We start from the raw sequence: 41,402 nt of genomic DNA on the forward strand, positions 1-41,402 counted from the left end.
GGCGCGAGGTCCGGGCCGACGTCACCCGGTACGGCGGGTGGCGCCACTGGGTCTTCCAGGACTGGATCACGCCGGACGAGGTCCTGCTCAGGACCGAGCCGGGTGCGGTGCGGGAGTACGGGGTGCTGACCTTCTCCACGGGCGAGATCCGATATCTGCCGTGAGCCATGGGACGGCCCGCCCGCCCGGCCCTGCGTCCGGTGCGGCCCGGCGTTCCGCATGGGGCCTGTCGAGGGTCGGTAGATAGGCGTTCATCACCGGTTTCTCCCACACCATCAGGACAAAACTGCACATAACGCCCAAATCGCCACACAGGGAGAGGATTCATGGATCTCAAGCGATTCACCGGTGTTCTCGCGGGCACGGCCGTCGCCGGGAGCGGCGCGCTCGTCTTCGGCCTCGCCACGGCGGCACCCGCCGCCGCGGACGACTGCGTCTACAAGGTCAGGACCCAGCAGAGCAGCCTCAACGTCCGCAGCGGCCCGTCGAGCAGCAGCGCCGTCATCGACAGCCTCGGCCACCACGACTACACCGTCGGCGGCTGCGGGACCCACGGCACCGGGGTGAACGCCGGCAAGTGGCGGAACGTGCAGGGGACCACCCACGGCAGGAACGGGTTCGCGCACGGCGACTTCCTGACCAAGCTGGGGAAGGTCACCGTGGAGCCCTGACCCGGCGGGGAGGGACCACCCGGTCCCGGAGACGACAAAGGGCCGCCCGTCCGGGCGGCCCTTTCCCCGTGCACGGCGCCCCGCGCGCCCCGGCGCACCGCCGTACGGCGTGCGCGGCGCCTCCGTACGGCGTGCGCGGCGCTCAGCGCGCCGGGGAGGCGGTCAGGCCGTCCCCCCGGCGGGAAGGAAGCGTCAGGCCATCTTCCGCTTCAGGTTCTCGTCCAGGGCCGCCAGGAAGTCCTGGGTGGTCAGCCACTCGGCGTCGCCGCCGACGAGCAGGGCGAGGTCCTTGGTCATCTGGCCGCCCTCGACGGTCTCGATGCAGACCTGCTCCAGCTTCTCGGCGAACTCGATCACCGCGGGGGTGTTGTCGAGCTTGCCGCGGTGGGCGAGGCCGCGGGTCCACGCGAAGATCGAGGCGATCGGGTTGGTGGAGGTCGGCTTGCCCTGCTGGTGCTGGCGGTAGTGGCGGGTCACGGTGCCGTGCGCGGCCTCGGCCTCGACGGTCCGGCCGTCGGGGGTCATCAGGACCGAGGTCATAAGGCCGAGCGAGCCGAAGCCCTGCGCGACGGTGTCGGACTGCACGTCGCCGTCGTAGTTCTTGCAGGCCCAGACGTAGCCGCCCTCCCACTTCAGGGCCGAGGCGACCATGTCGTCGATGAGGCGGTGCTCGTAGGTGAGGCCGGCCTCCTCGAACTCCTTCTTGAACTCGGTCTCGTAGACCTCGGCGAAGATGTCCTTGAAGCGCCCGTCGTAGGCCTTCATGATCGTGTTCTTCGTCGACAGGTAGACCGGGTAGTTGCGGGCCAGGCCGTACCGCATGGAGGCGCGGGCGAAGTCGCGGATGGACTCGTCCAGGTTGTACATCGCCATCGCGACGCCGGAGCCCGGGAAGTCGAAGACGTTGAGCTCGATCGGCTCGGAGCCGTCCTTCGGCGTGAAGGTGAGGGTCAGGGTGCCCTCGCCCGGGATCTTCAGGTCGGTGGCGCGGTACTGGTCGCCGAAGGCGTGACGGCCGACGACGATCGGCTTGGTCCAGCCGGGCACGAGCCGCGGCACGTTGGACATGATGATCGGCTCGCGGAAGATGACGCCGCCGAGGATGTTGCGGATGGTCCCGTTCGGGGACTTCCACATCTTCTTGAGGCCGAACTCCTCGACGCGGGCCTCGTCCGGGGTGATCGTGGCGCACTTGACGCCGACGCCGTACTGCTTGATCGCGTTGGCGGCGTCGATGGTCACCTGGTCGTCGGTGGCGTCGCGGTGCTCGATGCCGAGGTCGTAGTACTTCAGGTCGACGTCGAGGTAGGGAAGGATCAGCTGGTCCTTGATGAACTGCCAGATGATCCGGGTCATCTCGTCGCCGTCAAGCTCGACGACCGGGCCCTCTACCTTGATCTTGGGCATGCGTGTGGTTCCCCTTCTGAACTAACACTGGCCAGACAGTCCTTTTGAGGCTCACTGGCCGTTGAGGCTATCGGACGGCCCTGTGCGGCACGCGGGCCACCCGGTCATCCGACGACTGCCCGCGGACACGCCGCGGTCGATCCGTTCACCGCGGCATCAGCCACGGGTATTCCAGCAGCAACGATCCGGCCATCAGCGCGGCCCCGAGCAGGGCGAGCGTGACGACGTCGGTCGTCTTCTTCCGTACGGCCAGCCGCCCGCCTCCGGCGAGCCGTACCACGGCGCCCAGCATGATGACGGCGCCGAGTGAGAAGCCTCCCCACTCGACGTCGACCATGACCGCTGAGGCGACGGCGAGGACCGCGCCCGCCAGCACCAGCGGGTACGGCCCCCAGCGTTCTTCGGTCGTGTGCGCGTTCACCGCTCGCCGATCGGCTTCCACTTCTGGTCCCGCTCGCCGATGTACTCGCTGTCCGGGCGGATCAGCCGGTTGTCGGCGTGCTGCTCGATGACGTGTGCGGTCCATCCTGACATGCGGCTGACCGAGAAAACCGGCGTGAACAGGTCGGTCGGGATGCCGAGGTAGTGGTAGACCGTCGCGGCGTAGAAGTCGACGTTCGGGTAGAGGCCCTTCGTCTCGAAGACGACCTCCTCCATCTCCTTCGACATCCGGTAGTAGGTGTCGTCACCGGACGCCTCGGCGAGTTCCTGCGACATCTTGCGCAGGTGCGTGGCGCGCGGGTCCTCGGTCTTGTAGACCCGGTGGCCGAAGCCCATGATCTTCTCGCCGGCCGCCAGCTTGTCGCGTACGGCCTGCGCCACGCCGCTCGGGTCGAGCGACTCCAGGGTCCGCATGACCTGCTCGTTCGCTCCGCCGTGCAGCGGGCCCTTCAGCGTGCCGATCGCGGCGACGATCGCCGAGTGCATGTCCGACAGGGTCGCGGCGCAGACCCGGGCGGCGAACGTCGAGGCGTTCATGGTGTGGTCGGCGTGCAGGACGAGGCAGGTGTCGAAGATCTCCACCGCGCGGGCGTCCGCGGGACGACCGGTGATCTGCAGCAGGAAGTTCGCCGCGACGCTGAGCTCCGGGTCCGGCTCCGGGGCCGGCGTGCCGGTCCGGGCCGCGTGGTAGCGGGCCACGAGCAGGGGCTGCTGCGCGGTGAGGCGGGCCGCCTTGCGCCGGTTCGCGTCGGGCGCGTTGGAGTCCTTGTCCGGGTCGTCGGCGCCGGCGAGCGAGACCAGCGTGCGCAGCGCCTCCATCGGCGCCTGCTTGGCCGCGACCTCGGCGATGTTCGCCTCCACCAGGGCGCCGAGCGTGCGCCCTGCGGCCAGCTCCGCCCCGTAGGCGGCCAGCTGCTCCCGGGTGGGGAGCGTGCCGCACTGCAGCAGGTGGGCGATCTCTTCGAACGTGGTGCGGCCGGCCAGCTCGTGGATGTCGTATCCGCGGTAGAAGAGGCGACCGGCCTTGCCGTCGATGTCGCTGAGCGCTGTGGACGCGGCTACGACATCGGCGAGGCCTTTGGTGGGCTTGTCCGCCATGAGTGTTTCCTCCGCATATCGTCGCCCGAAGTCTACCCGTGAGCAGGGGAAACCTTTTCAGGAGGTCCAGACCAATTTCAGGAAGGATTCTGCTTCTGGCAAAGGAGATTCCCCATCCCCTCGTTTGGGTAAGCCGGAGCTGTAGTAACAGTTACGGCGGGCTACCTGGGGAGGAACTGCCGTGGAGGGGCCGTTCATACGCATCGAGGACACCGGCGAGGTGGTCCCGTTGCGCCCCGAGATCACGACGGTCGGGCGAGGCAGAGGGGTCGACATCCGGCTCACCGATCCGAGCGTGTCCCGGCTGCACGCGGAATTCGTCCGGCGCGGACCCTATCTGTACGTCGTCGACCTGGGCCTGTCCCGCAACGGCACGCGGGTGAACGGCAGGCCGATCGCCCGGAGGGTCCTCGACGACGGCGACGTCGTCTCCTTCGGCGCCGCCCGGGCCAGGATCGGCGGGGTCCCGCGCGAGGACTTCGTCCCCGAGGTCGAGCTCCGCCGCGCCGCGGCGCCGGAGCTGACCCGGCGGGAGGTGGACGTGCTGACGTCCCTGTGCCGGCCCGCGCTCTCGGACGAGGCGTTCGTCGCCCCGGCCACCGCGCGGGAGATCGCGGACGATCTGGTGGTGACGGAGGCGGCGGTCAAGCAGCACCTCCTCCGCCTTTACCAGAAATTCCGCATCCCGGAGGGGACCAACCGGCGCACCCGGCTGGCCAACGAGGTCGTCGCCCTGGGGCTGGTCAGGCCCACCCCGGTGGTGCCGACGCAGCGCACGACCGGCGCCCCGGAGCCGTCTCCGGCGACGGGAGCGGTGGGCCGCCGGGCGTCCTAGCCTCCGGCCCGCCGGCTCGGGGCGGCGGTCCGGGGTCAGCCCCGGGCGGCCTGCCGCTCGGCGGCCTCGACCACGTTGGCCAGCAGCAGGGCCCGGGTCATCGGGCCCACGCCTCCGGGGTTGGGGGTGAGGAAGCCGGCGACCTCCGCGACGTCGGGGGCGACGTCACCGGCGATCCTGCCGTCGACCCGCGAGACGCCCACATCGAGCACGGCGGCGCCGGGCTTGACCATGTCCGCGGTGATCAGGTTCGGCACGCCCGCGGCGGCGACGACGATGTCGGCGCGCCGGGTGTGGGCGGCCAGGTCCTGGGTGCCGGTGTGGCAGAGCGTCACGGTGGCGTTCTCCGAGCGGCGGGTCAGCAGCAGGCCGAGCGAGCGGCCCACCGTGATCCCGCGGCCCACCACGACGACCTCGGCGCCCTTGGTCGGCACGCCGTACTCCTGCAGGAGCAGGACGATCCCGTGCGGCGTGCAGGGCAGCGGCGCGTCGACCATGTGCACCAGGCGGCCCAGGTTGACCGGGTGCAGGCCGTCGGCGTCCTTGGCCGGGTCCATCCGCTCCAGGAGCGCCTGGGTGTCCAGGTGCCGGGGCAGCGGGAGCTGGACGATGTAGCCGGTGCACTCCGGCGAGGCGTTGAGCTCGTCGATGACCTCCTCGACCTCCGCCTGCGTGGCGTTGTCCGGCATGTCCTTGCGGATGGAGGCGATGCCGACCTCCGCGCAGTCGCGGTGCTTGCCCGCGACGTAGATCTGGCTGCCGGGGTCGTCGCCGACGAGAACGGTGCCGAGTCCGGGGGTGATCCCCCGCTCCTTGAGCACGGCCACCCGCTCCGCCAGGTCTGCCTTGATCCTCGCCGCGGTGGCCTTGCCGTCCAGAATCTGCGCGCTCATGTGTCCAACCTTCTCATGAGATCATCCGCGCGCGGCCACCGCCGGGGGTCACCCCTGCTCGGCCTCCCGCCGCTCGATGATCCGGCGCGTGAAGGGGATGCGCTCCACGGCCTTCGCGCCCAGGTAGCCCGCGACGAGGGCGAGCAGCACCAGGAAGAACGGGCTCTGCCAGAAGCCGTTGGCCATCATCATCGTCGGCAGTAGAACGTCGAGCATGGTCATGGGGGTCTCCACGGGAGAGGGAAGGGACGACTCAGGTTAGAGGGAGTTCAAACCTCATCGAGCCCGAAAATTATGGTCAACCGGCCACCTTTTTGTGTCCTCGGTCCCGGTGATCCGGTCGCGCTCCGGTCCGGCCGGGATCCGGCACGGGCGGGCGCCGTCGTGACCTGGGCGGGGAGGGCCTTCGCAGGCGGCACACCCTGTATCGGCGGGCCGTGCCCCCGCCGTAGGGCTTTGCCGGAAGTTCCTCTTCGCCGGAATCCTCCGGAAGCCCTCTCGCGGAGAACGCGCGACGGGCGTCCCGCCGGGAGGACCCCGGCGGGACGCCCGTGAGAAGCCCTAGTGGAAGAAGTGGCGGGTGCCGGTGAAGTAGAGCGTGACGCCCGCGGCCTCGGCCGCGGCGATCACCTCGTCGTCCCGGATCGAGCCGCCGGGCTCCACGACCGCCTTCACGCCCGCGTCGATGAGCACCTTCAGGCCGTCGGCGAAGGGGAAGAAGGCGTCGGAGGCGGCCACGGACCCGGCGGCGCGGTCACCGGCCCGGGAGACCGCGAGCTGGGCCGAGTCGACCCGGTTGACCTGCCCCATGCCGACGCCGACGCTCGCGCCGCCGGAGGCCAGCAGGATCGCGTTGGACTTCACCGAGCGGCACGCCGTCCAGGCGAAGGCCAGGTCGGCGAGGACCTCCGGCGAGGCCGCGGGGCCCGCCTTGAGCTCCCAGGTGGCGGGGTCGTCGCCGGGGGCGTCCACCCGGTCGGCGGTCTGCACCAGCAGGCCGCCGTCGATCCGGCGGAACTCGGTCGGGTCGGCCGGCCCCTCCGGGCAGGCCAGCAGCCGCAGGTTCTTCTTCTCCTTCAGCACGGCCAGCGCCTCGTCGGCGAAGGAGGGCGCCACCACGACCTCGGTGAAGACCTCGGCGATCTGCCGGGCCAGCTCCCCGGTGACCTCGCCGTTGACCGCGATCACGCCGCCGTAGGCGGACACCGGGTCGCAGGCGTGCGCCTTGCGGTGCGCCTCCGCCACGTCGGCGCCGACCGCGATGCCGCACGGGTTCTGGTGCTTGATGATCGCGACGGCGGGCTCGGCGAAGTCCCACGCGGCCCGCCAGGCGGCGTCCGCGTCGAGGTAGTTGTTGTACGACATCTCCTTGCCGTGCAGCTGCTCGGCGCCCGCCAGCCCGCCGGTGCCGGCGCTGTAGAGCGCGGCGCGCTGGTGCGGGTTCTCGCCGTAGCGCAGGGAGGCCGCCAGCTCCCACGAGGCGCCCCTGTAGGCCGGCCAGGCGCCGTCCTCCGCCGCGTAGACGTCGGCGAACCACGAGGCGACCGCGGTGTCGTAGGCGGCGGTGTGGGCGTAGGCGGCGGCGGCCAGGCGGCGGCGCTCGGTGAGGGTGAACCCGCCCGCGGCGACCGCGGCGAGCACGTCGCCGTAGGCGGCGGGGTCCACCACGACCGCGGCGGTGCCGTGGTTCTTGGCGGCGGCGCGGATCATCGCCGGGCCGCCGATGTCGATCTGCTCCACGCACTCGGCGTCGGAGGCGCCGGAGGCGACGGTCTGCCGGAACGGGTAGAGGTTGACCACGACCAGCTGGAACGGCTCGATCTCCAGCTCCTCCAGCTGCGCGACGTGCGCGGGGTTGCCCCCGTCGGCCAGCAGGCCGGCGTGCACGCGCGGGTGCAGGGTCTTGACGCGGCCGTCGAGGCACTCGGGGAAGCCGGTCAGCGCCTCGACGGGGGTGACCGGGACACCGAAGGAGGCGATCTTCGCGGCGGTGCCGCCGGTGGAGACGATCTCCACCCCGGCGGCGTCGAGCCCGCGTGCCAGCTCCTCCAGCCCGCTCTTGTCGTACACCGCGATCAACGCGCGCCGGATGGCGATGCGGGTCACTTTCGATCCTCCTGTTTGTTCCGGTTGTCCGGGGCGCCCGGCTCATCCGCCGGGTCGCCGGGTCTTGCGGGTGCCGGCCCCGCCGGGGCCGCGGCGGGGCGCCGGGCCCCGCGGGTCCTCAGCCGGGACCGGCGGCCCGTCCGAGGCGGACGGTCCGGCCGGTCACGGTCCAGCCCTCACGGGCCATCCGGCCGACGGTGTCGACGAGCAGCCCCCGCTCGACGGCCTTGATGCGCTCGTGCAGGGTCTGCTCGTCGTCCCCGTCGTAGACGCGCACGGCCTCCTGGGCGATGATCGGTCCGGTGTCCACCCCCGCGTCGGCGAGCATCACCGTGCAGCCGGTGACCCGCACGCCGTACGCGAGGGCGTCGCGCACCCCGTGCGCACCGGGGAACGACGGCAGCAGCGCGGGGTGGGTGTTGAGCACGGGGAAGGCGCTCAGCACCGGCTCGCCGATGATCTTCATGAAGCCGGCGCAGACCACCAGGTCGGGCTTGTGCTCGGCGATCCTGGCCGCGAGCGCCCGGTCCCACTCGTCGCGGGACGGGTGGTCCCCGAGGCGCTCGACGAAGGCCGGCACCCCGGCGCGCTCCGCGCGGGCCAGCCCCTCGATCCCGTCGCGGTCGGCGCCCACCGCCACGATCCGGGCGCCGTAACCCTCGTCCGCCGCGGCGTCCAGCAGGGCCTGTAGGTTGGTTCCAGAGCCGGAAACGAGAACCACAAGCCGGGCGGCCTGGGATGACACCGACGCACTCCATTCGGACGGGGACTCACGCCGCTGCAAGGGTATAGGTCCGTCCATTCGGACGACGCAAGGAGGGCATGCAGTGACGACACCCGTCCAGCTACGGCCGGCGGAGAGCGCGGGGCGGCGTGCGTTGTGGCTGGCGTTCGCGGCCGCGGTGATGACGTTCCTGCTCCCGGTGGCGGGGCTCGTCATGTCGGTCTTCGCGCTCGTCGTCTCGATCCGCGCGATCCCCCTGCTCAGGTCGGTGCCCAAACCCGTCGGGACGGCCGTCGCCGGCATCGTCGTCTCGGCGACGGCCCTGCTGTTCTCGGCGGGGGCGGCGACGCTCCAGGTCTATCTGCGTGACGAGTACGCCGCCTACAACGAGTGCATGAAGGGCGCTGGCACCGTGACCGCCCGGGAGGGGTGCCTGAACCGGCTGGACCAGGCGGTCAAGGAGAAGATCCCCTTCCTCGACCGCGAGCTGACCTACCCGTTCTCCCCCTGACCGGCCGGGGCCCGTCCTCCCGCGCCGCGGGTCCCGCGTTCCCGCCGCCGGTCCCGTGCGCCGGTGCCCGCCGGGACGTGCCGGACCGCTCGGTGCCGGACCGCTCAGTCGCGGTCCCACGCGTAGGGGTCCACGTAGATCACGTGACCGCCCCGGTCGTCGGTCTCGTCGACGATGTCGCGGCGGGGCGGGCGGGGCGGCTCCGGGCGCCGCGCCGGCTTCTCCGCCGCGGCCGAGGCGTGCTCGTCCTGCCAGTCGTCCCGGATGACCGGGATCGGCTGGGTGTCGCACTCGGTGGCGTCCAGCCAGTGGCCCGGGAGCGCGCGGGCCCCCTCCGGCCCGGCGGTCCGGCCCCGGCCGCTCACCGCCCCGGCCAGCTTCGCACCCGCCCTGCGGACGGGCTCGGCGGCCGAGCCGACCTTCGCCGCGGCCCGGGCGACAGCGGTGTTCTGGCCGCGGAAGATGAGCCACCAGTTGGCCAGCCCGGCCGAGATGCCCGCGGCGACCCCCGTCTCCAGCGTCACCGAGAGCATGACCTCCCAGGCGGCCGGGCCCATCTCGACGAGCCTGGCGCCGCCGAGCGCGCCCCCGGACAGGGCCGCCAGCAGCCCGGCCGCGCAGCCGGTCGCGATGCCGCAGGCGAACCCCCACAGCGGCGCACCCTCGTAGGTGGGCGAGGGGGCGATCCTGACGACCACGACGCCCGCCACCGCCCCGGCGGCGAACGGGATGGCGATCACCGCCATGAGCCAGGCGGGGGCCGGCCCGGCCTCGGGCAGCGCGCCCAGCAGCGGCAGGCTCGGCACGGTGCCCAGCTGGACCCCGGTCGGGGCGATCAGCGTGCCGGTGCCGACGGCGAACCCGGGCCCGGTGATGTAGGCCATCCCCCAGATGAACGCGTTGGGCAGATAGAGGCCCTGGACCAGCAGGAGCAGCAGCCCGCCGACGAAGCCGGGCTCCAGCACCTCCGTCAGGTGCCGGATCTGCCCGAAGCCCATCACGACGGCGCCCAGCGTCAGGAGGGCGCCCGCCGCCAGCATGATCCCCGTGGCGACGACCGTCCCCGCCACGACCGAGCGGAGCCGTTCGGGCAGCAGGCGCGGCATCACCCGCCACGGGCCGATCGCCCGCACGGTGGCCAGCGCGCCGGCGACGAAGGCCAGCACCAGGTGGCTGATCAGCACCTCGCCCAGGAACGGCTGGGTGATCTCGTTGCGGGCGACGAGCGCGATCCCCCCGGCCAGCAGCGCGTACGGCGCCGCCAGGGAGACGCCCGCCTGCGCGATCAGGACCAGCTGGGCGCGGCGGCGGGCGTTGGCCTTCTCCTTGGGGCTGTTCTTGGGCAGCCGGGCGGGCAGCCGGAGCCGCAGGTCGGCGTCGCGGGCCATCCAGATCCCTGCCCGGTAGAGCAGGAACGCCGGCAGTGCCATGAGCCCGAGCGGGAGCAGCCCGACGGACCCGCCGGGGATCGCGAACCCCGCGTGGTGGGCCGCCAGCCAGAGCTGCGCCGCGGTGCGGAAGACCTCGGGCAGTCCGGCGCCGAGCGCGCCCCGGGGCGCGGCGATCCAGCCGATCAGGGTGAGCGTGGTGAGCACCGCCAGGCCCGCGCCGAGGGTCCAGGCCGCGGCGAGCATGCCGGAGACGGGGAGCGGCCTGCGGGCGTCGTCGTCACCCGCGGCACCCGGCAGGGGGATGCGGCTGAGGACGGTGCGGGGGGCCGCCCGGAAATGGTCGAGAAAGGCCGTCACAGTACACGATGGTCTCACCGATCATGGGGCGGAGCGTCCTCATCCGCCCCGCGTGTCGCGGACCGCGCGCGGGGGTCGGGAGCGCCGGACGGCGCATCGCCACCGGAACGCCGGACCGTGCCCGGGGCCCGGACGGCGGATGCCGCACCACCCGCCGACGGGGCGGTGCGGCATCCGGAGCCGGCGGCTCAGCGGGAGCGCATGATCTCCCGCATGAGGCGGGCGGTCTCGCTGGGCGTCTTGCCCACCCGCACACCGACCTTCTCCAGCGCCTCCTTCTTGGCCTGCGCGGTCCCGGCCGAACCCGACACGATCGCGCCCGCATGACCCATGGTCTTGCCCTCCGGCGCGGTGAAGCCCGCCACATACGCCACGACCGGCTTGGTCACGTGCTTTTCGATGTAGGCCGCGGCCCGCTCCTCGGCGTCCCCGCCGATCTCCCCGATCATCACGATCGCGTCGGTGCCCGGGTCGGCCTGGAAGGCCTCCAGCGCGTCGATGTGCGTGGTGCCGATCACCGGGTCACCGCCGATGCCCACACACGTGGAGAACCCGAAGTCGCGCAGCTCGTACATCAGCTGGTAGGTCAGGGTGCCCGACTTCGACACCAGCCCGATCCGGCCCGCGGTGGTGATGTCGGCCGGGATGATGCCCGCGTTGGAGGCGCCCGGCGAGGCGATGCCCGGGCAGTTCGGGCCGATGATGCGGGTCTTGTTGCCCTTGGCCACCGCGTACGCCCAGAACTCGGTGGTGTCGTGCACCGGCACGCCCTCGGTGATCACCACGCACAGCCCGATCCCGGCGTCGACGGCCTCCTTGACCGCGTCCTTGGTGAAGGCCGGCGGCACGAACACCACGGACACGTCGGCGCCGGTCTCGCGCATGGCCTCGGCCACGGTGCCGAAGACCGGCAGGCCCTCGTGCACGGTGCCGGCCTTGCGGGCGTTGACGCCGCCCACGACCCGGGCGCCGGAGGCGAGCATGCGGCGGGTGTGCTTGGTGCCCTCCGAGCCGGTCATGCCCTGAACGATGATCTTGCTGTTCTCGGTCAGCCAGATAGCCATTACGCACCCACCGCAGCCAGTTCGGCGGCGCGCTTGGCCGCCTCGTCCATCGTGTCGACCAGCTCGACGCCCGCCAGCTTGGCGTCGGCCAGGATCTGCCGCCCGAGCTGGGCGTTGTTGCCGTCCAGGCGGACGACCAGGGGGCGGGTGACCGCCTCGCCGCGGCTCTCGAGCAGCTGGAAGGCGGCCACGATGCCGTTGGCCACCGCGTCGCAGGCGGTGATGCCGCCGAAGACGTTGACGAAGATCGACTTGACCGAGGGGTCGGACAGGATGATCTCCAGGCCGGCGGCCATGACCTCGGCCGAGGCGCCGCCGCCGATGTCGAGGAAGTTGGCGGGCTTGGGCTGCCCGGGCACGGTCTCGCCGGCGTAGGCGACCACGTCGAGGGTGGACATGACCAGGCCCGCGCCGTTGCCGATGATGCCGACGCTGCCGTCGAGCTTGACGTAGTTGAGGTCCTTGGCCTTGGCCGCGGCCTCCAGCGGGTCCTCGCTGGCGGTGTCGGCGTAGGCCTCGTGCTCGGGCTGGCGGAAGGCGGCGTTGTCGTCGAGCGTGACCTTGCCGTCCAGGGCCTTCACCTGGCCGTCGGCGGACAGGATCATCGGGTTGACCTCGACCAGGGAGGCGTCCTCGTCGACGAAGACGGCCCAGAGCTTCTCGATGAGCTCGGCCGCGCCGTCGAGCGCCTTCTCCGGCAGGCCGCCGGCCACGGCGATCTCCCGGGCCTTGGCGCGGTCGACGCCGGTCAACGGGGAGACCGGGACCTTCGCGACCTTCTCCGGGGCGGTGGCCGCGACCTCTTCGATGTCCATGCCGCCGGCCGCGGAGCAGATGGCGAGGAAGGTGCGGTTCGCGCGGTCGAGCAGGAAGGAGAAGTAGTACTCCTCCGCGATCGCGCTGGCCTCCTCGATGAGGACCTTGTGGACCGTGTGGCCCTTGATGTCCATGCCCAGGATGTCGGTGGCCTTGCGCTCGGCGTCCGCGGCGTCGTCGGCGACCTTCACGCCGCCCGCCTTACCGCGGCCACCGGTCTTGACCTGGGCCTTGACGACGACACGACCGGTCAGCTCCTCCGCTGCCGCGCGTGCCTCCTCCACGGTGTGCGCGACGATGCCGCGCGGCACCGGGATGCCGTACTCCGCGAAGAGCTCCTTCGCCTGATGTTCGAACAGGTCCACGAGGGTCCGTCCTTGCTTGTCCGGCTGGTGTACAGATGTCGGCGGGCCGGCTCCACGACACGAGGGGAGCTGGCGATTTTTGCGCCAATGAAGCCTAGCCCCCTCCGGGCGCTGACGAGGTCACCGGGGGTTGACCCGTCCGGATCCGGATCCCGGGAGTCCTCCGCGCGGGCGCCCGGAGGCGCCGCGGTACGTCTCGCGCGGCGCCTCCCCGCGCAGCGCGGGGAGGCCGCCCCGCACGTCTCCCGCGGGCACCGGGTACGCGTGGTCCGCACCTCTCCCGCGGGCGCCGGGTGCGCGGGACGGCGCCCCGGCCGCGTCACGCGGGGGCCGCTCCCCGGTGCGTCACACGCGGGCGGGGACGCTGCTGCGCACCCACTCGACGATCTCCTCCATGGTCGCCCCCGGCGTGAAGATCCGTGCGACGCCCATCCGCTCCAGCTCGGGGATGTCGGCCTCCGGGATGATGCCGCCGCCGAACACCACGATGTCCTCCGCGTCGTTCTCCTTGAGCAGCTCGATCACCTTGGCGAAGAGGGTCATGTGCGCCCCGGACAGGACCGACAGCCCGACGGCGGCGGCGTCCTCCTGGACGGCGGTGCGCACGATCTGCTCGGGCGTCTGGTGCAGGCCGGTGTAGACGACCTCCATCCCGGCGTCCCGCAGCGCCCTCGCCACGATCTTCACGCCCCGGTCGTGTCCGTCCAGCCCCGGTTTGGCGATGACGACGCGAATCCTCGACACGGCATCCATGACAGACCTCCTCGTCTGCGTTCCGCTCATGAAGTGGCGGCTGCCCGCAGCGTAACCGGCCCGGCGGAACCCGATCGCGCCGGTCGCGGCGGAACCGGGCCGCATTGATGATCGTTAACTGACAGAATGCCTTTCCCCTCCGCATCTACACGAAGGACGGCTCAATCCATGAGGCGATGGATCGCCCTGACGGCCGCGGCGCTGACGGCGCCCGCGCTGGTCACCGCCACCTCCGCGAGCGCGCAGGCGGCCACCGCGAGCCCGGCGGACGCGCTCAAGCGCCAGTTCAAGCCCGGGCACGGGGTCCAGGTCTCCCAGACCTCCTCCATGTCCGTCGGCGGCGAGGCGGTCCGCCTGTCGGTCAAGAGCGAGGGCAGGCTGCAGTTCGGCCCCGCCGGCCCGGTGGCCTCCGACCTCACCGTGCGGATGGTCGCCGACGCGGAGACCAAGAAGGAACTGGAGCGGACCGGTGAGGACGGGGAGCCGCTCCTGCCGCGCGGCGCGCTCGGGCCGTACCGCATGATCAGCGTCAAGGGCAGCACCTACGCCTCCGGCGGCATCTACTCCGACCGGCTCCCCGAGGGCAAGAAGTGGGTGCGCAGCAAGGAGGACGGCACCCTCTTCGTCGCGCAGACCCCCGACGTTCTGGAGCCGGCCGTCCTGGCGGCGCTGGTGAAGGACTCCGACGGCAAGCACTCCCGGGACGGCCTGCGCCACCGGGGCACCGTGACCTACGCGGAGCTGTACAGGATCTCCCCGAGCTTCCGCACGGCGATCGGCGCCGAGCCGACCGGCAGGACCGGGAAGACGGAGATCTCCTGGCGGCTCTGGCTCGACGGCAAGGGCCTGCCCCGGCGCGTGGTGTCCTCCGAGACCCTCCCCGTCGGCAGGACGTCGCTGACCAGCACCTCCGACAGCCGCTTCCGCGGCTGGGGCGCGAAGGTCGCCATCGCCGCCCCGCCCGCCGCCCAGGTCATCGACGAGAAGGACCTGCCCTCCGACATCCCCACGCCCAAGGAGGTCGTCAACGCCGCGACGACCCGTCCCGGCGGCAACTGACCCGCCCCGGCCGTGCGGGCCGGCCTTCCCCGCCGGCCCGCACGGTCACCCCGGCCCCGCCCCGGACCGCCCGGGTCCGGGGCGGGGCCGGGCCCGCGCCCCCGCTTCCTGACGGCCGGGGCCACAGGGCGGGACGCCTCCCCGCCGGGTGCGGCGGGGGCTCATCCCCGCGCAAAACGGGGCCGCGGAGTTGTCAGGCCGCGGCATAGCCGTACGGGCGCCGGTGGCCTAGCTTGGCGGATCTTGACCCGTGGTGAGGGGGATCCGATGAGACGGTGGGCCATTCCGGTCGCCGCGGCGCTGGCCGCCTCGGCGCTGCAGGCGGGTACGGCGCACGCCGGTACGGGGACCGCCACCGCACGGGCCGACACCGCGGGGGCGGGGTCCGCGCAGGCCGGCACCGCACGGACCGCGACGGCGCAGGGGGCGCCCTCCCCCGTGGCGGCGCTGAAACGGCACTTCACCGAGCACACGGGAGTGCGCGTCTCCGACGTCGGGCGCGTCTACCGGGACGGCAAGGCGGTCGTCACCGTCTGGCGCAGGGGCAGGGTGGAGTTCGACGCCTCCGGCGTGTACGCCACGGACACCACGGGACGGACCGAGGCGGGGCGCGGGGCCATCAGGGAGTTCGAGGACCTGGTCGGGCAGCGGGTCGGCTCGACGCGGGTGATCTGCTTCCCCGGCGAGGCCTACCTCTCCGGCCCCGGCTACGAGACCTGGCTCCCCGAGGGCAAGAGCTGGCTCGGCCTGATCGGCCCGGCGAACATCAAGCAGACCGCGGCCTTCCCGCAGATCGTGAACGTCTTCGAGCCCGCCACCCTCGGCACCCTGCTCTCCCGCGCCGCGGTGAAGAGGAGGCTGGCGTCGGGCACCCACTACCAGGGCGCCGTGACGCTGCGCACGCTCTACGCGGTCTCCCCCTCCTTCCGCGACCGGCTCGCCGGACCGCCGAAGGGGAGGAGCGCGAAGGTCACGGTCGGCTTCCGGCTCTGGTTGGACCGCGCGAACCTGGCCCGCCGCCTGACGACCACCTGGAAGCAGCCCGTACCCGGCACACCGGAGCGGCCCACCGTCACGGTCGCGGACACCCGCTACACCGGCTGGGGCTCGGACGTGACGCTGGTGCCCCCGCCCCCGGAGGACACCGCCGACGCGGGCCGGGTCGGCGGTGACTTCTCACCGCCGCCGACGCTTCCGGTCGGCTGACCCGGATACGGCGCTCCACCGGAGCGCCGTATTCCGCGGGATTCTGCACGGAATATCCACAATCAATTCGGCTTTCACCCCATCCGGTGAGACTTCGTCGTGATCTGGATTCGGAAGGATGCCCAAGATCCCTCCCAAAACGGGGCGGAGGGAATTGATCTGGAGAATCCACTTGAAGCGTTTCATCGCCGGCCTGGCCTGCGCCGCAGCCGCAGGCATGGCCGTTCCCACGCTCGCCTCGACCGCGCACGCCCAGGCACCCGCCGACCCGCTCGCCGCACTGCAGAGCAAGCTCGGCGCCGGCCGCGGGGTGAGCTTCTCCGACACCCTGAAGACGGTCTCGGGCAAGCAGCGCGCGGTCGTCATCACCCGCAAGGGCGTGCTGCAGTTCGACGGTTCCGGAGTCGTCGCCTCCGACCACACCGACAAGGTCCGGATCAAGTCCAGCGACCTCGAAGAACTCGTGGTCGCCGGCCAGAACTCCTACCACGAGGGCGACAAGGCGTTCGCCAAGGCGCTGGACGGGATGACCAAGCCCGAGCGCACCATCCGCGTGAAGGACGTCTCCTACGTCTCCGGCGGCATGTTCGGCGCGTTCCTGCCCCAGGGCAAGACCTGGGTCCGCTACCCCGTTCCCATCAACGGGGTGCTCGACAGCCTCGGGGGACTGCAGCCCCAGCTCGTGAACGCCGCCGAACCCGGGACCCTGAAGGCGCTGCTCGCGCACGCCGTCAAGCGTCCGGGAGGCTACTCCGGGAAGATCACCTTCGGTGAGCTGTACAAGGTCTCGCCGTGGTTCCGCGCCTCGATGCCGCTCAAGCCGACCGGCGCCCAGGCCGAGCTGGCGGTGGACTGGCGGCTGTCCGTCGGCTCCGACGGCCTTCCCACCCGGCTGACCAGCAGCTACTCCGTCGCGAAGGGCTCCTCCATCGCGATGGAGACCACCTACACCGGCTGGGGTGCCAAGGTCTCGGTGAAGGCCCCGCCGGCCGACGAGGTCATCGACTTCAAGGACCTCGACCTCGAGGCGTCCGACGTGCCGGTCCCGCTGCTGGCCAAGTGACCCCGGCCCGCCCGGCACCGGCCGTCCGACGCGCCGGTGCCGGGCGGGTCCGAGGACCGCGCCCCTAGAGCTTCTCCAGGGGCGCGTAGGCCAGGACGAGGGTCTTCTCGCCGCCGCTCCCGAAGTCGACCTTCGCCTTGTCCCCGTCGCACGACACGACCGTGCCCAGGCCGTACTGGTCGTGGGTGACGCGGTCCCCCGGCCTGAGGTCGGGGATCTTCCGGCCGCCGGCCTTGCGCGCGGCGGAGGCCGTGCGGGAGGGCTCTCGGCGGGTCGCGGCCGTCCAGGCGTTCTTCTTCGGGTCGGTCCGCCACTCGAGGAGGTCCTGCGGGATCTCCGCGACGAACCGGGAGACCGGGTTGAACGACGGCGAGCCCCACGAGCTGCGGACCGCCGCCCGGGACAGGTAGAGGCGCTGCTGCGCCCGGGTGATGCCGACGTAGGCCAGGCGGCGCTCCTCCTCCAGCTCCTTCGGCTCGCCGAGGGAGCGCATGTGCGGGAAGACGCCGTCCTCCAGGCCGGTCAGGAAGACCACCGGGAACTCCAGCCCCTTGGCCGTGTGCAGGGTCATCAGCGTGACCACGCCCTGCCCGCCGTCGGCCTCCGGGATCTGGTCGGCGTCGGCCACCAGCGAGACCTGCTCCAGGAACTCCACCAGCTTGCCCGCCCCGCCCTCGGGATCGGCCTCCTCGAACTCCGAGGCGACCGAGACGAGCTCGTCGAGGTTCTCCAGGCGGCCGGCGTCCTGCGGGTCCTCGGAGTTCTCCAGCTCGGCCCGGTAGCCGGTGCGCTCCAGCACCTCCTGGGCCAGCACCGACGGGGGCGCGCTCTCCGCCTTGGCCGCCAGGTCGGAGAGGAGCGCGACGAACTCCCTGATCGCCTTGGCCGAGCGGGTGGCCATGCCCGGCGCCTCGTCCGCCCGGCGCAGCGCCTCGGCGAACGGGATGCGCTCACGGGCCGCGAACGCCTCCACCATCGCCTCGGCCCGGTCGCCGATGCCGCGCTTGGGCACGTTGAGGACGCGGCGCAGCGAGACCACGTCGCCGGGATTGGCCAGCACCCGCAGGTAGGCCAGCAGGTCGCGGACCTCCTTGCGCTCGTAGAAGCGCACCCCGCCCACCACCTTGTACGGCAGGCCCGTCCGGATGAACGTCTCCTCGAAGACGCGGGAGGCGGCGTTGGTCCGGTAGAACACGGCCACCTGGCCGGGGGTCACGCCCTCGGTGTCGGTGAGCCGGTCGACCTCCTGCGCGACGAACATGGCCTCGTCGTGCTCGTCGTCGGCGACGTAGCCGACGATCTTCGGGCCGGGGCCCTGGTCGGACCAGAGGTTCTTGGGCTTGCGGCTCTCGTTGCGCGAGATCACCGCGTTGGCCGCGGACAGGATCGTCTGGGTGGAGCGGTAGTTCTGCTCCAGCAGGATCGTCTTGGCGTCCGGGTAGTCGCGCTCGAACTCCAGGATGTTGCGGATCGTCGCGCCGCGGAAGGCGTAGATCGACTGGTCGGCGTCGCCCACCACGCACAGCTCGGCGGGGGCGATGCCGGACGAGCCCTCCCGGACCAGCTCGCCGTCGGCGGTGCGCAGCTCGGGGCGGCCGACGAGCTCCCTGATCAGCATGTACTGCGCATGGTTGGTGTCCTGGTACTCGTCGACCATGACGTGCCGCCAGCGGCGGCGGTAGTGCTCGGCCACGCCGGGGAAGAGCTGCAGCAGCGTGACCGTCGTCATGATGAGGTCGTCGAAGTCCATCGCGCCGGCCTCGGTCAGCCGCTGCTGGTAGTTCTTGTAGGCCTCGGCGAGCGTGCGCTCCATGTGCGTGGCCGCCTGGGCCGCCGCGGTCTCGTAGTCGATCAGCTCGTTCTTGAAGTTGCTGACCTGCGCGGAGAAGGAGCGCGGCGGGTAGCGCTTGGGGTCGAGGTCCATCTCCCGGCAGACCATGGCCATCAGCCGCTGGGCGTCGGCCTGGTCGTAGATGGAGAAGCCGGAGGGGAAGCCCAGCCGCCTGGCCTCGCGGCGCAGGATCCGCACGCACGCGCTGTGGAAGGTCATCACCCACATCGCCGCGGACCGGGGACCGATCAGCCGGTCGACCCGCTCCTTCATCTCCTTGGCGGCCTTGTTGGTGAAGGTGATCGCGAGGATCTCCTGCGGCTGCACCCCCCGCTCCGCCAGCAGGTAGGCGATCCGGTGGGTCAGCACCCGTGTCTTGCCCGAACCGGCTCCCGCCACGATGAGCAGCGGGCTGCCGTGGTGCACGACGGCATCGCGCTGCTGGGGGTTGAGCCCGTCGAGCAGCGGGTGGGTCAGGGAATCGGCTGGGATCGGCACGCTCCCTAGGGTAGGGCGGGGCGCCGACAGCCGGGTCCACCCGCCGGAGGAATGCCCCCGGGGCCGGGAGCGGTTGTCATGATCGGAGGAACCGCCGGCACGGCACACGCACGGCGACGGCGCGGGACCGCGAGGCAGGAAGGGCCCACATGCTCCCTGAGAACGAGATCGGCCGCGTGCTCGCGGTGGTCGCGCACCCGGACGACGTCGACTTCGCCGCCGCGGCCACCGTCGCGCGGTTCACCGACCGGGGCGCCGAGGTGGTCTACTGCGTCGTCACCGACGGCGACGCGGGCGGCTTCGAGCGCCGCACGGACGGCGGCGGCATGGCCGGGCTCCGCCGGGACGAGCAGCGGGCCGCCGCCGAGGTGGTGGGCGTGCGCGACCTGCGCTTCCTGGGCTACCGGGACGGCGTGGTGGAGCAGACCCTGGACCTGCGGCGCGACATCGCCCGGGTCATCCGCCAGGTCCGCCCCGACCTGGTCATCACCCACAGCCCCGAGCGCAACTACTCCTTCGTCGCGCCCAGCCACCCCGACCACCGGGCCGTCGGCGGCGCCGCCGTCGACGCCGTCTACCCGGACGCGCGCAACCCCTACGCCTTCCCCGGGCTGCTGCGTGAGGAGGGGCTGGCGGCGTGGACGGTCCGCGAGGTCTGGCTGGACGGGCACGAGACCCCGGACCACTACGTGGACGTCACCGGGACCTTCGAGCGCAAGCTCGCGGCGCTGCGCGCGCACGCGAGCCAGACCGCCCACGTCGAGGGCTTCGAGGAGTCCATCCGGGAGCACTTCTCCCGGATGGCGGAGCGGGCCGGGTTCGGTCCCGGCCGCTACGCCGAGGCGTTCAAGCGGGTCGTCACCGTCTGACCCGCCCCGCCCGGCGGGCACGCCCCGCCCGGCCGCCGCCCCGGCCCGCCCGATACGGCGGCGCACCGGATCTCCCGGCACCCGTGCTCCGCCCCCGGCGTCCGGGGCCCGCGGGCGCGTGAGGGATGCTCGTGCCCGTGAGCGCCATCGTCCCGTCCCCGGTCACCGCCGCCGTCGTCACCCTCCTCGCCCTCACCGGCGCCGCCGTCGCCCTGCTCGGCGGGCTCGGGCACGGCCGGGCCGTCCTCACCGCCTGCCTGCGCGCCGCGGTCCAGCTCGGCGCGGTCTCGCTGGTCATCCTGTGGGCCGTCGAGCGCCCCCTCGCCGCGGGCGCCTTCATCCTGGTCATGTACGGCGTGGCGAGCGTGACCGCGGGCCGCAGGATCACCGGCGGCGCGGCGGCCTGGTGGGCGGCCGTGCCCGTCGGCGCGGGAAGCCTGCCGGTCTTCCTGCTCCTGGCCGGCACCGGGACCGTCCCGCGGACCGGCATCGCGCTGATCCCGGTCGCGGGCATCCTGCTGGGCGGCTGCCTGACGGCCACCGCGCTGGCGGGGCGGCGCGCGGTCGACGAGCTGGCCCAGCGGCGCGGCGAGGTCGAGGCGGCGCTCGCGCTGGGCCTGGCCCCCCGGGACGCGGCCCTGGAGATCTGCCGCCCGGCCGCGGCCCAGGCGCTGGTGCCCGCGCTGGACCAGACGAGGACCGCGGGGCTGGTCACGCTGCCGGGCGCGTTCGTCGGCATGCTCCTCGGCGGGGCGGACCCGCTCCACGCCGGCGTGGTCCAGCTCGTCGTGCTGGTCGCGCTGCTGGCCGCCGAGGCGGTGGCCGTGCTGATCACGGTCGAGCTGGCCGCGCGGGGGCGCCTGTCCGGGGCGGGTCTCCCGTCCTGACCCGGGGGCCGGGAGCCTGCGGGAGAGGACCGGCGGGAGGGGGAGCCCTCATCCCCGTCCGGTGGCCCCGCCGGGAGACGGCCCGCGGGAGGGCCCCGGGGAGGAGCTCCGGGCGGCCGCGGCGGCGAGCCGGGCGAACAGGTAGCCCAGCGAGTTGGTGGCGACGTGCAGGAGGGCGGGGGCGGCGAGACCGCCCCTGCGGCGCAGCTCGCAGAAGAGCACTCCGGCCAGCCCCGTGGAGACCACGGAACCGGCCACCACCCGGGCCAGGAGCGCCGGGTCCGGCGGCGGTGCGCTCCCCGGCGCGTCATCCTCCGCGGTGGCCTCCGCGGGCCCCTCCCCCGCGGCCAGGCCGCCGAGCGCGGGGTTGGCCGCGGCCATGTCCACGGAGGGGAGCACGTGCCAGAGGCCGAACAGGGCCGAGGAGACCGCGGTGGCCGCGGGCACGCCGCAGGAGCGGGCGAGCAGGCCGTACAGCACCCCGCGGAAGCCGACCTCCTCCAGCAGGACGGTGCCGACCGGCACCTGGAGCAGGGCCTCCTCCAGCACGCGGGCGCGGGACAGCGACAGGGCCCGTTCGTCGTGGAAGAAGCGGCGGGTGAACGGCACCGCCACGCCGGCCCCGTAGGCTCCGGCGACGCCCGCGGCGAGCGCCCCGCCGATCCGCAGGCCGCGCCGCCGCTCGGTGAAGCCCAGCTCGGTCCAGGAGAGCCCGGAGCGCCGGGCCAGGACCAGCAGAGCGCCGGTGGCCGCGGCCGAGGTCAGCGGGGCCAGGCGCGGGGCGAGGCGGTTGTTGAGCACGTTGGCCGCCGCCAGCACGGCCACCGCACCGGCGAGCACCGCCGCCCGTCTCCCGCCCACGGCCGCCTCCCGACCGCCGGCTCCCTGCCGGCCCCGGTCCGACCTTACGGCGTCCGCGCTCCCGCCGCGCCGCCCCGCCGCGCCGCACCGGGATCCACCGTCCCCGCCGCCCCGCCGCGCCGCGCCGCACCGCGCCGCCGTGTACGCCGCGCCGGAGCCCGTCCCCGCCGCGCGGGGTCCCGGTCATCCCGCGGCGCGCCGCCGCCATCCCGCGGGGAAGCGCAACCCGCGCCGCTCCCGTACGGTGAGCCCGCCCCAGATCCCGTCCGGCTCGGCGGCCCGTACCGCGTAGGCCCGGCAGTCGTCCAGCACCGGGCATCCGGCGCAGACCGCCTTGGCCCGCGCCTCCTGCTCGGCCGAGGGCGCCACCGGGAAGAACAGCTCGGGGTCGCTCCCCCGGCAGGCGCCCCGCGCGGCCCAGCCGATCTCGCGGACCATCCTGCGCATGTCCCCACCTCCCTGCCGGTCGCCGAGCCCTCAGACTAGGCGGGCCGCACCGGCGCGGCATCAGCCTTCCGGTGGATTCACGGGTCACCACGGCGGCGTACGGCCGGCCCGCGGCGGCGGCCCGGCCGCGCAATCACCGCCGCCGTGGACGGCGGCGACCGGGAGGGCGCCGCGCGGGAGGCCATGGGCCTGGCCCGCGCGGCCGAGGTGCTCCGCTCGGAGGTCTCGCGCTTCCTCGCCGTCATGCGCCAGGACTGACCCCCGGCTCACCCGCCGGGGCGCGCCGTACCCGGCGGGAGGGCGCGGGCCGTACCCGCGCGGGGGCCGCCGCCTAGACCAGCCTGCGGGCGGTGGCCCAGCGGGAGAGCTCGTGGCGGTTGGAGAGCTGGAGCTTGCGCAGCACGGACGAGACGTGGGTCTCCACCGTCTTGACCGAGATGAACAGCTCCTTGGCGATCTCCTTGTAGGCGTAGCCCCGGGCGATCAGCCGCAGGACCTCGCGCTCGCGCTGGGTCAGCGAGTCCAGCTCGGGGTCGATCGGCGGCGCCTCGGTGGAGGCGAAGGCGTCCAGCACGAACCCGGCCAGCCGCGGGGAGAAGACCGCGTCCCCCTCCGCCACCCGGCGGATCGCGTCGGTGAGCTCCCGGCCGCTGATGGTCTTGGTGACGTAGCCCCGGGCGCCGCCGCGGATCACCCCGATGACGTCCTCGGCGGCGTCGGAGACCGACAGCGCGAGGAAGCGGACCTGCGAGCCCGCGCCCAGCACGCGGCGGAGCACCTCCTGGCCCCCGCCCCCGGGCATGTGCACGTCGAGCAGGACCACGTCGGGCTGGAGCTCGGCGATCGCCCGCACCGCCGACTCCACGTCCTCGGCCTCCCCGACGACCTCGACCGAGTCGCCCAGCTCGGCGCGGACGCCGGAGCGGAACAACCGGTGGTCGTCGACGATCAGAACCTTGATGGCGCCCATGTGCTCCCTCACCGCTCCTCGTTCACTCGCGCGGAACCCGTCCGCGCGGACGGTCCCGTCCCCGGCCGGCCCTGGCTCACGAGCCCTCCAGCTTCATGGTGAGCATCACTTCCGTACCCTCGCCCGGTTCGGTGCGCACCCGGGCGCCGCCCCCGTTGCGCTCCATCCGCCCGATGATCGACTGGCGGATGCCCATCCGGTCCTCGGGCACCTCGCTCATGTCGAACCCGGCGCCCCGATCCCGCACGAAGATCACAACCTCACCCGGTTCCGCCTCCGCATAGACGGACACTACCGGCGCTCCGGAGTATTTCGCCGCGTTGACCATCGCCTGCCGGGCCGCCTGCACCATGGCCGACAGCTCCGGCGTCAGCGGGTGGTCCCCCACGCAGACGACCTCGATCGGCACCCCGTGGGCGTCCTCCTCCTCGGCCGCGACCCGCCGTACGGCCGCCGCCACCGACGCGTCGGCGTCCTGCTGCGGCTGGTAGAGCCAGTTGCGCAGCTCGCGCTCCTGCGAGCGGGCCAGCCGCATCACCTCGCGGGGGTCGTGCGCGTTGCGCTGGATCAGCGTCAGGGTGTGCAGCACCGAGTCGTGCACGTGCGCGGCGAACTCGGCCCGCTCCTCCTGCCGGATGCGCTCGCGGCGCTCCCGCTGCAGTTCCTTCCACAGGCCCGCCAGCCAGGGGGCGGCGATGAGCGCGACCCCGCCCACGACCACGAGGGTGAACAGGATGCCGGGGCGGGCCCTGCCCAGCTCGTTGTTGGCCGCGAGGAAGCCGATCGCGCCGATGACGACGAGCACCAGGCCCGCGACCGTGCGGACCCGGTTCTTGCGCGCCTGGCCGACGGTCGAGTCCATCCAGCGCCGGCGCCGGTCCGGGTCGGCCTGCTGCCAGAGGATCAGCGAGCCGATGCCGCCGACCGCGATCGGCCACGCGCCGACGCCGCCCGTCGAGGCGCCGGTGAGCCAGCCGAGCGCCAGCAGGGCCAGGCCGATCGCGCCGTAGGCGGCGACCTGGCTCCAGTCGCGCGCGGGCTCCCTGCCCTCGTACGGCTCGCGCGGCGTGAACATCCACAGCGCCGCGTACGCCACGGCGCCGAACCCGTCCAGCACGGTGAGCAGCACGAACGCCAGCCGCAGCACGACCGGGTCGAGCCCGAGCTGGGCGGCGGCCCCCTGGGCCACCCCGGCCAGCAGCCGCCCCTCCACCGGCCGGACCAGCCGGGGGAGGCCGGCCCCCTCGGCGGGGGTGGGAGCGGGCACCGCGTCCTGGGCGCCCGGGCCTGGCGGGGGTGTCGTGTCCGCGGCGGGTCCGCGCGGCGTCTTTCGGTCAGCCATCGGATTCTCGGCACCGGCCCGCCGGTCGCACGACCGGCGGAGGCGCCGTCGCTCCTCTCAGGTAGAGCCCCGTCGTTGCGGCGGACGGGCCGGGCCGCCGTCCGCCACCGCGGGGAGGGCCGCGGGCCGCTCCCGCGCGGCGGGCGGAGAGTCACATCACCAGAATCGTCACACGGCGGCGGGCCGCGGCGCATCGGGCGTCCCCCTGACCCGTCCCTGATCCCCCCGGCCCGCCCCTGAGGTGAGGCTTTCTCCTCCGGGGCCGCTCAGGGGTCTCCCGGATGCGGCCGGGCCCGCGCAGGGGCGACGATGGGAGCATGACCGACACCGGGAACGCCCAGGACCCGGCGAGCACCCCGACCGACTCGCCGCCCACCGCCCTCGCCGACGGACGGCGGCCGCTGCCCCGCTGCGACGAGGGCCGCATGCTGACCGGCGTCTGCGCCGGACTGGGCCGGTACACCGGGATCGACCCGGTGCTGTTCCGGGTCGGTTTCGCGATGCTGGTGATCGCCTCCGGTGCCGGGATCATCCTCTACGTCGCGGCGTTCCTGCTGATGCGGGAGGTGGGCGGCGGCCCCGGCTACGTCGAGCAGTGGACCCGCCGCGACTTCGACGGCGAGACCGTGCTGGCCCTGCTGACCGGCGTCTTCGCCTTCGGCCTGTTCATCAACGTGAGCTCCGGCGGCATCGGCACCGCCAGCGTCGTGGTGGCCACCCTGTTCGCCGTGACCCTGCTCACCGCCCACTCGCGCGGCGCCGACCTGCTGGGCATGGCCCGCTGCCTGCCCGAGGGGCTCCGCCGCGCCCGCCGCGCGGCTCCTCCGGCCGCCGGGTCCGGGGCGCCCGCGGATGCCCGGGAGACCCTGGAGACCACGGGGACTGCGGGGGGCGCGGGGAGCACGGCGGTCATGGGGGTCCCGGAGAGCGCGGCCGCGCACCCGCAGGCCCCGCCCGCGGGGCCGCACCCGCCGGTCGCGGATCCGCCCCCGCCGGCCGTCGGCCCGCGTGCGGAGGACCCGTACACCGAGGACCCGTACACCGAGGACCCGCGGGTGGACCCGACCGCGGAGGGCCCGCCCGCCGAGGACCCGCGTGCGGAGGAGGTGCGGCGGCACGAGGAGCGGCGGCGCACCGTCGAGGAGGCGATCGCCGCGGCCAAGGCCCGGATGGCCGCCGCCCAGGCCCGTGCGGCGGGCGAGCCGCCCGCCGGCCCCGGCGGCACCGGCGTCTTCCCCGCCCCGCCGCCGGGAGCGGCGCCCCCGGCGGGACCCCGGCCGATCCCCGTGTCGTCGTTCGACTCCTCCGGCGCGCCCTTCGCGCCGCACGGTCCCTACCGGCCGCCGGACCCCCGTGGAGGGCCCCCGCCGTACGGCGGCGCCCCCGTCGACCTCGCCGCCTACGGCCCGCCGCGGCGGCCGCCCCGGCAGCGGCGGCCGAAGACGTTCATCGGAACGATCACCACTTTCCTCGCCCTGATCATCGGAGGGATCATCATGGCGGTCCAGTCCGCTTCCGGACCGGTGAACATGACCGTCGTCGGCGCCTCGGTGCTCGTCACCATCGGCGCCGGCCTGCTGGTCGCCACCTGGTTCGGCCGCGGCGCCGCCCTGGTCGCGACGGGCACCGTCGTCGCGCTCGCCCTGGTCGTGGGGTCGGCGGTGAGCGACGTGCCGCGCAAGGTCGGCACCTACGACTGGGCGCCGGCCTCGGTGGGCCAGCTCTCCGAGAGCTACCTGGTGGGGGTCGGCGAAGGCACCCTGGATCTCAGCGAGGTGGCGTTCCCGCCGGGGTCGCGGACCGTCGTCGAGGCGGCGGTCGCGGTCGGCGAGCTCACCGTCATCCTGCCCCCGACGGTCATGGCCGAGGTGACCGGGCACGCCAAGTTCGGCGACGTCAAGATCGACCACATGGTGCAGGGCGGCAACGACGTCCGGCACGAGAGGGTGCTGGAGCCGGAGGTGACCCCGGAGGGCGAGGTGGCGACCGTCGTGCTGACCGTCCGGGTGGGCTTCGGGGACGTGGAGGTGCGCCGTGCGGCCTGAGACGCGGCCCGAGGCCCGCTCCGAGCAGGACCGGCCGAGCCGGTGGCACCGCACGGACTGGATGGCCCTGCTCAGCGGCCTGCTCTTCGTCACCGTCGGCATCCTCTACCTCAGCGTGCCGGACCTGCACCCGGGCGTCATGCTCCCGGTGGTCCTGGGCGGCCTGGCCTGCGCGGGCCTCATCGCCGTCCTCAGCCGCGCCATCCGGCGCTGACCGCGCCCGGGCCGGTGGACCCCACGGCCGCGGGCGCCGGTAGGCGCTAGATTCGTGGGGTGATGGCTCTGGAGTTCGTCGGCACCGTCCGCGCCGTGCGGAGCGGGCTGGTGGACACGCTCGCGGACGTCGCCGGGATGACCGCGTGGGGGCGGGCGCACGCCGCCGAGCTGGGAATCGGCCCCGACTTCACCGCCACCGAGGAGCTCCGGCGCGAGGTGGTCGAGCTCCGCCAGGCCGTACGCGCGCTGTTCGCCCGCGCGGTGGCGCCCGCCCCGCCGAGCAGCGCGGACGCCCACCGGCTGCCGGGGTTCGCCGAGGCGCTCGCCCTGGTCAACGCCGCGGCGCTGGCCGTACCGGTGGCGGCCCGGCTGGAGTGGCCCGAGGGCGGCGTTCCCGCGGCGCGGAACGTTCCGGCGGACGGCGCGGACGAGTCGGCCCGCATCCGCGCGGTCCTCGCCTCGGCGGCGATCGCGCTGCTGGCCGGGCCGGATCGCGAGCGGCTCCGTGTCTGCCCGGCCCCGCGCTGCGTGCTGTATTTCATCAAGGAGCACGCCCGGCAGGAGTGGTGCTCGACCGGCTGCGGCAACCGCGCCCGCGCCGCCCGCCACTACCGCAGGCACGGCTCCGGGTGATCCCCCGCACCCCGCCCCTCCGCTCCCGCTAGACGCGCCGGGCGTTCTCCCGGCCCCAGCGGAGCAGGTGGTCGCGGACGGCCGCCACGGCCCGCCGGGCGGCGGCCCCGTCCCGGACGGCGAGGAACAGCGTGTTGATCGGCGGCAGCTCGGGCTCGGCGAGCAGGACGACCGTCCCCGCGGCCAGCTCGTCCTCGCACAGGTAGCGCGGGAGCACCGACATCCCGGCGCCCGCCGCGACGGCGCCGAGCACCCCGCGCAGGTCGGGCATGACGAGCGCGGCCGACATCGCCGGCCGGGTCCCGAACACGGTCCGCCAGTAGCGCCGGATGACCGGGAGGTCCTCCGCGTAGGCGACCACCGGCACCCCGGCCAGCCGTGCCGCGTCCGGCACCCGCGCGGCGCCCGCTCCGGTCTCCGGCACCCGCGCCGCACCCGTCCCCCCGCCGGACGTCCGGGCCGTGCCCGGCCCCGCCTCCCGTCCCCGGTCCGGGAGGGGGAGGCCCGCGCGGGCGGCCCACCGGGGCGCGGCCACCAGGACGAACTCCTCGTCCACGAGCGGGGTCGCGTGCACGCCGCGGCGGCGGGGACGGACCGCGGAGACGACGAGGTCGAGCGTGCCGGTGGCGAGCCGGTCCAGCAGGTCGTCGGCGAGGCCGAGTTCGACGCGGAGCCGCAGGCCGCCCGCGACCAGCGGGGCGAGCGCGTGCACGATCCGGGTGGAGACGATCTCCGCGGGCCCGCCCAGGTGCACCGCGCGGACGGACGCCCCGGGGTCCAGGTCCGCCGCGACCGCCTCCTCCAGCGCGTCGAGGGGGCCGGCGAGCCGCCGGGCCAGCTCGTCGGCGGCGGCCGTGGGGGCGACTCCGCGCGGCAGGCGGTCGAACAGCCTGCGGTCCAGCGCCGCCTCCAATGCCTTGACCTGGGCGCTCACCGCGGGCTGGGAGAGCCCGAGGGCGTGGGCGGCGGCGGTGACGGAACCCGTGCGGTGCACGGCGAGGAAGGTGCGGAACAGGTCGAGCGAGACGGTCACCCCTCCGATTCTCCCATCGAAATCCTGATGCCTTTGAAAGGTTCGGCTATTTGTTCTGATGCCTCGCGAGCGGTGATGCTTCTTCCATGACTTCTCCGACAAAGCGCATCCTGACTGTTCTGACCAGCCATGACCGCCTCGGCGACACCGGCCGGGCCACCGGGTTCTACGTCTCGGAGGCCGCCCACCCGTGGGAGGTGTTCCGGAAGGCGGGCTTCGAGGTCGACCTGGCCAGCATCGCGGGCGGCGAGCCCCCGCAGGACGGCTACGACTCCGGCGACCCGGTCCAGCGGGAGTTCCTGGAGGTCTTCGGCGAGCGGCTGCGGACGACCCCGCGGCTGGCGGAGGTCGACCCTGCCGGGTACGACGCGGTCTTCTTCGCCGGCGGCCACGGCACCATGTGGGACTTCCCCGGCGACGGAGACGTCACCCGGGTGGCGCGGGCCGTCTACGAGCGCGGCGGAGTGGTGGCCGCCGTGTGCCACGGCCCCTCCGCCCTGGTGGACGTCACGCTCTCGGACGGGACCCACCTGGTCTCCGGCAGGGAGGTGGCCGCCTTCACCAACGCCGAGGAGGCCGCCGTCGGGCTGACCGAGGCCGTGCCGTTCCTGCTGGCCGACGCGCTCACCGCGCGCGGCGCCCGGCACTCGGCCGGTCCGGAGTTCGCCGAGCACGTCGTGCGGGACGGCCGGCTGGTGACCGGCCAGAACCCGGCGAGCGCCGCCGCCACCGCCGAGCAGGTCGTCGCGGCGCTGACCGAAATGTGATTCACATCACTCTAATATAACGGCACAGATAGCTTGAGTCCGTTAGATTGTCCGGTGACGATCTAACGGACTCAGCCGTTAGAAGAGTGATGGGAGAAGAGCTGTGACCTTCCGGACCGGCCACGTCGGCCTCAACGTCTCCGACCTCGACGCCTCCACGGACTTCTACCGCAAGGTCTTCGGCTTCGAGGTCGTCGGCTCCTCGCACGAGGACGGCCGCCGCTACGCCTTCCTCGGCCTCGACGGCACGCTGGTGCTGACCCTCTGGCAGCAGAGCGAGGGCCGCTTCTCCCCCGCCCTGCCCGGCCTGCACCACCTGTCCTTCCAGGTGCCCGACATCGAGACCGTGCGGCGGGCCGAGGCGGCGGTGCGGGAGCTCGGCGCCGTGCTCCACCACGACGGCGTCGTCCCGCACGGCGAGGGGTCGTCCTCCGGCGGCGTCTTCTTCGAGGACCCGGACGGCATCCGGCTGGAGGTCTACGCGCCCGACGGCGCCGGAGACCGTCCCGCTCCCACCCCCGGAGCCCCCACCTGCGGATTCTTCTAGACCGGACCGGCAGGCGAAAGGGAGGGGCGATGAGGCATCCGGGAGAGACCGCGGTGCAGCGGCGGGCCGGGGTGCGCCCCGGCGACTGGGGATCGGCGCGCGTCCGGGCGGAGATCCCCGCCGTGGCGGGCGGCTTCCTGCGCGCGCAGCGCATGGTCGTCGTCGGCGCCGCGGACGCCTCCGGCCGGGTCTGGGCGAGCGCGCTGACCGGGCCGGCCGGGTTCGCCGAGGCGACGGACGACCGCACCGTCGTGGTCCGCGCGCTGCCCGGCCCGCACGACCCGCTGTCGGGGCTCCTCACCGGCGAGGCCGACCACGAGCTCGGGATGCTCGCCGTCGAGCCGGCGACCCGGCGGCGGATGCGGGTCAACGGCCGGGCCCGCCGCCGCGGCGACCGGCTGGTGGTCCGCACCGACCAGGTCTACGCCAACTGCCCCAAGTACATCCGGGCACGGGAGATCACCGGGGAGGACGCCGAGCCGTGGAGCGGGGCGGGCCCGGCGGTGTCCAGGACGGACGCGCTCACCGCCGGCCAGCGCGAGTGGATCGCCGGGGCCGACACGTTCTTCGTGGCCACCCGGGCACCCGGCCTGGGCGCGGACGTGTCCCACCGGGGCGGCGGCCCGGGGTTCGTCCGGGTCGCCGGAGACCGCCGGCTGGTCTGGCCGGACTACCCCGGGAACATGATGTACATGACGCTCGGCAACCTGGAGCTGGACGAGCGCTGCGGGCTGCTCTTCCTCGACTGGGAGAGCGGCGACGCGCTGCACCTGACCGGTCGGGCCCGCGTGGACTGGGACCCGCGCGGCGTCCCCGGGGCGCAGCGGCTCGTCGGCTTCGACGTGGACGAGGCCGTGCACGTCCGCGGGGCGGTCCCGCTCCGCTGGACCTCCGGGGACCACTCCCGCCACAACCCGCCCGTGACGGCGGCCGCCGGCCGCGCGTGAGGACAGGAGGCACGATGTTCACCGAGGAGACGGCCCGGGCCAAGGTCCAGGCGGCCGAGGACGCGTGGAACACCCGGGACCCCGAGCGGGTCTCGCTGGCCTACACGCCCGACTCGGTCTGGCGCAACCGGGACGAGTTCATCGTCGGCCGCGAGCGGATCAGGGAGTTCCTGGCCCGCAAGTGGGCCAGGGAGCTGGACTACGCGCTCCGCAAGGAGCTGTGGGGGTTCCGCGGCAACCGCATCGCCGTACGGTTCCAGTACGAGTGGCACGACGCCGGCGGCCAGTGGTGGCGCAGCTACGGCAACGAGCTGTGGGAGTTCGCCGACGCGGGGCCGCACAGCGGGCTGATGCGGCGCAGGGAGGCGAGCATCAACGACGTGCGGATCGCGGAGTCCGAGCGCCGGATCCCCGGCCCGCGCGCCCCCGGCGAGGAGTGCGTGCTTCCCGTCTTCTGACGGACGGACGGTTGACCCGGGACGACAGAGGCGTACGTTCGGTTTGGAACCCGGCTCTCACTTCTCCTGCCCCTCCGGGGTGAACTGGAGGACGTATGCCCACAGTCACCGTCACCGTCGACGGAGTCACCTACGAGGAGGAGGTCGAGCCGCGCCTCCTCCTCGTCCACTTCCTGCGGGACCGGCTCGGCAAGACCGGCACGCCCGTCGGCTGCGACACCGGCAACTGCGGCGCCTGCACCGTGATGCTCGACGGCCGCAGCGCCAAGAGCTGCTCCGTGCTCGCCGTGCAGGCCGACGGGAGCGACATCGTCACCGTCGAGGGCCTCGCCTCGGGCGGCGGGCTGCACCCCATGCAGCAGGCCTTCCACGAAGAGCACGCCCTGCAGTGCGGATACTGCACCCCGGGCATGATCATGGCGGCGATCGACCTGCTCAAGGACGACCCCGACCCGTCGGAGGAGGCCGTCCGCGCCGGGCTGGAGGGCAACCTGTGCCGGTGCACGGGCTACTGCACCATCGTCCGCGCGGTACGGCGCGGCGCCCGCTCGATGTCGGGTGAGGAGGTGCCGGCCCCGTGACCGAGCAGCTCGACGCCGGACTCGTCGCCCGGCAGATCACCGAGCACGACGGGCTCGGCGGACCGGTGGGCCCGGACGGCGGCCGCGAGGTCGGCCGGGCCCGCAGGCGCCGGGAGGACGCCCGGCTGATCACCGGCCGGACCCGGTGGACCGACAACATCCAGCTCCCCGGCATGCTGCACGTGGCGTTCCTGCGCAGCCCGCTGGCGCACGCCCGCATCACCCGGGTGGACGTCTCGGCCGCGCGCTCCCTGCCCGGCGTGGTCGCCGCCTTCGCCGGGCGCGACTTCGACGGCGAGCAGGGCAGCCTGCCGTGCGCCTGGCCGGTCAGCGAGGACGTCGTCATCCCCGACCACCCGCCGATGGCGGTCGACCGGGTCCGCTACGTCGGCGAGGCCGTGGCCTGCGTGGTCGCGACCGACCGCTACCGGGCCGCCGACGCGCTGGAGGCCGTCGAGGTCGACTACGAGCCGCTGGAGGCGGTGCTCGACATGACGGAGGCGCTCGCCGAGGGCGCCCCGGCCGTGCACGAGGCCGGCAACCAGGCCTTCACCTGGAAGTTCTCCGGCGGAGACGTCGAGGCGGCGTTCCGCGACGCGCCCGTGCTGATCGACCGGACCTACGTCCAGCAGCGGCTCATCCCCACCGCGATGGAGCCGCGCGCGGTGGTGGCCGTCCCCGAGGGCGAGGGCTTCACGCTCTACTCGGCGACCCAGATCCCGCACATCCTGCGCGTCATGCTCGCCCTGACCACCGGCATCCCCGAGCACCTGCTCCGCGTGGTCGCCCCGGACGTGGGCGGCGGCTTCGGCTCCAAGCTCCAGGTCACCGCCGAGGAGGTGCTGAGCCTGCTGCTGGCCCGCCGGCTCGGCAGGCCCGTCAAGTGGACCGAGTCCCGCTCCGAGGGCAACCTGACCGTGCACCACGGCCGCGACCAGATCCAGCGGATCTCCCTGGCGGCCGAGCGGGACGGGCGCATCCGGGGCGTGCGGGTGGACCTGCTCGCCGACATGGGCGCCTACCTGATGCTGGTCACGCCGGGTGTGCCGCTGCTGGGCGCGTTCATGTACAACGGCGTCTACAAGATGGACGCCTACGACTTCACCTGCACGGGCGTCTTCACCACCAAGATGCCGACCGACGCCTACCGGGGCGCGGGCCGCCCGGAGGCGACGTTCGCGATCGAGCGCGCCGTGGACGAGCTCGCCGCCGAGCTGGGCCTGGACCCGATCGAGGTGCGGCGCCGCAACTGGATCACCCGCGAGGAGTTCCCGTACACCACGGTCGCCGGCCTCACCTACGACTCCGGCGACTACGAGGCCGCCACCGAGCGGGCGGTGGCCCTGTTCGGCTACGACAAGCTCCGCGCCGAGCAGGCCGACCGGCGCGAGCGGCGCGACCCGGTCCAGCTCGGCATCGGCGTCTCGACGTACACCGAGATGTGCGGCCTGGCGCCCTCCCGGGTGCTCGGCTCGCTGAGCTACGGGGCGGGCGGCTGGGAGCACGCCGCGGTGCGGATGCTGCCCACCGGCAAGGTCGAGGTCGTCACCGGGACCTCCCCGCACGGCCAGGGGCACGAGACGGCCTGGAGCCAGATCGTGGCCGACGCGCTGGGCGTGCCGTTCGAGGACGTCTCCGTCCTGCACGGCGACACCGCGGTCTCCCCGCGCGGCCTGGACACCTACGGCTCGCGCTCGCTGGTGGTGGGCGGCGTCGCCGTGCTGGCCGCCTGCGAGAAGGTCAAGGAGAAGGCGAAGCGGCTCGCCGCGCACCTGCTGGAGGCCGCCGACGACGACGTCGAGTTCTCCGGCGGCGCGTTCCGGGTGCGCGGCACCGAGGCGGGCCGGACCATCCAGGAGCTGGCGCTGGCCGCCTTCGCCGCGCACGACCTGCCGGACGGCTTCGAGCCCCGGCTGGACGCCGAGGCGACCTTCGACCCGGAGAACTTCTCCTTCCCGCACGGCACCCACCTGTGCGCGGTGGAGGTGGACACCGAGACGGGCGCGGTGCGGATCCGCTCCTACGTGGCGGTCGACGACGTGGGCCGCGTGGTGAACCCGCTCATCGTCGAGGGCCAGGTGCACGGCGGCATCGCGCAGGGCATCGGCCAGGCCCTGTACGAGGAGGCGGTCTACGACACCGGCGGCAACCTGCTCACCACGACGATGGCCGACTACCTGATCCCGTCCGCGGCCGACCTGCCGGACTTCGTCACCGACCGGACCGAGACCCCGGCGACGAGCAACCCGCTCGGCGTCAAGGGCGTCGGCGAGGCCGGGACGATCGCCTCGACCCCGGCCGTGGTCAACGCGGTCGTCGACGCGCTGCGGCCGTACGGCGTGCGCGACGTCCCGATGCCCTGCACGCCGGAGCGGGTCTGGCGCGCCCTGGCCCGCTCCGGCGGCGGGGGCACGGCCGGACCACCCGGTCCCGGGGCCGCCGCGGACGGCACGGGAGCCGCCGAGACCGCCGGAGGTGCGCAGTGATCCCCGCCCCCTTCGACTACGCCCGCCCCGCGTCCCTGGACGAGGCGTGCCGGATCCTCGACGACGCCGACTCCGGCGACGGCGACGTCAAGGTGCTGGCCGGCGGCCAGTCCCTGCTCCCGCTGCTGCGCCTGCGGCTCGCCTACCCCACCCTGCTGGTGGACGTGGGGCGGCTGGGCGAGTTGCGCGGCGTGCACGACCGGGACGACCATGTGCTCGTCGGCGCGCTCACCACCCACGACGAGGTGCTGCGCTCCCCGCTGGTGCGGGAGCACGCCCCGCTGCTCGCGCTGGCCACCGCCACGGTCGCCGACCCCGCCGTACGGCACCGCGGCACCTTCGGCGGCTCCCTGGCCCACGCCGACCCGGCCGGGGACCTGCCCGCCGTCGCGCTCGCCCTGGACTGCGTGCTCGTCACCGCCTCCGCCCGGGGGCAGCGGGAGATCCCGGCGGCCGCCTTCTTCACCGGCTACCTGGAGACGGCGCTGGAGCCGGGCGAGATCCTGGCCGGGGTGAAGGTGCCCAAGCTCGGCGCCGGCTGGGGCTTCCACTACGAGAAGTTCCACCGGACCGCGCAGGCCTGGGCCGTCGTCGGCGTGGCGGCCGCCGTGCGGATCGAGGACGGGGGCATCGCGCAGGCCCGGATCGGGCTGACCAACATGGGGCCCGTCCCGGTGCGGGCGCGTGCCGTGGAGGAGGCGCTGCGCGGCACGGCCCCCGCCCCGGGCGGCCCGTACGGCGACGGCGGTGCGCGGGGCGGCGGCCGCGCGGAGGGTGCGGGCGGCGCCGGTGCGGGCGGTCCCGGCGGCGACGGGGGCCGCGACCCGGTCCGCGACGCCTGCGGCCTGGCGGACGAGGGCACCTCACCCCCGGCCGACCTGCACGCCAAGCCCGACTACCGCCGCCACCTGGCCCGGGTGCTGACCTACCGCGCCGTACGGTCCGCGCTCGGCTGAGCCGCGTGCCGGGCCGTACGGCCCGCACCCCGGCGGACCGGGTGCGGGCCGGGCGGTCCGCACCCCGCCGGGCCGCGTCCCACCGGCCGGGGCGCCTTCCCCTTCCTCGCCCCGCCCCGGCCGGTGCGGCGCACGCTCTGGCGATGACCCGTCCGTAGTCGTACTGTCACAGATATCCCAGGTGCCGCAGGAGCGGCCCCGTCCGGCCGGTCGGAGGAGAGAGTCGATGACGATGCGCTTCGAGCACGAGTTCACGGTCCCGGTCCCGGTCGAGCAGGCCTGGGCGGTGCTGCTCGACGTGGAGCGCGTCGCCCCGTGCCTGCCGGGGGCGGTGCTCGAGTCCGTGGAGGGCGACTCCTTCACCGGCCGGCTGAAGGTGAAGGTCGGCCCCATCACCGTCACCTACCGGGGCACGGCCGCGTTCGAGGACGTCGACAAGGACGCGCACACCGCGGTGCTGAAGGCCTCCGGCAAGGAGGCGCGGGGCTCCGGCACGGCGAGCGCCACGGTCACCGCCCGCCTCCGCCCGGAGGGTGAGGGGACCCGGGTCTCCGTGGAGACGTCGTTCGCCGTGACCGGCCGCCCCGCCCAGTTCGGCCGGGGGGTGATGGCCGAGGTCGGCGCGAAGCTGATCGATCGGTTCGCCGCCGCGCTGTCCGATCTGCTGGCGGAGGGCTCCACCGGAGCCGACGGGACGGGCGGGGCCGCCGGGACGGGCGGGGCAGCCGGGACGGGCGGGGCAGCCGGGACGGGCGGGGCAGCCGGGACCAGCGTGGCAAGCGGGGCCAGCGGGGAGGAGACCGGCTCCGGCGAGCCGGGCGGGAAGGCCCGTCCCGCCCGGCGTCTGACGGCGGTGCCCTCCCTCGGCCGGACGTCCGCGACGGAGGACCGGCCGGGGGAGGCGCACCCGGGCGGGACCGCCCGCACCTCCCGCACCCCCGACGAGGAGGCGCTCGACCTGCTGGAGGTCGCCGGAGTCCCGCTCCTGCGCCGCGCCGCCCCGGTGGCCGCCGTCCTGGCGGGCCTCGCCCTGCTCGCCTGGCTCGTCCGCCGCGTGCTCACCGCCCGCCGCTAGACGCGCACAGCCGCGGCGGGCTCACCGCCCGCCGTCAGACGTGCACAGCCGCGATGTGCGCGCCATCCCGTCCAGCGTGCAGCCGCCGGGCAGGTCGGGCTCCCGGTCGCTCCAGCCCGCGTCCCGGTGCCGCGCCTCGTCCATGACCGTCCCCGCCGGCAGGCTGGTGAAGTAGTGCGTGTCGCCCTTATGCGCCGGATCCGGCTTCAGCAGCAGGTGCCGTCTCTCGGAGACCTCCCCCGTGGTCCGGTCGATCACGATGCGTTCCTCGATGTGGTCGTCCCGGAGCGTCCGGGCCAGCGTCACCTCTCCCCGGCCGGTGAGGATCCGGGCCCCCGGGAGGTCCGCCGGCAGGCGGTAGAGGGCCGCGCGGACCGCCGGGGGGTGGGCAGCTCGCCGAGGAGCAGGGCACCCCTCTGCCAGAGCCACTCGTCCTCGGCAGGCATGTTCTTCGCGGAGCCGCCGGACTTCGCCTGCCGGTCCCGCTCGGCGGCCCGCAGCCGCAGCGGCTCGGACCTGAGCCGCGCGGGATCGGCGGGCAGCTCCAGGAGTTCCGTCCCGCTGAAGCCGAAGAGCGGGCTCATCGCATTCCCCGCCAGGCTCGTGTAATCGGTCGTGCCCGGCCCGGGCAAGCCCTTGCGGCACGGCGCGCCGCCCCGGCAGCGCCGGGGGGAGCCCGCACGCTTCCACGCCGCCCGGTCGGCGGCCTCGGCCGGCTCCACGTCCAGGATCCTGGTCTCCTGCACCAGGGGTGAGCCGGGGCTCCACCACCGGGTCCGGCGGACGCGCTCGCGCACGAAGTATCCCGCACCGCCCTTCGAGAGCGAGGAGGCCTCCGGCGGCGGCGCACCCTTCCCGGGGAATTCTCGCGGTCCTCCGCCCGTCCGGTACGGCGCGGTCCTCCGCCCGTCCGGTACGGCACGGCCCCGGTGGCCTCCCTCGGACGGCCTGCCCGGCGGCCGTCCGGTTCGCGCCCCTCATCTCTCCGGCGAGAATCGGCAAAGAACATGACATCACTTCACAAGACGGACAAGTCCGCATTTATTCATGGGAATAGCTCAAACCGTGATCAATGTGCCGGACTGCAGTGTGGTCGTCATCACCTACAACGACGCCCGCCGGCTGCCCCGGGCCGTACGGTCCGTGCTGGGCCAGTCGCTGCGCAACGTCGAGGCGGTCGTCGTGGACGACGCGAGCACCGACGACACCGAGCGGGTCGCCAGAGCCCTGGCCGAGCAGGACCCGCGGGTCCGCTACGTGCGCAGGGAGCGCAACAGCGGGGGCTGCGGAGCGCCGCGCAACGCCGGGGTGGCCGCCGCCCGCGCGCCGTACGTGATGTTCCTCGACAGCGACGACCGGTTGACCCGGCACGCCTGCAAGAGCCTGCTCGAGGAGATCGAGCGGACCGGCGCCGACTTCGTCACCGGGCAGATCTCCCGCTACTACGAGGGCAGCCGCAGGAGCCGGCGCTACTACCCCGAGCTGTTCGCCCGGCGCAGGACCGTCGAGGGCATCGCCGCCGAACCCGGGATGTTCCTCGACTCCTTCGCCACCAACAAGCTCTACCGGATCGACCTGCTCCGGCGGGTCCCGTTCCGGGAGGACCTGCACTTCGAGGACCACGTCTTCAGCGCCGAGCTGTACTGCGCCGCCCGCCGGTTCGCGGTCGTCCCGTGGACCGTCTACCTCTGGCACCGGGCGCGCGCCCGCGCCGCCCCCACCTCGATCTCGCTGCGCTACGCGGAACTGGACAACGCCCGGCAGCGGATCCGGGCCGCCCGCCTCAGCGACGAGGCGCTGCGCAGGCACGGCCACGACCAGCTGCTCCCCGAGCGCCACCACCGCTTCCTCCGCCAGGACCTGCGGGTCTACCTCAACACGCTGCCCGCCCGCGACCCGGTCTGGATCGCCGAGTTCACCACGCTCGCCCGGCCGTACCTGGCGGAGATCGACCCCGCGGTGCTCGACCGGCTCGACCCGGTCGCGCGGGTCTGCTGCTCGCTGATCCTCCAGGGCCGGGCCCGCGAGCTGGCCGTCGCCGCCCGCTCCCTCAACGGCCCGCAGGCCCCGCCGCGCACCGCCGTACGCAGGGACGGCCGGACCTACTGGGGCACCGTCCCCTCCCCGGAGATGGACATCACCGCGCTGCGCATGGCCGAGCTGCCGTTCACCGCGAGCCGGCTCCGGCACGAGGCGGCCCTGGCCGTGCGCGGCACCCGGCTCGCCCTGGCGGTCCGCACCTACGACCCGTTCGGAGTGCTGGCCGCCCATCCGGGCTGGACCGCGGCGCTCAGGCTCGGCCCGCACAGGGTACGGCTGACGCCCCGCGAGCAGCCCGACGGCAGCCTCCTCAGCGAGGCGGCACTCGACCTGGCCGCGCTCCGGCCCGGCGGGCGGCTGGGCTTCGACGGCCACTGCGAGCCGAAGGTCGTCGTCACCCGCCCCGACGGCCGGAGCACCTCCGACGTGCTCCTCGTGGACCCGGCGGCCGAACCGGTCCGGCTCGCGGTGCCCGGCCACCGGGTCACGGTCAGGGCCGAGGGCGCGGCGGGGGTCCTGCGGGTGGCCTGGCGGCGGCAGGGCGTGCTGCGCAGGGCGTCCCGGCTGGCGGAGCTCAAGGCCCGGGCCGTGCGGAGGCTGAGCGGCCCGCGGCTGAAGCTCCGCGTCTACAAGGGACTGATCAAGGTCCTGCCGCCGCGCCCGGACCTGGCCCTGTTCGAGTCCGACGTCGGCGCGGGCTACACCGGCAACCCCCGCTACGTCCACGAGGAGCTGCGCCGGCGCGGGGCGCCGATCCGCGCCGTCTGGTCGGTCGCCCGCAACCGGCGGAACTTCCCGCCCGGCGTCCCGCTCGTGCGCCGGATGAGCTGGCGCTACGTCTGGACGATGGCCCGGGCCGGCTACTGGGTGGACAGCCACGGCCTGCCGCTGGACTACCCCAAGCCGCCGCGCACCCGCTACCTGCAGACCTGGCACGGCCAGGGCATCAAGTCGATCGGCTTCAACTCCCCCGACCTGCGCGCCGACTTCCCCGGACCCCGGGCGCGGTGGCGGGCGGCCGTGGCGCGCTGGGACGCGCTGGTCGCGCCGAGCGCCGAGTTCGAGCGGATCTTCGTCCCGTCGAACGAGTACACCGGGCCGGTGCTCCGGTACGGCTCGCCCCGCTGCGACGTGCTCGTGCACGGCGACCCGGCGGCGGCCGAGCGGGTCCGGGACCGCCTGGAGCTCCCGCCGGACCGCAGGGTGCTGCTGTACGCACCCACCTACCGGGACCAGGCCAAGTTCTCCGGGGCCTCGGTCCGGGCCGACCTGGAGGAGATGGCCGGGGCCCTGGCCGGCGAGTGGGTGGTGGTGCTCCGCCCCCACCCGGTCGAGCGCTACCGGGTCCCCGCGCACCTGCGGTACTTCGTGCGGAACGCGGCGTCCTATCCGGAGATCAACGACCTGATGCTGGCCTCCGACGCGCTGCTGACCGACTACTCGTCGGTGATGTGCGACTACGCGGTGACCGGCAAGCCGATGCTGTTCCTGATCGACGACTGGGACGAGTACCGGCGGGTGGAGCGGGGCGTCTACCACGACCTGCCGGCGATCGCCCCCGGGCCGTGCCTGGCCACCACCGGAGAGCTGATCTGCGCGCTGCGCGACCTCGACGCGGTCTCCGCCTCGTTCGCCGCCAAGTACGCCGCCTTCCGCGAGCTGTGGTGCGCCGACGAGAAGGGGGAGGCGAGCGCCCGGGTGGTCGAGGACTTCTTCGGCCTCGCCCCGCCCGCCGGCCGGCCCCGCCCCGCCGTACCCGCCCGGCCGCCGGTCCGGGCGGCCGTCCTGGGGTGGCTGCGGTGAGCGGCCCGGCCGGCCGGAGCCCCGCGCGGAGCACCCGGCGGGCGGGGGGCGGCGGGCGGCCCGCGCACACCGTGGTCTTCGCCTGCCTGGACGCCGACACGCTCGGCGGCGTCCAGCGGGTCACCCACACCGTCGCGCAGGGCCTGGCCGAGCGCGGGCACGACGTGCACGTGATCGGGCTGCACCGGGCGGCGCGCCCGTTCCGCTACGTGGAGCGGCCCGCCTACCACCGCCACGTCGTGCACCGCACCCCGGCGGGGCCGCTCTCCCGGCTGGGCAGGCGGCGCGAGCGGCGGCGGCTGGCCGCCCTGCTCGACCGGCTGGGCCCCGGCTTCGCGGTGCTGTCCTCGCCCAGCGTGGTGACCCGGATCCGGGCCCTGATCCCGCGGCACCTGCTGGCGATCGGCCAGTACCACGGCTCCTACCGGCACGCCCGCGGCTCCTGGCACCTGCGCGCGGTCAGCGGCCACTACGGCCGCCTGGAGAAGGCGGTGTTCGTCAGCGAGGACGACGCCTGGTCGTTCTCCGAGCACGCGCGGCTGCCCAACACCTGGTCCATCCCGAACCCGCTGCCCTCCTGGCCGTCGCGGACCTCCGACCTGACCGCCCGCCGGGTGCTCGGGATCGGCAGGCTGGAGGGGGTCAAGCGCTTCGACCGGCTGATCTCGGCCTTCGCCCTGGCCTGCGGGGCGGGCGAGCCGCCGGGCCGGGCGGGCGGCCGGGCCCGCGGGGACCCGCCGGGGAGCGGGCCGCCCGGGGACGGGGCCGGCGGCTGGGAGCTCCACCTGATCGGCGAGGGCGCCGAGGAGGAGCGGCTGCGGGCGCACGCCCGGGCGTGCGGGGTCGCCGACCGGGTGGTGTTCCGGGGGGCGGTGCCCGCGGCGGAGATGGCGCGCGAGTACCTCGGCGGGTCCGTGCTGGGGCTGTCCAGCGAGCACGAGGGGCTCCCGCTGGTCGTGGCGGAGGCCGCGTCCTACGGGGTGCCCGCGGTCGCGTTCGACGTCTCCGGCGGGGTGCGGTCGCTGGTGTCCGACCGGGAGACCGGGCTGCTGGTCCCCCCGGCCGACGTGGACGCCTTCGCGGCGGCGCTGGCCGAGCTGATGTCCCCCGCCGACGGCGGGGACGCCGCGGAGCGGAGGCGGCGGCTGGGCGCCGCCGCCCGGGTCCGTGCCGAGGCGTTCCGGCCGGAGCGGGTCCTGGACCGCTGGGAGGAGCTCTTCGAGCACGTCATCCGGTGAGGGCGGGCTCCTGGAGCGGGAGCGGCAGCCCGGCCAGCTCCAGCTGGGCGGAGGTCAGCTGCGCGGCCACCGGGTTCGGCTCGCGGAGCCGTACCAGCCGGTCCAGCGCGGC

At 74.2% G+C, this 41,402-nt stretch carries 41 protein-coding genes (1 of these 41 cut by a window edge); 22 read left to right on the forward strand and 19 right to left on the reverse strand.

Annotated features, from left to right (window positions below; translation table 11 throughout):
* Window positions 1-164, forward strand: partial view of a WD40 repeat domain-containing protein gene (locus ABD823_RS14195; protein WP_344859606.1) — the end only. Its footprint begins 1,858 nt before the window's first position; only the last 164 of its 2,022 coding nucleotides appear in the window; its start codon lies beyond the left edge, outside the window; its stop codon occupies window positions 162-164.
* Between the two features lie 162 nt (window positions 165-326).
* On the forward strand, window positions 327-671 hold the full coding sequence (locus ABD823_RS14200; protein WP_344859608.1) for an SH3 domain-containing protein: 345 nt from the start codon (window positions 327-329) through the stop codon (window positions 669-671).
* A gap of 192 nt (window positions 672-863) precedes the next feature.
* Here ABD823_RS14200 and ABD823_RS14205 read toward each other — a convergent pair whose 3' ends face one another.
* The 3 genes from ABD823_RS14205 to ABD823_RS14215 all read right to left on the reverse strand — a co-directional run bounded on the left by ABD823_RS14205 (window position 864) and on the right by ABD823_RS14215 (window position 3,617).
* The gene (locus ABD823_RS14205) at window positions 864-2,078 is read right to left on the reverse strand and encodes an NADP-dependent isocitrate dehydrogenase (protein ID WP_344859609.1); all 1,215 of its coding nucleotides are present in this window, start codon (window positions 2,076-2,078) and stop codon (window positions 864-866) included.
* Between the two features lie 145 nt (window positions 2,079-2,223).
* Window positions 2,224-2,499, reverse strand: coding sequence for a DUF3017 domain-containing protein (locus tag ABD823_RS14210; RefSeq protein WP_344859611.1), 276 nt, complete (start codon window positions 2,497-2,499; stop codon window positions 2,224-2,226).
* The gene (locus ABD823_RS14215) at window positions 2,496-3,617 is read right to left on the reverse strand and encodes a citrate/2-methylcitrate synthase (RefSeq protein WP_344859613.1); all 1,122 of its coding nucleotides are present in this window, start codon (window positions 3,615-3,617) and stop codon (window positions 2,496-2,498) included. The genes ABD823_RS14210 and ABD823_RS14215 overlap by 4 nt, the downstream gene beginning before the upstream one ends.
* A gap of 181 nt (window positions 3,618-3,798) precedes the next feature.
* Here ABD823_RS14215 and ABD823_RS14220 point away from each other — a divergent pair, with 181 nt between their 5' ends.
* Window positions 3,799-4,452, forward strand: a complete 654-nt coding sequence (locus tag ABD823_RS14220; RefSeq protein WP_344859615.1) for an FHA domain-containing protein — start codon at window positions 3,799-3,801, stop codon at window positions 4,450-4,452.
* Window positions 4,453-4,487: 35 nt separating this feature from the next.
* Here the strand turns inward: ABD823_RS14220 and ABD823_RS14225 are convergent, their stop codons facing one another.
* The 4 genes from ABD823_RS14225 to purN all read right to left on the reverse strand — a co-directional run bounded on the left by ABD823_RS14225 (window position 4,488) and on the right by purN (window position 8,196).
* The gene (locus ABD823_RS14225; protein WP_344859617.1) at window positions 4,488-5,345 is read right to left on the reverse strand and encodes a bifunctional methylenetetrahydrofolate dehydrogenase/methenyltetrahydrofolate cyclohydrolase; all 858 of its coding nucleotides are present in this window, start codon (window positions 5,343-5,345) and stop codon (window positions 4,488-4,490) included.
* A 48-nt stretch (window positions 5,346-5,393) separates the two neighbouring features.
* Window positions 5,394-5,567 carry a hypothetical protein gene (locus tag ABD823_RS14230; protein WP_344859618.1) on the reverse strand — a complete coding sequence of 58 codons (174 nt, stop codon included), beginning with the start codon at window positions 5,565-5,567 and terminating at the stop codon, window positions 5,394-5,396.
* 339 nt (window positions 5,568-5,906) lie between these two features.
* A complete protein-coding gene (gene purH, locus ABD823_RS14235) occupies window positions 5,907-7,451 on the reverse strand; it encodes a bifunctional phosphoribosylaminoimidazolecarboxamide formyltransferase/IMP cyclohydrolase (RefSeq protein WP_344859620.1) in 1,545 nt (514 codons plus the stop codon).
* Window positions 7,452-7,569: 118 nt separating this feature from the next.
* Window positions 7,570-8,196: a phosphoribosylglycinamide formyltransferase gene (purN, locus tag ABD823_RS14240; protein ID WP_344859622.1), complete on the reverse strand. Its 627-nt coding sequence runs from the start codon at window positions 8,194-8,196 to the stop codon at window positions 7,570-7,572.
* Between the two features lie 82 nt (window positions 8,197-8,278).
* On the opposite strand from purN, the gene ABD823_RS14245 reads away from it, so the two are divergent.
* Complete coding sequence (locus ABD823_RS14245) at window positions 8,279-8,686, forward strand: hypothetical protein (RefSeq protein ID WP_344859624.1); 408 nt, start codon at window positions 8,279-8,281, stop codon at window positions 8,684-8,686.
* 104 nt (window positions 8,687-8,790) lie between these two features.
* On the opposite strand, the gene ABD823_RS14250 is transcribed toward ABD823_RS14245, so the two are convergent.
* The 4 genes from ABD823_RS14250 to icmB form a co-directional block, all read right to left on the reverse strand.
* Entirely contained in the window at window positions 8,791-10,434 is a 1,644-nt protein-coding gene (locus ABD823_RS14250) for a cell division protein PerM (protein WP_344859626.1), read from the reverse strand.
* A 188-nt stretch (window positions 10,435-10,622) separates the two neighbouring features.
* On the reverse strand, window positions 10,623-11,498 hold the full coding sequence (gene sucD, locus ABD823_RS14255) for a succinate--CoA ligase subunit alpha (RefSeq protein ID WP_344859628.1): 876 nt from the start codon (window positions 11,496-11,498) through the stop codon (window positions 10,623-10,625).
* The gene (gene sucC, locus ABD823_RS14260) at window positions 11,498-12,679 is read right to left on the reverse strand and encodes an ADP-forming succinate--CoA ligase subunit beta (protein ID WP_344859630.1); all 1,182 of its coding nucleotides are present in this window, start codon (window positions 12,677-12,679) and stop codon (window positions 11,498-11,500) included. The genes sucD and sucC overlap by 1 nt, the downstream gene beginning before the upstream one ends.
* 345 nt (window positions 12,680-13,024) lie before the next feature.
* A complete protein-coding gene (gene icmB / locus ABD823_RS14265; RefSeq protein ID WP_344859632.1) occupies window positions 13,025-13,432 on the reverse strand; it encodes a coenzyme B12-dependent isobutyryl CoA mutase small subunit in 408 nt (135 codons plus the stop codon).
* A 168-nt stretch (window positions 13,433-13,600) separates the two neighbouring features.
* On the opposite strand from icmB, the gene ABD823_RS14270 reads away from it, so the two are divergent.
* From ABD823_RS14270 to ABD823_RS14280, 3 genes are all read left to right on the forward strand, one after another.
* A complete protein-coding gene (locus ABD823_RS14270; RefSeq protein ID WP_344859634.1) occupies window positions 13,601-14,491 on the forward strand; it encodes a hypothetical protein in 891 nt (296 codons plus the stop codon).
* Between the two features lie 267 nt (window positions 14,492-14,758).
* A complete protein-coding gene (locus ABD823_RS14275; RefSeq protein WP_344859636.1) occupies window positions 14,759-15,697 on the forward strand; it encodes a hypothetical protein in 939 nt (312 codons plus the stop codon).
* Window positions 15,698-15,869: 172 nt separating this feature from the next.
* Entirely contained in the window at window positions 15,870-16,760 is an 891-nt protein-coding gene (locus ABD823_RS14280; protein WP_344859638.1) for a hypothetical protein, read from the forward strand.
* A gap of 64 nt (window positions 16,761-16,824) precedes the next feature.
* On the opposite strand, the gene pcrA is transcribed toward ABD823_RS14280, so the two are convergent.
* Window positions 16,825-19,089: a DNA helicase PcrA gene (gene pcrA / locus ABD823_RS14285; RefSeq protein ID WP_344859640.1), complete on the reverse strand. Its 2,265-nt coding sequence runs from the start codon at window positions 19,087-19,089 to the stop codon at window positions 16,825-16,827.
* Between the two features lie 149 nt (window positions 19,090-19,238).
* Here pcrA and ABD823_RS14290 point away from each other — a divergent pair, with 149 nt between their 5' ends.
* Together ABD823_RS14290 and ABD823_RS14295 are read left to right on the forward strand one after the other, a co-directional pair.
* Window positions 19,239-19,958, forward strand: a complete 720-nt coding sequence (locus ABD823_RS14290; RefSeq protein WP_344859642.1) for a PIG-L deacetylase family protein — start codon at window positions 19,239-19,241, stop codon at window positions 19,956-19,958.
* 137 nt (window positions 19,959-20,095) lie between these two features.
* Window positions 20,096-20,845 carry an ABC transporter permease gene (locus ABD823_RS14295; RefSeq protein WP_344859644.1) on the forward strand — a complete coding sequence of 250 codons (750 nt, stop codon included), beginning with the start codon at window positions 20,096-20,098 and terminating at the stop codon, window positions 20,843-20,845.
* A gap of 48 nt (window positions 20,846-20,893) precedes the next feature.
* Here the strand turns inward: ABD823_RS14295 and ABD823_RS14300 are convergent, their stop codons facing one another.
* The 4 genes from ABD823_RS14300 to ABD823_RS14315 all read right to left on the reverse strand — a co-directional run bounded on the left by ABD823_RS14300 (window position 20,894) and on the right by ABD823_RS14315 (window position 24,465).
* Complete coding sequence (locus ABD823_RS14300) at window positions 20,894-21,706, reverse strand: CPBP family intramembrane glutamic endopeptidase (RefSeq protein ID WP_344859646.1); 813 nt, start codon at window positions 21,704-21,706, stop codon at window positions 20,894-20,896.
* 183 nt (window positions 21,707-21,889) lie between these two features.
* Complete coding sequence (locus ABD823_RS14305; RefSeq protein ID WP_344859647.1) at window positions 21,890-22,153, reverse strand: WhiB family transcriptional regulator; 264 nt, start codon at window positions 22,151-22,153, stop codon at window positions 21,890-21,892.
* Between the two features lie 331 nt (window positions 22,154-22,484).
* Window positions 22,485-23,123 (reverse strand): response regulator, encoded by a 639-nt coding sequence (locus tag ABD823_RS14310; protein ID WP_344859674.1) that lies wholly within the window; start codon window positions 23,121-23,123, stop codon window positions 22,485-22,487.
* 76 nt (window positions 23,124-23,199) lie between these two features.
* Window positions 23,200-24,465 carry an ATP-binding protein gene (locus ABD823_RS14315; protein WP_425566608.1) on the reverse strand — a complete coding sequence of 422 codons (1,266 nt, stop codon included), beginning with the start codon at window positions 24,463-24,465 and terminating at the stop codon, window positions 23,200-23,202.
* A gap of 317 nt (window positions 24,466-24,782) precedes the next feature.
* Between ABD823_RS14315 and ABD823_RS14320 the strand changes: the two genes are divergently transcribed.
* From ABD823_RS14320 to ABD823_RS14330, 3 genes are all read left to right on the forward strand, one after another.
* The gene (locus ABD823_RS14320; RefSeq protein WP_344859650.1) at window positions 24,783-26,510 is read left to right on the forward strand and encodes a PspC domain-containing protein; all 1,728 of its coding nucleotides are present in this window, start codon (window positions 24,783-24,785) and stop codon (window positions 26,508-26,510) included.
* Window positions 26,500-26,724, forward strand: coding sequence for a hypothetical protein (locus tag ABD823_RS14325; RefSeq protein WP_344859651.1), 225 nt, complete (start codon window positions 26,500-26,502; stop codon window positions 26,722-26,724). Before ABD823_RS14320 ends, ABD823_RS14325 begins: the two co-directional genes overlap by 11 nt.
* 62 nt (window positions 26,725-26,786) lie before the next feature.
* Window positions 26,787-27,359 carry a CGNR zinc finger domain-containing protein gene (locus ABD823_RS14330; RefSeq protein ID WP_344859676.1) on the forward strand — a complete coding sequence of 191 codons (573 nt, stop codon included), beginning with the start codon at window positions 26,787-26,789 and terminating at the stop codon, window positions 27,357-27,359.
* 28 nt (window positions 27,360-27,387) lie between these two features.
* On the opposite strand, the gene ABD823_RS14335 is transcribed toward ABD823_RS14330, so the two are convergent.
* On the reverse strand, window positions 27,388-28,392 hold the full coding sequence (locus ABD823_RS14335; RefSeq protein ID WP_344859653.1) for a LysR family transcriptional regulator: 1,005 nt from the start codon (window positions 28,390-28,392) through the stop codon (window positions 27,388-27,390).
* Between the two features lie 86 nt (window positions 28,393-28,478).
* Between ABD823_RS14335 and ABD823_RS14340 the strand changes: the two genes are divergently transcribed.
* The 8 genes from ABD823_RS14340 (at window position 28,479) to ABD823_RS14375 (ending at window position 36,209) form a co-directional block, all read left to right on the forward strand.
* Window positions 28,479-29,159 (forward strand): type 1 glutamine amidotransferase domain-containing protein, encoded by a 681-nt coding sequence (locus ABD823_RS14340; RefSeq protein ID WP_344859654.1) that lies wholly within the window; start codon window positions 28,479-28,481, stop codon window positions 29,157-29,159.
* A 103-nt stretch (window positions 29,160-29,262) separates the two neighbouring features.
* On the forward strand, window positions 29,263-29,706 hold the full coding sequence (locus ABD823_RS14345) for a VOC family protein (protein WP_344859656.1): 444 nt from the start codon (window positions 29,263-29,265) through the stop codon (window positions 29,704-29,706).
* A gap of 29 nt (window positions 29,707-29,735) precedes the next feature.
* Window positions 29,736-30,653 (forward strand): pyridoxamine 5'-phosphate oxidase family protein, encoded by a 918-nt coding sequence (locus tag ABD823_RS14350; RefSeq protein ID WP_344859657.1) that lies wholly within the window; start codon window positions 29,736-29,738, stop codon window positions 30,651-30,653.
* Between the two features lie 14 nt (window positions 30,654-30,667).
* Entirely contained in the window at window positions 30,668-31,111 is a 444-nt protein-coding gene (locus ABD823_RS14355) for a nuclear transport factor 2 family protein (RefSeq protein ID WP_344859659.1), read from the forward strand.
* Window positions 31,112-31,206: 95 nt separating this feature from the next.
* Window positions 31,207-31,692, forward strand: coding sequence for a (2Fe-2S)-binding protein (locus ABD823_RS14360; protein ID WP_344859661.1), 486 nt, complete (start codon window positions 31,207-31,209; stop codon window positions 31,690-31,692).
* 35 nt (window positions 31,693-31,727) lie between these two features.
* Window positions 31,728-34,178 carry a xanthine dehydrogenase family protein molybdopterin-binding subunit gene (locus ABD823_RS14365; RefSeq protein ID WP_425566609.1) on the forward strand — a complete coding sequence of 817 codons (2,451 nt, stop codon included), beginning with the start codon at window positions 31,728-31,730 and terminating at the stop codon, window positions 34,176-34,178.
* Window positions 34,175-35,134: an FAD binding domain-containing protein gene (locus tag ABD823_RS14370; RefSeq protein ID WP_344859662.1), complete on the forward strand. Its 960-nt coding sequence runs from the start codon at window positions 34,175-34,177 to the stop codon at window positions 35,132-35,134. The genes ABD823_RS14365 and ABD823_RS14370 overlap by 4 nt, the downstream gene beginning before the upstream one ends.
* A 226-nt stretch (window positions 35,135-35,360) precedes the next feature.
* Window positions 35,361-36,209 carry an SRPBCC family protein gene (locus ABD823_RS14375; protein ID WP_344859664.1) on the forward strand — a complete coding sequence of 283 codons (849 nt, stop codon included), beginning with the start codon at window positions 35,361-35,363 and terminating at the stop codon, window positions 36,207-36,209.
* Window positions 36,210-36,230: 21 nt separating this feature from the next.
* On the opposite strand, the gene ABD823_RS14380 is transcribed toward ABD823_RS14375, so the two are convergent.
* Both ABD823_RS14380 and ABD823_RS14385 read right to left on the reverse strand, forming a co-directional pair.
* Complete coding sequence (locus tag ABD823_RS14380; protein ID WP_344859665.1) at window positions 36,231-36,515, reverse strand: hypothetical protein; 285 nt, start codon at window positions 36,513-36,515, stop codon at window positions 36,231-36,233.
* Window positions 36,512-37,006, reverse strand: a complete 495-nt coding sequence (locus tag ABD823_RS14385) for a hypothetical protein (RefSeq protein WP_344859667.1) — start codon at window positions 37,004-37,006, stop codon at window positions 36,512-36,514. Before ABD823_RS14385 ends, ABD823_RS14380 begins: the two co-directional genes overlap by 4 nt.
* Window positions 37,007-37,283: 277 nt before the next feature.
* On the opposite strand from ABD823_RS14385, the gene ABD823_RS14390 reads away from it, so the two are divergent.
* Both ABD823_RS14390 and ABD823_RS14395 read left to right on the forward strand, forming a co-directional pair.
* A complete protein-coding gene (locus ABD823_RS14390; protein WP_344859669.1) occupies window positions 37,284-40,052 on the forward strand; it encodes a bifunctional glycosyltransferase/CDP-glycerol:glycerophosphate glycerophosphotransferase in 2,769 nt (922 codons plus the stop codon).
* A complete protein-coding gene (locus ABD823_RS14395; protein WP_344859671.1) occupies window positions 40,049-41,290 on the forward strand; it encodes a glycosyltransferase in 1,242 nt (413 codons plus the stop codon). The genes ABD823_RS14390 and ABD823_RS14395 overlap by 4 nt, the downstream gene beginning before the upstream one ends.
* Window positions 41,291-41,402 lie beyond the last annotated feature (112 nt).

Source organism: Planomonospora alba, from assembly GCF_039534085.1.
Classification (GTDB): domain Bacteria; phylum Actinomycetota; class Actinomycetes; order Streptosporangiales; family Streptosporangiaceae; genus Planomonospora_B; species Planomonospora_B alba.

Excerpts from the sequence above, each read along its gene's own strand:
- ABD823_RS14200 (WP_344859608.1), top strand. The coding sequence starts at position 327 with ATGGATCTCAAGCGATTCACCGGTGTTCTCGCGGGCACGGCCGTCGCC.
- ABD823_RS14205 (WP_344859609.1), bottom strand. The coding sequence starts at position 2,078 with ATGCCCAAGATCAAGGTAGAGGGCCCGGTCGTCGAGCTTGACGGCGAC.
- ABD823_RS14215 (WP_344859613.1), bottom strand. The coding sequence starts at position 3,617 with ATGGCGGACAAGCCCACCAAAGGCCTCGCCGATGTCGTAGCCGCGTCC.
- ABD823_RS14225 (WP_344859617.1), bottom strand. The coding sequence starts at position 5,345 with ATGAGCGCGCAGATTCTGGACGGCAAGGCCACCGCGGCGAGGATCAAG.
- ABD823_RS14230 (WP_344859618.1), bottom strand. The coding sequence starts at position 5,567 with ATGACCATGCTCGACGTTCTACTGCCGACGATGATGATGGCCAACGGC.
- sucD (WP_344859628.1), bottom strand. The coding sequence starts at position 11,498 with ATGGCTATCTGGCTGACCGAGAACAGCAAGATCATCGTTCAGGGCATG.
- icmB (WP_344859632.1), bottom strand. The coding sequence starts at position 13,432 with ATGGATGCCGTGTCGAGGATTCGCGTCGTCATCGCCAAACCGGGGCTG.
- ABD823_RS14270 (WP_344859634.1), top strand. The coding sequence starts at position 13,601 with ATGAGGCGATGGATCGCCCTGACGGCCGCGGCGCTGACGGCGCCCGCG.
- ABD823_RS14275 (WP_344859636.1), top strand. The coding sequence starts at position 14,759 with ATGAGACGGTGGGCCATTCCGGTCGCCGCGGCGCTGGCCGCCTCGGCG.
- ABD823_RS14290 (WP_344859642.1), top strand. The coding sequence starts at position 19,239 with ATGCTCCCTGAGAACGAGATCGGCCGCGTGCTCGCGGTGGTCGCGCAC.
- ABD823_RS14305 (WP_344859647.1), bottom strand. The coding sequence starts at position 22,153 with ATGCGCAGGATGGTCCGCGAGATCGGCTGGGCCGCGCGGGGCGCCTGC.
- ABD823_RS14310 (WP_344859674.1), bottom strand. The coding sequence starts at position 23,123 with ATGGGCGCCATCAAGGTTCTGATCGTCGACGACCACCGGTTGTTCCGC.
- ABD823_RS14315 (WP_425566608.1), bottom strand. The coding sequence starts at position 24,465 with ATGGCTGACCGAAAGACGCCGCGCGGACCCGCCGCGGACACGACACCC.
- ABD823_RS14320 (WP_344859650.1), top strand. The coding sequence starts at position 24,783 with ATGACCGACACCGGGAACGCCCAGGACCCGGCGAGCACCCCGACCGAC.
- ABD823_RS14330 (WP_344859676.1), top strand. The coding sequence starts at position 26,787 with ATGGCTCTGGAGTTCGTCGGCACCGTCCGCGCCGTGCGGAGCGGGCTG.
- ABD823_RS14340 (WP_344859654.1), top strand. The coding sequence starts at position 28,479 with ATGACTTCTCCGACAAAGCGCATCCTGACTGTTCTGACCAGCCATGAC.
- ABD823_RS14350 (WP_344859657.1), top strand. The coding sequence starts at position 29,736 with ATGAGGCATCCGGGAGAGACCGCGGTGCAGCGGCGGGCCGGGGTGCGC.
- ABD823_RS14355 (WP_344859659.1), top strand. The coding sequence starts at position 30,668 with ATGTTCACCGAGGAGACGGCCCGGGCCAAGGTCCAGGCGGCCGAGGAC.
- ABD823_RS14360 (WP_344859661.1), top strand. The coding sequence starts at position 31,207 with ATGCCCACAGTCACCGTCACCGTCGACGGAGTCACCTACGAGGAGGAG.
- ABD823_RS14375 (WP_344859664.1), top strand. The coding sequence starts at position 35,361 with ATGACGATGCGCTTCGAGCACGAGTTCACGGTCCCGGTCCCGGTCGAG.